General features: G+C 73.8%; 53 protein-coding genes and 2 pseudogenes (1 of these 55 running past the window's edge). 32 read left to right on the top strand and 23 right to left on the bottom strand.

Going from position 1 to position 55469, the window contains the following annotated elements:
- The 3 genes from AB0399_RS15230 to AB0399_RS15220 all read left to right on the top strand — a co-directional run.
- On the top strand, positions 1-1341 hold the 3' end of the coding sequence (locus AB0399_RS15230) for a lectin (protein ID WP_366411579.1). 2064 nt of this gene lie to the left of the window's left edge; the window shows 1341 of its 3405 coding nt (coding positions 2065-3405); its start codon lies off the left edge, out of view; its stop codon occupies positions 1339-1341.
- A gap of 258 nt (positions 1342-1599) precedes the next feature.
- Complete coding sequence (locus AB0399_RS15225) at positions 1600-2712, top strand: PP2C family protein-serine/threonine phosphatase (protein WP_366411578.1); 1113 nt, start codon at positions 1600-1602, stop codon at positions 2710-2712.
- A gap of 123 nt (positions 2713-2835) precedes the next feature.
- Positions 2836-3810, top strand: coding sequence for an aminoglycoside phosphotransferase family protein (locus AB0399_RS15220; protein WP_366411577.1), 975 nt, complete (start codon positions 2836-2838; stop codon positions 3808-3810).
- Between the two features lie 173 nt (positions 3811-3983).
- Here AB0399_RS15220 and AB0399_RS15215 read toward each other — a convergent pair whose 3' ends face one another.
- The 4 genes from AB0399_RS15215 to AB0399_RS15200 all read right to left on the bottom strand — a co-directional run bounded on the left by AB0399_RS15215 (position 3984) and on the right by AB0399_RS15200 (position 6747).
- Positions 3984-4601 carry a hypothetical protein gene (locus AB0399_RS15215; RefSeq protein WP_366411576.1) on the bottom strand — a complete coding sequence of 206 codons (618 nt, stop codon included), beginning with the start codon at positions 4599-4601 and terminating at the stop codon, positions 3984-3986.
- Between the two features lie 118 nt (positions 4602-4719).
- Positions 4720-5301, bottom strand: coding sequence for a histidine phosphatase family protein (locus AB0399_RS15210; RefSeq protein WP_366411575.1), 582 nt, complete (start codon positions 5299-5301; stop codon positions 4720-4722).
- Positions 5302-5348: 47 nt separating this feature from the next.
- Positions 5349-5756: a Rid family hydrolase gene (locus AB0399_RS15205; RefSeq protein ID WP_366411574.1), complete on the bottom strand. Its 408-nt coding sequence runs from the start codon at positions 5754-5756 to the stop codon at positions 5349-5351.
- 97 nt (positions 5757-5853) lie between these two features.
- The gene (locus AB0399_RS15200) at positions 5854-6747 is read right to left on the bottom strand and encodes a helix-turn-helix transcriptional regulator (protein WP_366411573.1); all 894 of its coding nucleotides are present in this window, start codon (positions 6745-6747) and stop codon (positions 5854-5856) included.
- A 245-nt stretch (positions 6748-6992) separates the two neighbouring features.
- On the opposite strand from AB0399_RS15200, the gene AB0399_RS15195 reads away from it, so the two are divergent.
- The 5 genes from AB0399_RS15195 (at position 6993) to AB0399_RS15175 (ending at position 10232) form a co-directional block, all read left to right on the top strand.
- Positions 6993-7310 carry a carboxymuconolactone decarboxylase family protein gene (locus tag AB0399_RS15195; protein WP_366411572.1) on the top strand — a complete coding sequence of 106 codons (318 nt, stop codon included), beginning with the start codon at positions 6993-6995 and terminating at the stop codon, positions 7308-7310.
- A gap of 136 nt (positions 7311-7446) precedes the next feature.
- Positions 7447-7848: a cupin domain-containing protein gene (locus AB0399_RS15190; protein ID WP_329373269.1), complete on the top strand. Its 402-nt coding sequence runs from the start codon at positions 7447-7449 to the stop codon at positions 7846-7848.
- A 103-nt stretch (positions 7849-7951) separates the two neighbouring features.
- Complete coding sequence (locus AB0399_RS15185; RefSeq protein WP_366411571.1) at positions 7952-8974, top strand: zinc-dependent alcohol dehydrogenase family protein; 1023 nt, start codon at positions 7952-7954, stop codon at positions 8972-8974.
- Positions 8975-9062: 88 nt separating this feature from the next.
- Positions 9063-9440: a DUF2255 family protein gene (locus tag AB0399_RS15180; protein WP_366411570.1), complete on the top strand. Its 378-nt coding sequence runs from the start codon at positions 9063-9065 to the stop codon at positions 9438-9440.
- 126 nt (positions 9441-9566) lie between these two features.
- The gene (locus tag AB0399_RS15175) at positions 9567-10232 is read left to right on the top strand and encodes an SDR family NAD(P)-dependent oxidoreductase (RefSeq protein ID WP_366411569.1); all 666 of its coding nucleotides are present in this window, start codon (positions 9567-9569) and stop codon (positions 10230-10232) included.
- A gap of 45 nt (positions 10233-10277) precedes the next feature.
- Here the strand turns inward: AB0399_RS15175 and AB0399_RS15170 are convergent, their stop codons facing one another.
- Positions 10278-10424, bottom strand: a complete 147-nt coding sequence (locus tag AB0399_RS15170; RefSeq protein ID WP_366411568.1) for a hypothetical protein — start codon at positions 10422-10424, stop codon at positions 10278-10280.
- 121 nt (positions 10425-10545) lie between these two features.
- On the opposite strand from AB0399_RS15170, the gene AB0399_RS15165 reads away from it, so the two are divergent.
- Positions 10546-11442, top strand: coding sequence for a DUF3626 domain-containing protein (locus AB0399_RS15165; protein WP_329373260.1), 897 nt, complete (start codon positions 10546-10548; stop codon positions 11440-11442).
- Between the two features lie 189 nt (positions 11443-11631).
- On the opposite strand, the gene AB0399_RS15160 is transcribed toward AB0399_RS15165, so the two are convergent.
- Positions 11632-12240, bottom strand: a complete 609-nt coding sequence (locus tag AB0399_RS15160) for a YdeI/OmpD-associated family protein (RefSeq protein WP_329373257.1) — start codon at positions 12238-12240, stop codon at positions 11632-11634.
- Between the two features lie 310 nt (positions 12241-12550).
- Here AB0399_RS15160 and AB0399_RS15155 point away from each other — a divergent pair, with 310 nt between their 5' ends.
- The 4 genes from AB0399_RS15155 (at position 12551) to AB0399_RS15140 (ending at position 18274) form a co-directional block, all read left to right on the top strand.
- Positions 12551-13234: a DUF6000 family protein gene (locus tag AB0399_RS15155; protein ID WP_366411567.1), complete on the top strand. Its 684-nt coding sequence runs from the start codon at positions 12551-12553 to the stop codon at positions 13232-13234.
- 166 nt (positions 13235-13400) lie between these two features.
- Complete coding sequence (locus AB0399_RS15150; RefSeq protein WP_366411566.1) at positions 13401-14504, top strand: NAD(P)/FAD-dependent oxidoreductase; 1104 nt, start codon at positions 13401-13403, stop codon at positions 14502-14504.
- 357 nt (positions 14505-14861) lie between these two features.
- Positions 14862-17486 (top strand): hypothetical protein, encoded by a 2625-nt coding sequence (locus AB0399_RS15145; RefSeq protein WP_366411565.1) that lies wholly within the window; start codon positions 14862-14864, stop codon positions 17484-17486.
- Between the two features lie 218 nt (positions 17487-17704).
- Positions 17705-18274 (top strand): histidine phosphatase family protein, encoded by a 570-nt coding sequence (locus AB0399_RS15140; protein ID WP_366411564.1) that lies wholly within the window; start codon positions 17705-17707, stop codon positions 18272-18274.
- Positions 18275-18461: 187 nt separating this feature from the next.
- Here AB0399_RS15140 and AB0399_RS15135 read toward each other — a convergent pair whose 3' ends face one another.
- Positions 18462-19058 carry a TetR/AcrR family transcriptional regulator gene (locus tag AB0399_RS15135; RefSeq protein ID WP_366411563.1) on the bottom strand — a complete coding sequence of 199 codons (597 nt, stop codon included), beginning with the start codon at positions 19056-19058 and terminating at the stop codon, positions 18462-18464.
- A 110-nt stretch (positions 19059-19168) separates the two neighbouring features.
- Here AB0399_RS15135 and AB0399_RS15130 point away from each other — a divergent pair, with 110 nt between their 5' ends.
- Positions 19169-20188, top strand: a complete 1020-nt coding sequence (locus AB0399_RS15130; protein WP_366411562.1) for an NADP-dependent oxidoreductase — start codon at positions 19169-19171, stop codon at positions 20186-20188.
- A 39-nt stretch (positions 20189-20227) separates the two neighbouring features.
- Here AB0399_RS15130 and AB0399_RS15125 read toward each other — a convergent pair whose 3' ends face one another.
- Complete coding sequence (locus AB0399_RS15125) at positions 20228-20602, bottom strand: nuclear transport factor 2 family protein (protein ID WP_329373242.1); 375 nt, start codon at positions 20600-20602, stop codon at positions 20228-20230.
- Between the two features lie 38 nt (positions 20603-20640).
- Here AB0399_RS15125 and AB0399_RS15120 point away from each other — a divergent pair, with 38 nt between their 5' ends.
- Entirely contained in the window at positions 20641-21231 is a 591-nt protein-coding gene (locus AB0399_RS15120; protein WP_366411561.1) for a helix-turn-helix domain-containing protein, read from the top strand.
- A 68-nt stretch (positions 21232-21299) separates the two neighbouring features.
- Here AB0399_RS15120 and AB0399_RS15115 read toward each other — a convergent pair whose 3' ends face one another.
- The 4 genes from AB0399_RS15115 to AB0399_RS15100 form a co-directional block, all read right to left on the bottom strand.
- Entirely contained in the window at positions 21300-21983 is a 684-nt protein-coding gene (locus tag AB0399_RS15115) for a class I SAM-dependent methyltransferase (RefSeq protein WP_366411560.1), read from the bottom strand.
- A gap of 158 nt (positions 21984-22141) precedes the next feature.
- Entirely contained in the window at positions 22142-23314 is a 1173-nt protein-coding gene (locus AB0399_RS15110) for an RICIN domain-containing protein (RefSeq protein ID WP_366411559.1), read from the bottom strand.
- 441 nt (positions 23315-23755) lie between these two features.
- The gene (locus tag AB0399_RS15105) at positions 23756-24307 is read right to left on the bottom strand and encodes a hypothetical protein (protein WP_366411558.1); all 552 of its coding nucleotides are present in this window, start codon (positions 24305-24307) and stop codon (positions 23756-23758) included.
- A gap of 138 nt (positions 24308-24445) precedes the next feature.
- A complete protein-coding gene (locus tag AB0399_RS15100) occupies positions 24446-25297 on the bottom strand; it encodes a helix-turn-helix transcriptional regulator (RefSeq protein WP_366411557.1) in 852 nt (283 codons plus the stop codon).
- Between the two features lie 87 nt (positions 25298-25384).
- On the opposite strand from AB0399_RS15100, the gene AB0399_RS15095 reads away from it, so the two are divergent.
- From AB0399_RS15095 to AB0399_RS15085, 3 genes and pseudogenes are all read left to right on the top strand, one after another.
- Complete coding sequence (locus tag AB0399_RS15095) at positions 25385-26248, top strand: glucose 1-dehydrogenase (protein WP_366411556.1); 864 nt, start codon at positions 25385-25387, stop codon at positions 26246-26248.
- A gap of 44 nt (positions 26249-26292) precedes the next feature.
- Positions 26293-26379 (top strand): annotated as a pseudogene (locus AB0399_RS15090) (SDR family oxidoreductase); the annotation flags it as partial.
- Positions 26380-26666: 287 nt separating this feature from the next.
- Positions 26667-27707, top strand: a complete 1041-nt coding sequence (locus AB0399_RS15085) for an NAD(P)-dependent oxidoreductase (protein ID WP_366411616.1) — start codon at positions 26667-26669, stop codon at positions 27705-27707.
- 122 nt (positions 27708-27829) lie between these two features.
- Here AB0399_RS15085 and AB0399_RS15080 read toward each other — a convergent pair whose 3' ends face one another.
- Positions 27830-27976, bottom strand: coding sequence for a zinc-binding dehydrogenase (locus AB0399_RS15080; protein ID WP_366411555.1), 147 nt, complete (start codon positions 27974-27976; stop codon positions 27830-27832).
- A 266-nt stretch (positions 27977-28242) separates the two neighbouring features.
- Complete coding sequence (locus tag AB0399_RS15075; RefSeq protein ID WP_366411554.1) at positions 28243-30417, bottom strand: ROK family protein; 2175 nt, start codon at positions 30415-30417, stop codon at positions 28243-28245.
- 282 nt (positions 30418-30699) lie between these two features.
- Between AB0399_RS15075 and AB0399_RS15070 the strand changes: the two genes are divergently transcribed.
- The 6 genes from AB0399_RS15070 (at position 30700) to AB0399_RS15045 (ending at position 37698) form a co-directional block, all read left to right on the top strand.
- Complete coding sequence (locus tag AB0399_RS15070) at positions 30700-31674, top strand: ABC transporter permease subunit (protein ID WP_366411553.1); 975 nt, start codon at positions 30700-30702, stop codon at positions 31672-31674.
- Positions 31671-32612, top strand: a complete 942-nt coding sequence (locus tag AB0399_RS15065) for a carbohydrate ABC transporter permease (RefSeq protein ID WP_366411552.1) — start codon at positions 31671-31673, stop codon at positions 32610-32612. Before AB0399_RS15070 ends, AB0399_RS15065 begins: the two co-directional genes overlap by 4 nt.
- A 73-nt stretch (positions 32613-32685) precedes the next feature.
- On the top strand, positions 32686-34311 hold the full coding sequence (locus AB0399_RS15060; protein ID WP_329373221.1) for a substrate-binding domain-containing protein: 1626 nt from the start codon (positions 32686-32688) through the stop codon (positions 34309-34311).
- A 186-nt stretch (positions 34312-34497) separates the two neighbouring features.
- Complete coding sequence (locus AB0399_RS15055; RefSeq protein WP_366411551.1) at positions 34498-36315, top strand: glycosyl hydrolase family 28-related protein; 1818 nt, start codon at positions 34498-34500, stop codon at positions 36313-36315.
- A 237-nt stretch (positions 36316-36552) separates the two neighbouring features.
- The gene (locus tag AB0399_RS15050; protein ID WP_366411550.1) at positions 36553-36690 is read left to right on the top strand and encodes a hypothetical protein; all 138 of its coding nucleotides are present in this window, start codon (positions 36553-36555) and stop codon (positions 36688-36690) included.
- Positions 36691-36783: 93 nt separating this feature from the next.
- Positions 36784-37698 carry an NADP-dependent oxidoreductase gene (locus AB0399_RS15045; RefSeq protein WP_366411549.1) on the top strand — a complete coding sequence of 305 codons (915 nt, stop codon included), beginning with the start codon at positions 36784-36786 and terminating at the stop codon, positions 37696-37698.
- 46 nt (positions 37699-37744) lie between these two features.
- Here the strand turns inward: AB0399_RS15045 and AB0399_RS15040 are convergent, their stop codons facing one another.
- The 3 genes from AB0399_RS15040 to AB0399_RS15030 all read right to left on the bottom strand — a co-directional run bounded on the left by AB0399_RS15040 (position 37745) and on the right by AB0399_RS15030 (position 41035).
- Positions 37745-38560, bottom strand: a complete 816-nt coding sequence (locus tag AB0399_RS15040; RefSeq protein WP_366411548.1) for a VOC family protein — start codon at positions 38558-38560, stop codon at positions 37745-37747.
- A gap of 379 nt (positions 38561-38939) precedes the next feature.
- Positions 38940-39776 (bottom strand): hypothetical protein, encoded by an 837-nt coding sequence (locus AB0399_RS15035; RefSeq protein ID WP_329373205.1) that lies wholly within the window; start codon positions 39774-39776, stop codon positions 38940-38942.
- Entirely contained in the window at positions 39776-41035 is a 1260-nt protein-coding gene (locus AB0399_RS15030) for a VWA domain-containing protein (RefSeq protein WP_329373203.1), read from the bottom strand. The genes AB0399_RS15035 and AB0399_RS15030 overlap by 1 nt, the downstream gene beginning before the upstream one ends.
- Positions 41036-41246: 211 nt before the next feature.
- Between AB0399_RS15030 and AB0399_RS15025 the strand changes: the two genes are divergently transcribed.
- The 5 genes and pseudogenes from AB0399_RS15025 to AB0399_RS15005 form a co-directional block, all read left to right on the top strand.
- Positions 41247-41975: a DUF4232 domain-containing protein gene (locus tag AB0399_RS15025; protein WP_366411547.1), complete on the top strand. Its 729-nt coding sequence runs from the start codon at positions 41247-41249 to the stop codon at positions 41973-41975.
- 170 nt (positions 41976-42145) lie between these two features.
- Positions 42146-42670 carry a class F sortase gene (locus AB0399_RS15020; protein ID WP_366411546.1) on the top strand — a complete coding sequence of 175 codons (525 nt, stop codon included), beginning with the start codon at positions 42146-42148 and terminating at the stop codon, positions 42668-42670.
- Between the two features lie 95 nt (positions 42671-42765).
- The gene (locus tag AB0399_RS15015; RefSeq protein WP_329374573.1) at positions 42766-43254 is read left to right on the top strand and encodes an RNA polymerase sigma factor; all 489 of its coding nucleotides are present in this window, start codon (positions 42766-42768) and stop codon (positions 43252-43254) included.
- Entirely contained in the window at positions 43238-44308 is a 1071-nt protein-coding gene (locus tag AB0399_RS15010) for a DUF4232 domain-containing protein (RefSeq protein WP_366411545.1), read from the top strand. The genes AB0399_RS15015 and AB0399_RS15010 overlap by 17 nt, the downstream gene beginning before the upstream one ends.
- A 571-nt stretch (positions 44309-44879) precedes the next feature.
- Positions 44880-45869 (top strand): annotated as a pseudogene (locus tag AB0399_RS15005) (PP2C family protein-serine/threonine phosphatase); the annotation flags it as partial.
- Between the two features lie 163 nt (positions 45870-46032).
- Here AB0399_RS15005 and AB0399_RS15000 read toward each other — a convergent pair.
- The 3 genes from AB0399_RS15000 to AB0399_RS14990 all read right to left on the bottom strand — a co-directional run bounded on the left by AB0399_RS15000 (position 46033) and on the right by AB0399_RS14990 (position 49267).
- A complete protein-coding gene (locus AB0399_RS15000) occupies positions 46033-46725 on the bottom strand; it encodes a ribonuclease H (RefSeq protein WP_329373197.1) in 693 nt (230 codons plus the stop codon).
- 76 nt (positions 46726-46801) lie between these two features.
- Positions 46802-48169, bottom strand: a complete 1368-nt coding sequence (locus AB0399_RS14995; RefSeq protein ID WP_329373195.1) for an NAD(P)/FAD-dependent oxidoreductase — start codon at positions 48167-48169, stop codon at positions 46802-46804.
- Positions 48170-48304: 135 nt separating this feature from the next.
- On the bottom strand, positions 48305-49267 hold the full coding sequence (locus tag AB0399_RS14990) for a zinc-binding alcohol dehydrogenase family protein (RefSeq protein WP_366411544.1): 963 nt from the start codon (positions 49265-49267) through the stop codon (positions 48305-48307).
- A gap of 106 nt (positions 49268-49373) precedes the next feature.
- Between AB0399_RS14990 and AB0399_RS14985 the strand changes: the two genes are divergently transcribed.
- The gene (locus AB0399_RS14985; RefSeq protein WP_366411543.1) at positions 49374-49877 is read left to right on the top strand and encodes a MarR family transcriptional regulator; all 504 of its coding nucleotides are present in this window, start codon (positions 49374-49376) and stop codon (positions 49875-49877) included.
- A gap of 511 nt (positions 49878-50388) precedes the next feature.
- Here AB0399_RS14985 and AB0399_RS14980 read toward each other — a convergent pair.
- A complete protein-coding gene (locus tag AB0399_RS14980; protein ID WP_366411542.1) occupies positions 50389-51381 on the bottom strand; it encodes a zinc-binding dehydrogenase in 993 nt (330 codons plus the stop codon).
- A 135-nt stretch (positions 51382-51516) separates the two neighbouring features.
- Here AB0399_RS14980 and AB0399_RS14975 point away from each other — a divergent pair, with 135 nt between their 5' ends.
- The gene (locus AB0399_RS14975; RefSeq protein ID WP_366411541.1) at positions 51517-52245 is read left to right on the top strand and encodes an ABATE domain-containing protein; all 729 of its coding nucleotides are present in this window, start codon (positions 51517-51519) and stop codon (positions 52243-52245) included.
- A 287-nt stretch (positions 52246-52532) separates the two neighbouring features.
- On the opposite strand, the gene AB0399_RS14970 is transcribed toward AB0399_RS14975, so the two are convergent.
- Positions 52533-53522 (bottom strand): aldo/keto reductase, encoded by a 990-nt coding sequence (locus AB0399_RS14970; protein ID WP_366411540.1) that lies wholly within the window; start codon positions 53520-53522, stop codon positions 52533-52535.
- Between the two features lie 84 nt (positions 53523-53606).
- Positions 53607-54194 carry a flavodoxin family protein gene (locus tag AB0399_RS14965; RefSeq protein ID WP_366411539.1) on the bottom strand — a complete coding sequence of 196 codons (588 nt, stop codon included), beginning with the start codon at positions 54192-54194 and terminating at the stop codon, positions 53607-53609.
- Positions 54195-54438: 244 nt separating this feature from the next.
- Here AB0399_RS14965 and AB0399_RS14960 point away from each other — a divergent pair, with 244 nt between their 5' ends.
- Positions 54439-55167 (top strand): TetR/AcrR family transcriptional regulator, encoded by a 729-nt coding sequence (locus AB0399_RS14960; RefSeq protein ID WP_329373182.1) that lies wholly within the window; start codon positions 54439-54441, stop codon positions 55165-55167.
- Positions 55168-55469 lie beyond the last annotated feature (302 nt).

Here is a 55469-nt window from a genome sequence, read left to right as displayed (position 1 = left end):
TACCTGGGACAGCCGTGGAAGACCCAGGCGGCGGTGCGCGAGGCGCAGCAGGACCTGTACTTCAACGCGCCGGTCGGGTCGTTCGGCAACGACGACCTGGGCGCGATGAGTTCGTGGTACGTGTGGTCGTCGCTGGGGATGTACCCGGAGACGCCGGGCACCGACACGCTGGTGCTGGGCAGTCCGGTCTTCCCGGTCGCGAAGGTCACCCTCGGCAACGGCAAGCAGGTCGCGATCAACGCCCCGCAGGCCGCGACGAACGCGCCGTACGTCCAGTCGCTGGACGTCAAGGGCAAGGCGTGGAACGACTCCTGGCTGACCTTCGGACAGTTCGAGAAGGCGGGCACGCTCGACTACAGCCTCAACACGGTGCCGAACACGTCGTGGGCTTCGTCGGCCGACGCGGTTCCGCCGTCCGACGCCACCGGCGGCGGGCGGGTGCTGGCGGCGACCGGCCCGAGCAGCGACGGGTTGATCATCGCGCCCGGGGGCTCCGGGGAGGCCACCTTGCGACTGACCAACCTCGGCAGCAAGGCGGTCACCGCCGACTGGGCGGCCACCGCGCCGTCGGGAGTGACGCTCGGCACCTCCTCGGGCTCGCTGACGGTGCCGCCGTCGGGCAGCGCGGAGGCGAAGGTGCAGGTGACCGCGGGTGACACCGAAGGCGCGTACGCGGTGGCCTTCGCGGTGACCGACCACAGCGGCGGCGCGGCGCTGGCGAGCGCGACCCTGGGGGTGGCGGTCGCCAAGCCCGGCGAGCTGTGGCCGTACGAGACGAACGAGGGCGTCTACCCGGACGCCACGCACTTCTCCGGCGGGTTCGACGACGGCGGCTGGGCGTACTCGCAGAACGCGCTGGCCGCCGCCGGGGCGACCAGTGGCGCGAAGGTCAGCGCCGACGGCCTCGACTACACCTGGCCCGCGATCGCCTCGGGACATCCGGACAACCTGGAGGTGGCGGGCCAGACGCTGCCGCAGCCGGCGGGCACGTCGGGCGCGTACCTCGGTCTGCTGGGGTCGGCGACCAACGCCCCGACCGACGGCAGCGGCGTCCCCGGCGCGCTGACCGTCACCTACACCGACGGCACGACCGCCAAGGCGACGGTGACGTTCTCCGACTGGACGCTCAACGGCGCCGGCAGCAAGCCGGTGCCGGGCAACACCACCGCGATCACCACCGACTACCGCAACACCGGCAGCGGCGGCAAGGACAACGTCAAGGCGTACGTCTTCTCGGTGAAGGTGCCTCTGGACGCGACGAAGACGGTGGCGTCGGTGACGCTCCCCGTGACCGGCGCGTCGGGAACCGTCCACCTCTTCGCGATCAGCTTCGGCGGATGAGCGAATGACAAGGTGATCGGCCACCCCGCCGCCTGAAGCGGCGGTGAACGACCCGGGCGCGTCCCCCACTTCGGCGGGGGCCGCGCCCGGCCCCGTCCGCCCCCGGGCGCGGGGCGCGGGGCGAGGCGGGTGGAGTGTGGGGCGCCGGGCTTGCGGGGCTGTCACCAGGGGCTACGGTGGATGGGCAGGTGCCCGCGCCGGGCACTGGGGGCGGCCGCGGCGGCGCCCGGCAACCAGGCGCCACAAGGAGCACGGGCGATGGGAGTGCGGGCCGGATGGTGGAGGGCACCCGGAGTGCCCGGGACGCTCGCCGCGCTGGCGCTGGTGTCGGGCTCGCTGCTCGACGTGTTCGGGCCGGAACCGTATGTGGGGCTGCCGCTGCTGGCCGCGGCTCCGCTGGTCGCCTCGGCCACGCTGTCGTTCCGCACGAGTGTGGTGTTCGCGGTGCTCGCGGCCGCCGCGTCGATCGGGCTGGACTTCGACCAGGACCGGGCGTGGCTGTCGAGCCTGGTCGACCTGGCGGTGGTCGGCGTGGTGGGAGTGCTGGCGCTGGTGGTCAACGTGCTGATGGGCCGGCAGGTGAGCGACCTCGCCCGGGCCACGGCCGTCGCGGAGGCGGCGCAGCGCGCGGTGCTCCCGCAGCCTCCGGCCCGGGCCGGACCGCTGGCGGTCGCGTCGACGTACACCGCGGCGCAGGCGGAGGCGCGGATCGGCGGGGACCTGTTCGCCGTGCAGGACACGCCGTTCGGCGTGCGGATGATGATCGGGGACGTGCGCGGCAAGGGGATGCAGGCGGTCGGGGCGGTGTCCGTGGCGATCGGCGCGTTCCGGCAGGAGGCGGAGCACGCGCCGGACCTGCCGGATCTGGCCCGCCGGATGGACGAGGCGCTGGCGCGCAACGCCGCCCGGGAGAGCTTCAACCACCCGACCGAGGAGTTCACGACGGCGCTGCTCGCCGAGGTGACCCCCGACGGCCGGACGCTCTCCGTGGTCAACCGCGGCCACCCGCCGCCGTACCTGGTCAGCGACGGGTCGTTCGAGCCGCTGCTGCCCGCCGCGCCCGCGTTTCCGCTGGGCATGGGGCTGTCGCCGGTATCCGACGACGGCACCGCCCACCCCGCCGACTCCTGGCCGCTGCCACCCGGCGGGACGGTGCTGTTCGTGACCGACGGCGTCACCGAGGCACGCAACCGCAAGGGCGTCTTCTACGATCCGTGCCGTTCGGCGCTGGTCGGCCACCACTTCGACGAGCCGCGGGACCTGGTCGACGCGCTCACCGAGGACGTCGACCGGTGGACGGGGCACACCCGCCAGGACGACATGGCGGTCCTCGCCGTGACCCGGGTCGCGGAGACCCCCTCCCGGTCCTGACGGTCCCGGCGCCACGGTCTCGGCGCTGACGGTCCCGCTCCCGTCGGTCACGGTCCAGGGTGGCAGCGGCGGCCGGCGGAAAAGCCGTTGCGGAGGCACGTGTGCCACGTCCACGATCCCTGGATGATCGAGAACGTACGGGGCGGCTCCCCCGGCGAAGGCGGCGACCGGCCCGAGGGCGAGCGAACCGGCGACGACGCGCCCGGCGACGACGGCCGGGCCGGGATCGACGCGGCGCTGGTGCGGCGGCTGATCGCCGAGCAGTTCCCGCGGTGGTCCGGGTTGCCGGTGACCCCGGTGGCCGTCGACGGGTGGGACAACCGGACGTACCGCCTCGGCGACAGGATGACGGTGCGGCTGCCGACCGCCGAGGGCTACGTCCCCGCGGTGGACAAGGAGAACCGGTGGCTGCCGGTCCTCGGGCCGCAGTTGCCGGTTCCGGTACCACCCCTGCTCGCGAGGGGCGAGCCGGGCTGCGGCTACCCGTACCCGTGGTCGGTGCGCGGCTGGCTGGAGGGCCGGACCGCGCGGCCCGAACGGATCGGCGACCTGACCGGGTTCGCCGTGGAAGTGGGCGGGTTCCTCCGTGCCCTGCAGCAGATCGACGCCACCGGGGGCCCGGCGGCCGGCGCGCACAGCTTCCACCGCGGCGCGCCGCCTGCGTACTACGACGACGAGACGCGCCGGGCGCTGTCCGCGCTGCGCGGCCGGGTCGACACCGAGCGGGCCGGGCAGCTGTGGGACGAGGCGCTGAGCAGCCGGTGGCAGGGGCCGCCGGTGTGGTTCCACGGCGACGTCGCCCACGGCAACCTGCTGGTCAGGGACGGCCGGCTGGCCGCGGTGATCGACTTCGGCACCTGCGGGGTCGGCGATCCGGCGTGTGATCTCGTCGTCGCGTGGACGATGTTCCGCGGCCGCAGCAGGGCGGCGTTCCGCGCGGCGGTCGGCCAGGACCGCGACACCTGGGCCAGGGCCCGCGGCTGGCTGGTCTGGAAGTCCCTGATCAGCATCGCGGAGCACCACGACAGCAACCCCGCGCTGGCCGCCGAGCACCGCCGCTCGCTCGACGAGGTGCTCGCCGACCGGGAGGAGCGGTAGGCGGGGAGCCGTAGGCCGCGTGACGGCCCGGGTGCGCCATGCCCGGGTACGCCGCGCACGGGTGCGCCATGCCCGGGTGTGCTGCGCCCCGCCGCGCCCGGGTCCGCCATACCCAGGTGCCGGCTGCCCGGTGTCTCGGGCCCCGCCGTCCGGCGCCCGACCCGCACCCGGTGTCAGGATCGCCCGGCCGAGGCGTCGATCTGGGCGCGGTACCCCGCGCGCAGCGCGGCCACGGAGGAGGGCGGCGTGATGACGGTGGCCGCGCCGAGCGACGGCACGCGGCGCCGGCGCCCGTAGCCGTCGGGGCTCCACTCCACCAGCGCGTCGCCGTGCAGCAGCACCGGGGTGCCGTCGTCGAGGAGGGCGAACACGCCGTCGGGCAGGCCGGACCACGGCAGTGCGTGCAGGCGGCGGTGGGTGCCGCGGTGCAGCCGCTCGGCGTGCAACCGGCTGTTGATCGCGCGCGCGGACGGCACGGGCACGGACAGCGCGCGGCTCCAGGCGTCGCGGTACGCCGTGTAGTCCGCGCGGCGGCACTCCGCGCAGGGGCGGTGCCCGGCGGCGAGCGCGACCGCTTCGTCGTGGAAGTACAGGTACGTGTAGTGGTGCGGCCGCCACTGCGGGTTCCACCGCCCCCGGAAGTCCAGGGCGCAGGTCAGCCAGGCGTCGCTCGCGTGGAAGCGGACCACCCGGTGGCCGTCGTGCAGGATTCCCCGGTTCCCCGTCCAGGCTCCGCGCAGCGGGAAGGCCGCGATGTCGCCCAGCGGTGTGACCCGGTTCCGCTCCGCCATCGCGTACGCTCCCGCCTCCGGTCCGCCGACCCCGATGCCGTCCCCGCTCCTGCCTCCGCTCCCCAGGCAACCACACGGCACCGACAACGCCGCCCGGCCTCGATCGGGGCGCGCCGCCTCACGGCCACGCGGGGCAGTGCCAGGCGCGGCGCTCGCGGTCGTACGTGACGAGAAAGGGTTCCGCGTGCGGCAGCGGGGCGCCCCAGACCGCGCCGCCGAGGCCGCACAGGTGGCTCAGGGCCACCGTCAGGGAGGCGACGTGCCCGACGACGGCGACGGTGCCGCCCGGGTGCGCGCGGGCGATGTCGTGGAACGCGCCGGTCGTACGCGCGAGCACGTCGTGCCCGCTCTCGCCGTCCGCGACCCGCGACTCCAGGTCCCGCTCGACCACCCACGCGTGCAGCACCTGGGCGGTGAGCTGGTGGACGGCGGGATCTCGCGAACCCTCCAGGGCGCCGATGCCGACCTCGGTCAGGGCCGGCAGCGCCCGCGGGTCGGCGCTCACGCCCGCGCCCTGGGCGGCGATCTCGCCGCTCTGGCGGGCCCGCAGCGCGGTGCTCGTGTAGATCGCCACCGGACGTTGGGCGGCCAACACGCGGCCCGCCGCGGCGGCTTGACCGCGACCTCGGGCCGTCAGCGGCACGCTCGGCACGGCTCCGGCGGTGCCGCTGGTGACGTTCTCCGACTCGGCGTGGCGCATGCACCAGATCCGCACCTCGGGCTTCGTCCCGTGAACGTACCCGCGGGTCACGGCAGCGCCGCTGTCAGATCGACCTCGACCAACTGCCCGGTGAAGCCGAGCCGGTTGACGCCGAGCAGGGTGCTCGCGGTGGTGAACGCCGGGCCGATCGCCGAAGCGGTGAGTCGCCGCCAGGCCGCGCCCAGGACCTCGGTGACGTCGGTGCACACGTAGATGACGGAGCGTACGACGTCGTCGGGTTCCGCGCCCACGGCGGCCAGGGCGGCCAGCGCGTTCGCGGCGACCTGGTCGATCTGGGCGTCGAGCGATCCCGGACCGACCAGCACACCGTCGCGGTCGAGCGGGCACTGCCCGGCGAGGTGGGCGGTGCGGCCGGCCTCGACCACGGTGATGTGGTGGTAGCCGGGCGTCGGGTGGAGCCGGTCGGGGTTGACGCGGGTGATCCTCGGGCTCATGGCCCCGAGCCTGGCGAACGCGGACACGAGGCGCACCAGGTTTTCCGAAGGACCCGAGCCGGCGCCGGCTGTTCGGCGGCTTACGGCTGCGGGCGCGTCAGGGCGCGGTCTGCTCGGTTCGGGCGACCGGTTCGGTGGCGGCCCAGGCGGCCAGGAGGGTCAGGCCGTCGGCGGAGGGGGTGCCGGGGGCGGCGCTGTAGCTGGTGAGGGTCAGGCCGGGGTCGGCGGGCAGTTCCATGGCCTCGAAGTCGAGGGTGAGGTCGCCGACGACGGGGTGGTGGAAGCGCTTGGTGCCGGTGTGGTGCAGGCGCACGTTGTGCTTGGCCCACGCGGTGCGGAACTCCTCGCTGCGGGTGACGAGTTCACCGATCAGGTCGGTGAGGTGCCGGTCGTACGGATCGCGGCCCGCCTCGGTGCGCAGCAGGGCGACGGTGGTGTGGACGGAGGTGTCCCAGTCGGGGAAGAAGTCGGGCCCGTCGGGGTGGAGGAACTGGAAGCGGGCGGTGTTGACCGGCCGCTCCGGTGCGTCGAACAGCGGCGCGTACAGGGCGCGGCCGAGGGTGTTGGCGGCGAGGATGTCCAGCCGGCCGTTGCGGATGAAGGCCGGGGTCCCGGTCATGGAGTGCAGGACCCGCAGCATGGTGGGGCGGACCTGGCGGCGGGCCGGATGGGTGCCGCGGCGCGGGCCGGTACCGGCGGCGCGGGCGAGGTCGTGCAGGTGGGAGCGCTCGGCTTCGTCGAGTTGCAGGGCCCGGGCGATCGCGTCCAGGACGCTGTCGGAGACACCGGCGAGGTTGCCGCGCTCCAGCCGGACGTAGTAGTCGACGCTGACCCCGGCGAGCAGGGCGACCTCCTCGCGGCGCAGTCCCGGCACCCGCCGGTTGCCTCCGTACGCGGGCAGCCCGGCCTGCTGGGGGGTGATCCTCGCGCGGCGCGTGGCCAGGAACTCCTTGACGTCGCTCCGGCCCGCCCCGCTGGTCCTGCTGTCCATGCCCTCCAGGCTACGGCCGGCCCGCGGCGGCTGAGGGGTTCTGTCATTACCTGGAACAGCAGGTCCTTCCTCACCGGCATGACCTGCGGTTTCCTCGATGGTGAAGCGGTCCGGCGACCCGGCGGGCACCGCACGGACGCCCTACGGCGGCACCACGCAGGACCCGTCCGGGGAACCTGTCCCGGCGGCGCTCCGACGCCGGGACGACCTTTCGACCGATCGACCTTTCGACGTGAGGAGACGCGATGGCAGGACAGACCGCACCCCGGCACTTGGCTTCGGTGGCGCCGAAACTGGTGGAGCTGACCGACGAGGTGCTCTTCGGCGACGTGTGGGAGCGGCCCGGCCTGTCCGCGCGCGACCGCAGCCTGGTCACGGTGAGCGTGCTGGCCGCGCTGTACCGCACCGAGCAGCTTGGCTTCCACCTGAAGCTGGCGATGGACAACGGGCTCACCCGCGAGGAACTGGGCGAGGCGCTGACCCATCTGGCGTTCTACGCCGGCCGGCCGGCCGCGATGACCGCGGCGAACCGGTTGCACTCCCTCGTCGAGGACACCGCGTGAACGGGCGCGCGCCGGTGCGGGGCCCGTCCCCGTACCGCGGACAGCGCCCGTGGCCGTACCCGCACGTGAACACCCGCACCCCATCCGCACCGCACGTGAACACCCGCACCCGAGCGACCGCAGGGAGAACCGTCGTATGGAACTGCTCGCCACACCCCCCACCGCCAAGCTTCCCGGGAAGTGGTTCACCGGCGACGCGTGGGCCGATGTGATCCACCGCGGCGAGGAACCCTCCCGGGTGCGCGCGAACACGGTGCGGTTCGCGCCCGGCGCGCGGACCGCGTGGCACTCCCACGGCCTGGGCCAGACCCTCTACATCGTCGAGGGCATCGCGCTGATCCAGTCCCGGGGCGGCGAGATCCTCCGGGCGCGTCCCGGGGACGTGGTCTGGACCCCGCCGGGCGAGGAGCACTGGCACGGCGCCGCCCCGGACCGGTTCATGGTGCACCTCGCGCTGTGGGAGACCGACGACGTCGACTGGCTGGAGCACGTCAGCGACGCCGAGTACGCCGGGCCCGGCGCGGGTACCCGCGCCTGAGGGGGCGACCGGCCCCCGCGGCGCCCTCGCCGCGCCCCTCCGCAACCCCTCCGCAACCCCGAGACGCAACCCCGAAACGATCAAGAAGGCAAGGTAGATCATCATGCGTGGAGCCGTCCTCCACTCCCCCGGTGACGTGCGCCTGGAACAGCGCGACGACCCGACGATCGTCGAGTCGACCGACGCGGTCATCCGCACCGTCGCCACCTGCGTGTGCGGGTCGGACCTGTGGGACTACCGCGGCGTCAACCCCGTCACCGGGCCGACCCCGATGGGCCACGAGTACGTCGGCGTCGTCGAGCAGGTCGGCGCCGACGTCGAGCTGGTCAAGCCGGGCCAGTTCGTGGTCGGGTCGTTCTTCGCCTCGGACAACACCTGCCCGAACTGCCTCAACGGCTACCAGAGCAACTGCCTGCACCGGGTGCCCGTCGGCGCCATCGGCTCCCAGGCCGAGTACGTGCGCATACCACTGGCCGACGGCACCCTCGTCGCCACCCCCGAGCTGCCCGACGACGCGTTCGTGCCGAGCCTGCTGGCCTGCTCCGACGTCATGGGCACCGGCTGGTACGCGGCCGTGGCCGCGCAGGTCAGGCCCGGGCAGACGGTCGTGGTCGTCGGTGACGGCGCGGTCGGCCTGTGCGCGGTGATCGCCGCGAAGGAGCTCGGCGCGGAGCGGATCATCGCCATGAGCCGGCACGAGGCCCGGCAGAAGCTCGCCACAGGGTTCGGCGCCACCGACATCGTCGTCGAACGCGGCGACGAGGGCGTGGCCCGGATCAAGGAGATGACCGGTGGCATCGGCGCCGACGCCGTCCTGGAGTGCGTCGGCACCCAGCAGTCGATGCAGCAGGCCCTGCGCTCCACCCGGCCCGGCGGCAACGTCGGCTTCGTCGGCGTCCCGCACGGCGTCGCCGTCGACGGCACCGAGTTCTTCTTCTCCCACGTCGCCATGCGCGGCGGCCCCGCACCGGTCCGGGCGTTCCTGCCCGACCTGATCGAGCGGGTGCTGTCCGGCCGGATCGACCCCGGCAAGGTCTTCGACCTCACCCTGCCGCTGGACCAGGTCGCCGAGGGCTACCGCGCGATGGACGAACGGCGCGCCGTCAAGACGCTGCTGCTCCCCTGACCGCACCCGACCCCGTACGGCCCCCGCACCCGTATCCGTATCCGTATCCGCACCCGAATCACACGCCGACCGAGAAGGAGCCGACGCCATGACGAACTGGCCGCACAACGAACTCCAACGGATCGGGGAGGCCGACGAGTTGGCGATCGCGCCCGCACGCGCGGACGGCACCCGGCGGGCACCCACGACGATCTGGGTGGTCCGCGACGGCGACGAGCTGTACGTGCGGGCCTACCGCGGCCGGCAGGGCAGCTGGTGGCGCGCCGCCCGGGCCGGCCTCCGGGGCCGGATCAGCGCCGGCGGGGTGGAGCGCGACGTCGCCTTCGCGGAGGTCGACGACCCGACGCTCAACGACCGGGTGGACGCCGCCTACCGCGGCAAGTACGGCTCCTCCGGGCCGTACGTCGCCGCGATGGTGTCGGAGCAGGCGCGGGCCACCACGCTCGCGGTCCGCCCGAGCCCCTGACGTCCTGAGTTCCCGGCCGCGGGGTTGCCGGCCGCAGGGTTCCCGCCGCCGGTCGCTCCCACCGTTACCGCCGGCAGGTCCGTACCGTACGAACCGCACCCGCACCCCACACCGCCTGGAGAAGCCGTGACCACCATCGCCATCATCGGAGCCGGCCCCGGTCTCGGAGCCGCCGTCGCACGCCGGTTCGGCCGCGAGGGCTTCGACGTCGCCGTCATCTCGCGCGCCCAGGAGCACGCGGACGCCCTCGCCGCGCAGCTCGGCGGGGAGGGGGTGACCGCGCGGGGCTTCGCCGCCGACGTGCGCGACCCGAAGGCCCTGACCGCCGCGCTCGACGCCGCCGCGGCCGCCCTCGGCACCATCGAGGTGCTCCAGTACAGCCCGGTCCCACACCGGGACTTCATGAAGCCCATCCTGGAGACGACGGCCGCCGACCTGGTCGGGCCGGTCGAGTTCTCGGTCTACGGTCCCGCGACGGCGGTCGGGCAGGTGCTGCCGGGCATGCGCGAACTCGGCCGCGGCACCCTGCTGTTCGTCAACGGCGGCAGCGCCGTCCAGCCGCTCCCCGAGCGCGCCGGCACCTCCATCGCCTTCGCCGCCGAGAGCGTCTACGCCCAGCTCCTGCACGACACCCTCGCGGACGCCGGCATCCACGCCGCCCAGCTGATCATCCCCGGCGCGATCACCCCGGGTGACCCGCACAGCGACCCCGAGATCCTGGCCGACACCCTGTGGTCCCTGCACCACACCCGCGAGGGCTTCCGGCACTTCGCGTCGCCCCTGACCACATGACCACGTGGCCGTCCGGCCGTCCTGACCCGGACTTCGCCCGCCCGGTCAGGGGCGGGTGCCGGTGAGGTGGGCGTAGGCCACGACGTTGTCCTCGTACTCCTGGCGCTTCTTGTCGAACCCGCCGCCGCAGGTGATCAGGCGCAGCTCGGGGCGCGCGGAGTTGCCGTAGATCTCGACCGTGGGCGGCTCCATTCGGGTGACACCCCGTCGGGGTTCGCGAAAGGGCGGCCCCGGGCGGTTCGTGCGGCCGGGCAGCCCACCGTGCACACCACAATTCCCTTGCGTACGGCGGCCGGCCCGGCAGACTACGGGGATGACGATCAGCGACCCGCCGCCCACTCCCGCGCAGCGGGCGCTGCGGCACGTCGAGGAGCGCTCGACCGGCGCCCCGGTCGACCCGCGGCTGCGGGTGACGCTCAACTTCCACCCGGACCGGGCGCACGACGGCCTGCCGATCCTGGCCCGGCTGGCCGCCGACGGCGTGTACCGCTCCCAGTTCGTGACCGGCACCAGCAACGGCGGCCTGACCGCGCGTCCGGGCGGCGACCGCTGGCGCTGGGAGAGCCGGATCTTCGGCGGGGCGTACGACGACGCGCCGCCCGAGCAGCGGCCGGTGTACGGGGCACTCGACTTCCGCCGCCGCTCCACCGGCGGGGCGCCGCGGTTCGGTTCGGCGCACTTCCGGCTGACCGCGGGCGCCGTCGCCCGGACCACGTTCTGCTACCCGGACAGCTTCTGCGAGCCCTCCGACTTCGGCGTCGCGGGCCGCATGGCGCTGGTCGCGCTCGCCGAGGCGGACGACAAGGACGCGCTCGACGACTACGTCGAGGCCCAGGTGCACGGTCCCGTCCTGCTGGAGCGGGACGTCGAAGCCCTCGTCCTCGACGCCTGCCACCGGAACACCGCGGTCGAGGAGCAGGCCCGGGCGCTGCCCTGCCCGCTGGAGTGGCACGCCGGATTCCGGCTCTCCGTCGCGGAGTTGCGGCGCCATCCCGACTACCGGGGGCCGCGGTTCGTGGAGCTGGGCACCCGGATCGCCGTCGACGGGCAACTCGACCCCGCGATCATCGCGGCGGCAGTCGCCACCGGCACGCACGACCCGCAGGACCTGAAGAAGGTGTGGCACTACCTGGCCCGCTTCGGTGCCCCCGCGACCCGGGATTCCGCCCCGCTCCCCCGCGACACCTCCCCCGCGAGCGCCCACCCCTGAGCTTGAACGCGTGATGCCCGGCGGGCCTTTGCGGACGTCAGACGCGAGCCGGGACCTGCTGCGCCGAGTGACCCAGGGCAGCGGCGAGGACGGTCAATGCCTCGTCACTCGACCAGGCACGTTCGGGGTTCCACAGGGCGATCTCGGCGCCGGGGTGTCCGCAGCCGATCCGCTCCGGACTAATCCGGACTACGGGTGCAGCTTCTCGCCCTTCGCCAGCATCGCCACGTACTTTTCGATCCGGCGCGCCCGGGTCTCGGCCTTCTTGGCGTCGTGAATCCGGTAGAGGATCGCGTAGCGGTTCTGCCGGTCCAGTGTCTCGAAGAACTCCGCCGCGGCCGGGTCGGCGGCCAGGGCTGCCGCGAGGTCGTCCGGCACCGTGGCGGTCCTCGCGCCGTCGTAGGCCGCTTCCCAGCGGCCGTCTGCCTTGGCGCGGTCGACCTCGGCCTGTCCCGGTGGACGCATCCGGTCCTGCTCGATCAGGGCGGCCACCTTGTCCCGGTTGGCCTTGGACCACTTGCTGCGCGGCTTGCGCGGAGTGAACCGCTGGAGCCACCACTGGTCGTCGAACTTCGCCTTCTGGCCGTCGATCCAGCCGTGGCAGAGGGCCACGTCGAGCGCCTGGGTGTAGTCCAGCGCGGCGGTTCCGGTCCCCTTCTTGCGGAGCTTGAGCCAGATGCCGGGCGAGACCGCGTGGTTCTCGCCGAGCCATGCCTGGAACGCCTCGGCGGATTCGAATGCGACGATCTCCAAGTCCTGAGTCACCCCAGCAGCGAACCACACCCGGCCGACGGCCATGAGGTATTCGGCACGGCCCCGGACGCGGGATACCGGCTCCACGGTCGTCCAGGCCGCACGGTCATCCAGGCCGCACCGGATCTGCGTCGTGTCCTGGCCGGCCTGATGGCATCCTTCCGCACGCGGGCCCGCCGCATCCTGCTCGATGCTCGGGTGGCCGCCCCAGCGAGAGACCGCGCGGCATCCCGCGATGGTCTGCCATGGGGTGTTGTTCGATGGTGTGGGGCACCGTGGTGGTCGGCAACCGGTAGGGGGCGTTGTGGCCAAGGGCAATGCGGGGTACAGGTCGCGTCTGCGTGCGGCGGCGTGGATGGTCCGAGTGGACCTCGGCGGTCTGCGGGACTACGCGGCGACTTTCCCGCGCGGGAGGTTCGGCAGCCCTGAGGACCGCTACCGGCATCGATTGATCCGGCGCTACGTCGGCCACGGCGGTCGTTGCCTGCACCTGCGCGGCGGGGTGCTGTTCTGGCCGCGACCCCGGCAGCGGCTCTTCCAGTACCGGCTGCGCTGGTCCGCGCGCAGGGCCGGCACCCAAGATCTGACGACGCTTCTGGACACGGGAGGCTGGCGCGAGCGGTCGGCCGCCTCGTGGCTCATCGCGGTCGGACGGCGTGCCGACCTCCGCGACCGAATCGCCCGGGACCTGCACAGCGGTACCGCGTGCGGGTACGGCTGGGACTACTGCACGGCGTTGGCCCGACTGGGCACAGAGCAGGATGCCGAACTGCTGCGTCGCTATCTGGACCAGGCGCTTCTCGTTCCACGCCCCGTGGACGAGGACCATCACCGGCACTGCCGGCGGCGGGCCATGGGGGCGCTCCTGTTCCTCGACGGCGTGCTCGGCACCAGCCGTGCACAGCCGCTTCTCGCTCCAGGCGGGTTGTGGGAGCAGTGGTCCGGTGAGGAGGGCACGGACTCCTTGGCGGAGGAGCGGGAGTCGGTCGCACAGTTGGTGGCCTTCGCGGCAGGCAGGAGACCGCAGATCAGGACGTAGGCGCGGTGGTTTCCCGGCACCGGAAGGACGTGGTGAACGGCGCCCGGAACCACCGACCAGGACGAGCGCCGACGCCAGGCCGTCATCGCGGGCGGGCCGGTACCCCGTTTTGCCGGAACGGCACACGCCTTTGCTCATGTGACCGCGGTGCGCGCAGGGTGGGGGCATGAGCGAGCGAGAGATGGCGCGTGTGGACGGGACGACCTGGGACGTCGTGGTGATCGGGGGTGGGACGGCCGGGCTGTCGGCCGCGTTGAACCTGGCCAGGGTGCGCCGGTCGGTGCTGGTGATCGACGCGGGCGAGCCGCGCAACGCCCCGGCGGAAGAGGTGGGGGTGCACGGTCTGCTCGGGCGTGAGGGGATCTCCCCGCTGGAACTGCTGCGCCTCGGCCGCGAGGAGGTCGCCTCCTACGGTGGCCGGGTCGTCGCGGGGCGCGTCAGCCGGATCGAGCGGCGCGACGACGTTTTCGGCGTGATCACGCAGGACGCGCGGGAGGTGCGGGAGGTGCGCGCGCGGCGGTTGCTGGTGGCCACGGGTCTGGTCGACGAACTCCCGGACGTGCCGGGGCTGTCGAAGCGGTGGGGGCGTGACGTCCATCACTGCGTGTACTGCCACGGCTGGGAGGTCCGCGACACCAAGATCGGCGTGCTGGGCAGCTTCCACCAGGCCCTGATGTTCCGTCAGATGTCGGACGACGTCACGCTCTTCCCGAACGGCGGCCCCGAACTCACCGACCAGCAGTGGGAGCAACTGGCTGGCCTGGGCGTCGCGGTGGTGGACGGCCCGGTGACCGGTCTGCGGATCGACGACCGGGACCGCCTCGCCGGAGTCCTGCTCGGGTCCGGCACGGTCGTGCCCGTCCACCACCTGGTGGTCGCCCCCTACTTCGCCGCGCGCGCCGGCTTCCTCGACGGCCTGGACCTGCCGCTACGGGACCATCCCCGGGGCGTGGGCAAGCAACTCGCCGTGGACGCGGGCGGGTTCACCGGAGTCGCGGGCATCTGGGCGGCGGGCAACGTCAGCGACCTGCTCGCGGGTGTCCCGGCGGCCGCCGCCGCGGGAGTCGGCGCCGCGGCCGCGATCAACACGGACCTCCTCACGGCCGACGCGGAACGCGCCGCGGCCCTCCGCACGCCGCCGCAACACACCCCGCACGGCGCCGCGTCCGACCCGTTCGACGCGTTCGCCCCGGCCATGGAGGCGGAGGTCTCCCGCCGCATCCTGGGCACCCGCGTCCACGGCCTGGACTCCCCCACGGCGGAGCTCTGAGGACGCGCGCACGCGCGTGACCGGGTGCCGTCGCGCCAGACGTCCACCCGGTCACGCCGCCCGGGTGCCGCTCGGCGAGGGCCCGCGCACGGCGGCACACCTCCCCGTCGGGCGGTCGGCGGGGAGGCGGTCGCAACTACCCTGTCCGTAGGGGATCTCGGACGGCTGCGGCGGGTGTGACACCGGTGTCGAGGGGAAGTCATACACCTGCGTTATTGTGCGGAATCACGCGATGGTCGCGTTCATGGGTACATATCGGCGAGCAGGATGCGGTGACGGTTGGTGAGACGGTGGATCGGCACGCGTCCGCGCCGTGGGGCGGACGGCGGACGGCGGGACGCGGAGGGTGCCGAGGCGGTGGGCGGGGCGGCGGGCGCGGGGCCCGGCTCCGTGGACGCGGTGGACCCGGACGCCATCCACGTCGAGGAGATCGACGGCGTCCACGTGGTGCGTACGGTGGGCGAGCCCGCGCCTGACCCGATGTCGATCGCCGAACTCGGCTATGCCATGGCCGCGCAGGACGGCACCACGGTCACCGTCGTGGTCGGCACCGAGAGCGAACGGGCGTGGTCGGGCCTGGAGGAAGTGCTCGACGGGCAGCGGCCGGGCTCGTTCCGCGAGGTGCTGCTGGTGCTGTCGCACGCCGCCACCGCCCGCGCGGACCGGCCCGCGGTCGCACGCAGGATCGTCGAACGGTGGGGTGTGCGCGTGGTCGCGCCCGACGGGGCCGCGCTGCTGGTGCCGGGCGGCTCGCTGTTCGTGCCGCGGCGCCCGGAGGACCCTGAGGAGACCGGGGGCGGCGCCGGGGCCGGCCAGAACCGCGGCTGGTGGCGGTTCGCCCCCGAGGGCGAACCCGAGCCGCTGGGACGGCAGTTGCCCGCGCCGTCGTGGCAGGCGGACCTGGACCGGCTGTCGGGGACCGCGACCGGGGAGACCGCGATCCACCGGATTCCGGCGGGCGTGGCGCTGCGCCCGCTCGACGAACCCGCTCCGCTTCCCGGCGACCTGGCGTTCGCCGTCCCGGTCGGCCCGGACCGGCCGGTGGTGCTGGTGGGCGCGCCCGGCGACGAGGTCGAGCTGACCCCGCACGACGTGGTCGGCGCCCTGACGCTGCTGCCGCCGCCGATACGCTCGGCGATCCGGCTCGCCCCGGGCGGCAACAGCGACCTGCTCGCGGCCGGACAGCTGGCCGCGGACACGTTCCGCATCGAGGTGGAGGTGCTGACCGGCGCGCCGCTGATGACCGACGGCCTGTCGCCCGACGGCGACACGCACCAGGTGCGCACCGTACTGATCGGGCGGGACGGCACCCCGGCCTGGCGCCCCTTCGTGGAGTCGGTCGTGTGCCGCCCGCAGCTCGACGGCCCACCCGTACCGCCGCTGCTGCTGCGCTGGCAGCCCCCGCTCAGGGGCGTCGGTTCGGCGCGGACCGGGGTGCTGCGGCTCTCCGAGTCCTGGCAGGTCGCGGTGACCCGGTCCGGGCTGCGCGTGACCCGGGTGAGCGGCATGCCGATCGCACTCGCCGAGCGCCCGGTCGACGCGGACGCGCCCGCGATCGAACTGGGCACGCCGGGCCGCCCGTTGGGCTCCTCCGCGCTGCCCGCCCTCCGTACACTGCTGGCCGCGCTCAGCCCGGAGGTACGCGAACGCGCGGTGCTCCACCTCTACGGCGACTGCGGCACGGAGCAGGCGCGCGAGTTGAGCCGGGTGCTGTCCGAGCACGGCGTCAAGCGGCTGCGGACCAAGCCGCCCCAGCCCGCCGCCCGCCGCCCGGCTCCCCCGGCCCGGCCCCACCCGCTCCCGGCGGCACCGGCGGTCCCTGCGCCCGGTGGAACCCGCCAGCAGCCCGGGCCGCGGCTGCCCGCCCGCCCCGCGCTGCCCCGGCCGTCGGGCGCCGGTCAGGCAGGGCCGGCGCCGGTTCCAGTTCCGGCACCAGCACCGGTGAGCGCGCCGGTGCCCCCGCCTGCGGCCGCACCCGCACCCGCACCCGCACCCGTGCCGGCCCCTGCGCCCGCACCCGCATCCGACGCCCGAAGTGCCGTACGCAGCAAGGCCGTCGAGCCGCCCACGGCGCCCGGGCCCATACCGCCGCGGCCGCCGGCCGGCACGGCTCCCCCGGCACTCATACCGCCAGGACCCGTACCGCCGCAGGCCGCACCGCCTGCGCCCGTACCCCCCGCAGCCGTACCGCCCATGGTGCGACGGCCGGTGCTGACACCGTCGTTCGGGCTGGGCCACCGCAGTTCCGCCGCCCAGCGCGAGGCGTTCCGGGCGCTGGTGCCGGACGAGGTCTGGCGCGGGCAGGAGGAGGCCGTCGAGCGGATGCTGGGCCGGGCGGCCACCGAGGAGATGGGCGAGTGGGCGCCGCATCCCGTCGACGTGCTGGCCGTTCACCTGTACCTCACCACGGGGGACGGCCCGCTCGGCCACCTCGCGCTCGGCGCCGCCCTGCGCGCGGGCGACCCTCGCGTGCTGCCCTACGCCGCGTGCCTCGCGTCGGGCCTGGGTCGCATGGTGCCGTACCGGGGCCCCGCGTTCAGGAGCGGTGACGCGCTGGCGCCCGAGCGGACCGTACCCGGCCGGCTGCTGCGCGCGCCCGGCCCGGTCAGCGCGTTGACCGCGAACCTGCGCGGCCCCTCCGCGACCACCCGGTACGCCGTCTGGTCCGAGAACGGGCGACGGGTCCGCCTGGAGCGCGGTGGCGCCCAGCCCCGCACCGGCGGCGCCGCGGAGTCCGCGGACGAGGTCGTCTTCGCACCGGGCACGACCTTCCGCGTCCTGGACGTGCGCGAGGTACGCGGGTCCGGCGTGGTGCTGCTGCGGGACGTGACGAGCGGCGCGGGCTCGGGCGCGGCGGCCGAGCAGGACCGGGCCGCGCTGCTCGCCCTCACCGAGGCACTGGACGAGGGCGTGCCGTCCGGCAGCAGGGGCCGGGTCCGGCGCTGGCCGGCACGCTGCTCGGGCCCCGCGGGCTGGGAGTGACGCCGAACGGCCGCCGAGGAGAGCCCTGGTACCGATCCTCGGTCGGCCGCCGACCGGGCCCGTGGCCGGGGTGACCGCAGCGGCGGTGACGAGGCCGATCACCGCGGCGCCGGCACCCCGCTCGGCGACCTGGACGCCGTCGGCGCCTCCTTCACACCAGCCGACGCCACATCAGGCGATGTTCACCCTGTTTTCGCGGTGAGATACGGTCCTCGGCCATGGGCCAGTTGGTATTGATCAGGCACGGCGAGACCGCGTGGAGCCGGACCGGGCAGCATGCCGGCCGTACCGACCTGCCACTGACCGAGGCGGGCGAGGAATCGGCTCGTGCGCTCGCGCCCCGGCTGGCCGATCGGGAGTTCGCCGCCGTCCACACCAGCCCGCTGACCCGCGCGGTTCGGACCGCCGAACTGGCCGGACTGAGCAGCGCGAAGCCCGACACCGACCTGATCGAATGGGACTACGGTCGCTACGAGGGGCTGACCGCCGAGCAGATCCAGGAGTTCAGGCCCGGCTGGGAGCTGTGGCGCGACGGCGTCGACGGCGGAGAAGACCTCGGGCAGGTGACGGTGCGGGTCGATGCCTTCCTCGGCCGGGTCCGGCCGCTGCTGGACCAGGGCGACGTGGCCGTCGTCGCGCACGGCCACCTGTCCCGCATCCTCACCGCGCGCTGGCTCAGGCTTGACGCGTCGGCCGGGCGGCAGTTCGGGCACCCGCATCCGGGCACGATCAACACGCTGGGTCACGAGCACGGGCTGCCGGTCGTGCTCGGTTGGAACGTGCCGTGATACCGGCTGGCCCTCGCGGCGGCGAACTGCGGCGCCCTCGTGAGCATCGCCGCGTCAGCACCGGGTTCGACGTTTCTCACGCCTGAGCCCGGCCCGGCGCTCGGCCCGACCATCGGGCCGACCGCCCGCCCCTCCCCCGGCGAACCCGGCGTCGTGTCGCGCACGGCCGAACCCGCGGGTGAAGCAGTCAGCCGCGGCCCCGGGCGCGGCCTTCCCCCTCGGTCGCTTCGCCGAGGCGCCCACCCGTCAGGATCGCCCCCGCGACCACGTCGAAGAGACGATCGGCGCGGGGCGCGAGCGAGGGCTGGTCACCGAGCCAGGCGAGCATGGCGATCAGCGCGAACAGGTCGGCGCCGTCGATGTCGCTCCGCGCCGTGCCCGCGGCCTGAGCACGGGTGAGGAGCCGCGCACCGGCCGCGCGCAGGGTGACGCAGGAGGCGTGGAGCGCGGACTCGGTGTCCTCGATGGCGGCTGCCATCAGCTCGGTCACGCCCCGGTACTCGGTCGCCCATACGACGCAGTCGCTCAGCCACGTGACGAGGGCGTCCTCGGGCGCGCTCGATGTCTCGAACTCGCCCGCCTTCGCCGTCAGTTCGTCGAAACTCGTGCGGAGCAGGGCGTCGAGCAGCGCCTCGCGGGTCGGGAAGTGCCGCAGCAGCGTGGCGAGCCCCACGTCGGCCCTGCGGGCGATGTCGCGCAGCGAGGCGTCGACGCCCTGCTCGGAGATGACGGTGCCCGCGACGGCGAGCACGTGGTCACGGTTCTTCCTGGCGTCCGCCCGCATCGGTCCCCTTGACTATCCGGATCAGTGGTCCATATATTCGGATCAGTGGTCCACTTATGTGGATCGCCGATCCGATTCAGCGTAGCCCGCAGCGCGAGCAGGAGAGAACGATGCCGACACACACGATGAGGGCGGTCCGGCTCCACGAGCACGGCGGCCCCGAGGTACTGCGCTACGACGAGGTGCCGATTCCCGTGCCGGGCCCGGGCGAGGTGCTGGTCCGCGTGCACGCGGCCGGCGTCAACCCGCCGGACTGGTACCTGCGCGGCGGGCTGACCACGATCCCCGGGGAACCGGAATCGACGGTCAGCCTGCCGGTGACTCCGGGCACGGACGTGTCGGGCGTCGTCGAGGCCGTCGCCGCCGACGTGGACGGCCTCGCCGTCGGCGACGAGGTCTTCGGCCTGCTGCGCTTTCCCGGCTTCGACGGCAGCGCCTACGCCGAGTACGTGGCCGCGCCCGCCTCGGACCTCGCCCGCAAGCCGGCCGGCGTCGACCACGTGCACGCCGCCGGGGCGCCGATGGCCGGACTCACCGCGTGGCAGTTCCTGATCGCACTCGGCCACGACCGCCCCTCGCCCTTCCAGCCGGTGCCGCATCGCCCGGTCCCCCTCGGCGCCGGCACGACAGTGCTCGTCAACGGCGCCGCCGGCGGCGTGGGCCACTTCGCGGTGCAACTGGCGAAGGCGAAGGGCGCCCACGTCATCGCGGTGGCCTCCGGCGCGCACGAGGCGTTCCTGGCCGAACTCGGTGCCGACCGGTTCATCGACTACACCAGGAGCCGCCCCGAGGAACTCGTGCACGGCGTCGACCTCGTCCTCGACACCGTGGGCGGCCCCGACAGCAGGCGCCTCCTGCGCACGCTCAAGCGCGGCGGCGCCCAGTTCCCCGTGTTCCCCGGGGACTTCGACGACGAGGAGACCGCGAAGCTGGGGGTCACGGTCTCCCTCACCCAGGTCCGCTCGAACGGCGCGCAACTCGCCGAACTGGGGGGCCTGCTGGACGCGGGCACGGTCCGCGTCGCGATCGACAGCACGTTCCCGCTGGCGGACGCGCGGGCCGCGCACGAGCGCGCCGCGCGAGGACACATCCAGGGCAAGATCGTGCTCACCGTGGCCCAGGAGGTGTAGCCGCCCCGCGCCTCCTCACGCCTCGGGGCCGACCCCGCGCTACGCCGCCGGCCGGCCCAGTTGACGGACGCGCCGCACCCTTCCGTCGTCGGCGACCTCGCCGATCAGCATCCACTCCATCACCACGGTCCCGAGCTTGCGGTGTTCGGCGCTGAGGCGGCAGCGTGCGGCGAACCGCCGCCCGTCGACGAGGAGTTCGTCGATCCGCATCCGCGTGGCGGTGACGTTCTTGCGGGCCGGCGCCGCGTGCGCGACCAACTGCTCGCGGGTGAGCTCCGTGCCGTCGGTGACCCAGACCGCGTCGCCGGTCAGGGTGCGATCCACGATCAGCGCGGGGTCCTCGTCGGACAGGGCGATGTCGCGGGTGTAGTCGATCAGGAGGCGGCGTGCCGCCCGTTCGGTTGTCTCTGACATGACTGTCATCCTTGGCAGGGCTGTTAGGGTTGTCAACCGTGTCAGAGATAAGGCGCCGCCGTCAGCGGGTGGAGGTCGGGCGCAACCGTGCCGCCGTGGTGTCGGCGGCGATCCGGGTGCTTGCCGAGCGTCCCGACGCGAGCATGTCCGAGATCGCGTCCGAGGCCGGTGTGACGCGGCAGACCACATACGTGCACTTCGGCACGCGCGAGGCGCTCCTTGCGGCGGTGCGCGACGAGTTGGGCCGCCGGGCGTTCGCGGTGCTGGAGGCCGCCGACCTCGAAGAGGGCACCGCCACCGCGGCACTCGGCCGGTTCCTGGGCGCCGTCGGGACGCTCCTGGCCGAGCAGACGGCGCTCGGCCGGCCGGGCGGCGATCCGGACGCGGACGCCTCGCGCCACCTGCCGGTCGAGCAGCGCCTGGAGGCGCTGATCCGCCGCGGGCGCGAGAGCGGCGAGTTCACCACCTGCCTGGGGACCGGCTGGCTGGTCGCCGCCACGATCGCGCTCGGCCACGCCGCCGACCAGCAGATCCGCGCCGGCCGCCTGGACGCGCCGGCCGCGGCCGAGCAGTTCCGGTCGTCGGTGATGCGCCTGTACGAGGCGGGCGATCCCGGCCTCTCACCGTGACGGTGCCCCAGCGTCAGGCACCGGTCTCCCCGCGGTGCGGCCTTGGCCGCGCCCGCCCCTTCCCCGTCTCACTCCCCCGTGTCACCTCGGCCGGCGGCGCGGTCGTCGACATGCGGCGGTTCCGCGACGCCGACGATGTTCCCGTCGAGGGTACGGACCTGGACCGACCAGCCCAGCGCGGTGAGGTCGTCCGTCAGGGAGCGGGCATCGTGGAAGACCTTCACGATGCGGTACTGGCTGCCGTCGTCGAGCCGGCGCAGCGCCGCCGGGGTCGGCTGGTCCGGCAGGACGTCCTCGTACGCCGCCGCGGCGGGGCCGTCGTCGACGAAGACCGCCCGACCACCGGGCGCGAGCGCGGCGGCGACGGTGTTCCAGAAGGCGGGCAGCCGCGCCGGCGGAACGTGGGAGAGCCAGAAGGCGAAGAACACCGTGTCGTAGCGTCGCGGCGGCCGCCACGTGAACAGGTCGGCCTGGAGGAACTCGACCGAGGGGGAGGTGGTGCGCGCCCGGGCCAGGGCCAGCACTTCCGCTGACGCGTCGACGGCCGTCACCGAACGGGCCCGCGCGGCAAGGCCCGGGGTCCACCGGCCCGTCCCGCAGGCCAGCTCCAACACGTCCCCGGCGATCGGGAGTTCGTCGACGACCGTCAGCAACTCCCGCAGGGCTTCGTAGGTCGCGTACTGCCGGTCGTACTCGGCCGCGCCGGCCCGGTAGTAGGCCCTCTGCTCCGCCAGAAGTGCGGTGTCGTCCATGGTGCGGGCTCCTCTCGACAGGGGTGCGGTCGAAGTGCGGTCGAAGCCCTTCACGCCCGGCTCGCCGACTTGGACCCACCGCCACTGTCGGCCTTCACCTTCGGGCAAGGTCAAGTGCGGACGCGGTCAGACACCCGGTAGGTGCCGCTCGCCAGGGCTCACCGGAAGCGCCAGCGGAAGTCGTCCTTCGGACTGGTGTCGCAGGGGTCCTGTTCGAGCCGGGCGTCCTCGCGGCCGGTGCCGACGCCGGGCACGTTGACGCACATGCCGCTGCTGTAGTCGCGAATCCAGTACGTGCCGTCCGGGCGCGGGTCCAGCCACCAGAGCTGGTTGTCGGCCTTCGTCCGGTTGCAGGCGAACTCCTCGATCTTCGTACCGGCCGGCTCCGCGCCGTAGTTCGGCAGGTCCATGCACAGCCCGTCCTTGTGGTTCCTGATCACGAACAGGCTGGCGCCCTGCGGGCCACCGCTCTTGTACGCGACCTGAAGGTCCCACAACTGGTTGTCGCCGTCGGTGCCGTCGCAGTCGTACTGGTTGACCGGTCCGTCGCTCGTGCCGTTGCCGAAGCCGGGTACGTCGGCGCACAGGCGGGTGGTCACGTTGTCGATGAGCACCTTGCTCGCGCTGGAGGCGGCGTTCGCGCGGGCGCGGGCAGCGGCCGCGGTCGACACCTTCTTCTTCGGCGTCGACTTCGGCGTCGACTTCGGCGTCGCCGTATGCTTCGGCGCGGATTTCCCCGAGGTCGTGCCGGCCGTTCCCGGGTGTGGGGTGCCGGCGGCGCGGTGCGGGTGCGCGGGCGGCTTCTTCGACGCGTGGGGCGACACCTTCGCGGTGGGCGACGCGGTGCCGGTGGCCGGGGCCGGCAGCGTCTGCGGGGTGTCGCCGTGGGGGTCGGCGGACGGGATGTCATGGGTCTGCGCGGCGGGGGCCGCGCCGTGGTGCTGCCAGGTGGTGACCGCGAACGGGAGCGTGGCGCCGATCGCCACGACCACGCCCACCGTGATCAGTACCGGCAGCGAGCGGGCCGCCGACCTCCGCCCGCCCTCCGGGCCCCGCCCGGAGGCACCGCCGGAAGCGCTGCCGGAAGCACCGCCGGCCCCGGGCCCGGAACCGCCCGCGGCGGGCCGCACGGACCCGAGCGGTTCCCCGGCGGCGGCCGTCCCCGCGGCGCCGCCGGTCGCGGTCCGCGCGGGTGCGGCCGGCGGGGGGCCGTCGGGCACCGAGGGCATCACGACCGCGCGGCGGACCACCACCGCCGGTGCGGCGTCGTCGTCCGGCTCCGGCCGGCTGCCGTCGGCGCCAGGGTCCCGCGGGGGCCGCGAGGTGGGCATGCGTCGTCTCCGTAAGGTTCCGTAAGATTCCGTAAGGTCTCAGGTCGCCCGGCCGGGCCGTGCGGTGCGTACGCCCCGCGGACCGGCCGGTGAGGCGGTCCGGCGCTCCCGTCCCAGGCGCCATCCTCCACCACGCGGAACCGGTTGGACCCGGGATCGGCCGAATTCCGTCGCGTACGGCCGCACTTGGGCGCGAACCACCCCCAACCACCGTGCCGACGAGCCCGCGTGGCACGCCCTTACCGGACGATACGCCCAGGCCCGGGCCGGTTGATCATCGACCCCGGTCCGTCTCGTCGGTCGCCCGCCGCATCCCGCGGCCGGCCGAGCAGCGCGAAGCCCCGTACGCGGCGGCGAAGCACCCACCGCCCGCCGGCTCCCTCGTCCACGCCGGCCCGGCCTGCCACTCCTCCCCGTTCGGCCCGGCTGGGCTCACCGCGCTCATCTGTCGCCGAAGTACCTGGCCAGCCCGTAGGCGGTGAGCGCGGAGCAGCACAGGGTGGAGAGCCGTCCCAGGCCGAAGTCGTGCGTCCACGCCCTCCACAGGGAGCCGAAGTGGTGGAAGAAGACGTCCGTGACCGAGAGGCTGTGGCCGAGTCCGGCCGCGGTGTCACCGGCGATCAGCACGGCGCCGAACAGGCTCCCGAAGATCACCGCGCCGGCCGTGAGCAGCGCCGCCGCGAAGGGAAGCGCCACGACGCGCCCGCCGACCTCGCCGACGGTGATCCCCACCAGCGCGGCCATCACGAAGGCGCCGAAGTGGAACTCGACGCTGCTGCCGTGACGGTCGGTCAGCCCCCACAGCAGCCCGCCGTAGGCGAACGCCGCCACGACCGCCACGAGCACGCCCACCGCCAGGCCGAGGCCGAGGTGGTTGCGTTCCCCCGCGCCGGGCGGCGGCACGAAGCGGGCCGGGGCCTCCGGACGGTGGTAGCCCGGCGCGCCGAACGGATTCCGGCCCCCGGCCGGCGGTGGCGGGTGGTCGACGCTCATGAAGAAGTCCCCCCAGGACGGTACGGCGTGCGGGCGCCGCGTCACGCCGGCGAAGTGCGGGCGGTCGGCGACGAGCAGAGCCGCAATGTAGCAGGAGGGTACGACAATTCGGATCTGCGGCCACGGCGGAGGTCCAGGTCAGCGCGGGACGTCCATGCGCTGCGTGCCGATGACCGACAGCAGCCGGAGCGCCTCCTCGGACGGCGAGCCGGGGGCGGCGGTGTAGATCACCACCTGCTGATCGCGGTCGGTGATGTCGAGGACGTCGCAGTCGACGGTGACCGGGCCGACCGGCGAGTGCGGGAACGTCTTGCACAGGGTCGGGGCGACGGACACGTCGTGGGAGTCCCACAGCCGGCGGAACTCCTCGCTCCCGGCGAGGAGTTCGTCCACCAGCTCGGCCACTTCGGAGTCCTCCGGGTAGCGGGCGGCCGTGGCGCGCATGCGCTGCGCCGAGGAGCGCGCGAAGAGGTCCGCGTCGGACACCCCGTACAGCCGCAGCCCCTGCGGGTGCGGCCCGAGGAAGCACCTGCGCACGAGGTTGCGGTCGCGCCGCGGCACCACGGAGAAGTCCTCCATCAAGGCCGCCGCGAGGTCGTTCCAGGCGAGGACCTCGCAGGTCGCGGACGTCACGATCGCCGCGGCCTGCGGCAGCCGGCGCAGCAGGTCGAGGATGCTCTGCCGCACCTCGCGGGCGGGGCCGGCCGGCCGCTGCGGCGGCGCGCCGGCGAGGTGGTGGAGGTGGTCGCGCTCGGCGTCCGACAGCCGCAGGGCCCGGACCAGCCCGGCCAGCACCTCGCGCGACGGCCACGGGCCGCGGGCCTGCTCCAGGCGTGTGTAGTACTCCGTGGAGATGAACGCCAGCTGCGCGACCTCCTCGCGGCGCAGCCCGGGGGTGCGCCGGCGCCGCCCGGCCGGCAGCCCCACGTCGGCCGGGCCGATCCGCTCGCGCCTGCTGCGCAGGAAGTCGGCCAGTTCTCGTCGGTCCATGCTCCCAGTGTGGGCCGGGCCCGCACCGCGCAGCCAGGTACAGCCGGTGCCTGGATCGGCTCCGCGGCCGGACGCAGGCTCGTTCCCATGGACAACCTCACTCCCGTCGACGGCACACCCACCACCGACACATCCAAGGGCTCCGCCGCCACCACCACTTCCGCCACCGCTTCCGCCACCGCCTCCGCGGACCGGGGCCTGCTCGCCGGCAAGGTCGCCTTCGTCAGCGGCGCCGGGCGCGGCATCGGCGCCGCCGCGGCGCGGCTCTTCGCCCGCGAGGGCGCCCGCGTGCTGCTGGCGGCCCGTACCGAGCACCAGCTCAAGGCCGTGACCGAGGAGGTCCGGGCGGCGGGCGGCACCGCGCAGTACGTGGTGTGCGACCTCGCCGACGCGGCGAGCGTACGGGCTGCCGTGGCGCGCGCGGTGGACCTCTACGGCCGGCTCGACGTCGCGTTCAACAACGGCGCGGCGATCCAGCGCCCGGGCCCGATGGACCAGTTGCCGGAGGACGACTTCGACCGCATCTACGAGGTGAACCTCAAGGGTGTCTGGCTGGCCATGGTCGCCGAGGTCCAGGCCATCCGGGCCAGCGCCGGGACGGGGGCCATCGTCAACAACTCGTCCGTCGGCAGCCTGATGGGCAACCCGGAGCTGCCGGCCTACGGCGCGATGAAGCGGGCGGTCAACAGCCTCACCGAGTCGGCCGCCGTCACCTACGGCCCGGAGGGCATCCGCGTCAACGCCGTCGCCCCGGGCGCCACCATGACCGAGATGATCCGCGAGTGGGAGGCGGACTCCCCCGGCATCGTGGACCGCACCAGGTCCGTCACTCCGCTGCGCCGGCCGGCCGAGCCCGACGAGATCGCCCAGGCCGCCGCGTGGCTGCTCAGCGACCGCTCCTCCTTCGTGACCGGCACGGTCCTGCGCGTCGACGGCGGCCTCCGCACCTGAGCCGCGGCCCCGCTCGCCACCGAGGCGGCCCGGGGCCGTACGGAGCAGGAGCCGCCGCCTGGCTGCTCAGCGACCGCTCCTCCTTCGCGACCGGCACGGTCCTGCGCGTCGACGGCGGCCTCCGCACCTGAGCCGCGGCCCCGCTCGCCACCGAGGCGGCCCGGGGCCGTACGGAGCAGGACAGGGCGGTCGCAGTGCGGCGCGGTAGCGGGCGAGCAGCCGGCGTACCGGTCCTGCCGGAGCCGGTCCGGGGCGTCGGCGGCCCGCTCGCAGCGGAACGCCCCGGCCCACGGTCGGATCGCCTTCGGGCGACGCGGTGTCCGGGGCCGCGTCCCGCACCGCCGATGGGCCGGCCTGGGCGGCGACGGCGTGCACGGTGCGCCCGTCGTGCGGGTTCGGCGCGGGCCGCGCCTGGTCCATGGCCGGGCGCGCGGCCATGGGGCCGCTCCCGGCACCCCGTGCCGCCGGCGGCGGGACCACCCCGCCGCACCCGCGCCGCACCCGCGCCGCAGGCGTTCGCCAGGACGTCCGCGGGGTCCGGGAGGAGCATGGACAGGAAGGGAATCCGCGGGCAAGGGAGCCTTCCATGTCGCAGAGCACGACACTCACCGTCCTGGGAGCCGGCGCGCTCGGCGCGGCGATGGCGACGCGGCTCGGACGGACCGGGCACGAGGTACGGCTGTGGAACCGCACGTCGGAGAAGGCGAGCGCGGCGGCGGAGCACGCTGAGGGGGTCACGGCGGTGGAGGACCTGGGCGACGCGGTCGCCGGCGCGTCCGTCGTCTTCACCGTGCTCCGTGACGGCCCGGCGGTCGCGGAGGTCATGTCGGCCGCCTTCGCCCGGCTCGCCGACGACGCCGTGTGGGTGCAGGCCAGCACGGTGGGGCCGAGCAGCGCCACCGACCTGGCCGGCCTGGCACGCGACCACGGTGTCGCGTACCTCGACGCGCCGGTCTCGGGAAGCACCGATCCCGCCCTGCAGGGCACGCTGATCTGGCTCGTCGCCGGCTCCGAGGACGTCCTCGCGCGGGCGCGTCCCGTCCTCGACGACCTCGGCTCGTCCGTGCTGCACGTGGGCACGGGAGCCGAGGGCAGCGCCGTCAAACTCGCGCTCAACGCCTGGATGGCCGCCTCGACGGTGGCCATGAGCGACGTCCTGGCGCTGTGCGACGCGCTCGGCGTCGACCACGCGGCCCTGGTCCGCGCGCTGGAGGCGGGTCCGCTGGCGATGCCGTACGAACTGCAGAAGATCAGCGCGATGGACGACGAGGCGTACGCGCCCGGGTTCGGGGTGCGGCTCGCCTTGAAGGACATCGACCTGGCGGCGTCGGCCGACGTCCCCAGTTCCCTGTTCCAGGCGGTGCGGGACCGGCTGGAGCAGACCGTCGCGGCCGGGCACGGCAAGGACGACCTCGCCGCCGTCGACTACCGGAGGCAGAAGCGGTCGTCGGCAGCCTGACGCCCACGAGGAGCCGACCGACCCAAAGGGACCCGGCACGGGGACGCCCGGGCGGACGGGCCGCGGCGCCCAGCCGGCGCGGACCCGCCCGCCCGGCTCCGGTTCGCTCCGCCGGCCCCGGCTCACGACCCGTTCGGGTCGGGCACGATGACGACCTTCCCGGCGACGGTGCGCGACTCGGCGAGGGCCAGCGCCGAGGCGGCCCCGGACAGCGGGAAGCGCGCGGCGACCTGCGGCGCGAGGACGCCGTCGGCCAGCAGCCGCAGCACCTGCGTGAGGTCCTCGCCCAGCCGGGGCCGGAAGTCGGACAGGCGGCGCCGCCCGGCCCAGAAGTTGTAGAAGTGCGCGCTCTTGCCGTTGGGCAGGTAGTTCCACAGCGTCAGGCGCGCGAACAGTTACAGCAACCGGCAGTCGGGAGTTGCCGCCGCTGTCCTTCGTGGCCGCGGGGCCGTAGGAGACCAGCGTGCCGCCGCGGCGCAGCAGCCGCCACGACCGCGCCACACCGGGGCCGCCCGGCCGGGCACTCCGCCGTACTTCACGCTCCTGACGGGCCGCGGCCGGGCTGCGCGGAGTGGGTGTGCAGGCGCGGTGCGAACGTGGTGTGGAAGACGCCGGCCGCCGCTCCCACGGCCGCCGCCGCGTCGCCGAGCGTCGAGTACACCACCCGCACCTGGCGTACCCGCCGCGCGACCGGCAGGCGGTTCACGGCCGCCGAGATCTCCGTGAGGTAGAGCTCCGCGACCTGCGGCGGCACCGCGGGGCCGCCGACGACGATGAGGTCGATGTCGTACAGCTCCGTCATCGCGACCGCGCCGCGGGCCACCACGCGGGCCACTCGCCGGATCGCCTCCGCGGCCCGCTCGTCGCCGTCCGCCGCTGCCGCGCACACGGCCGCGTGCGCGCCGGTGTGCGGCAGCGCCAGGCCGGCTTCGGCGGCCGCGGCGACCACCGCGGACATGGTCGCGCACTCGGGCACCATCCGGGGATCGCCGTCCGGGGTGAGCCGGTCCGCCGCGTAGGCCGTCATCACACCGAACTCGCCGGCGTTGCCCGAGGCCCCGCGGAAGACGTCCCCGTTGAGGAACGCGCCGCTGCCCGCACCGGCGCCCAGGTACAGGTAGGCGAAGTCGCCCGAACTCTCGGCCGCGCCCAGCCACCGCTCGCCCACCGTGGCCGCCGTCGCGTCCTTCTCCAGCAGGACCGGCAGTTCGAGTTCACGGCTGAGCCAGGCGCGCAGCGGCACCTCGTCCCAGCCCTCGAACAGCGGCGGGTCGAGCAGCATCCCGGCGTTGACGTCGAGCGGTCCGGGCGCCGCCACACCCACGCCGAGCAGGTTCTCCGCGAGCGCGCCGACCGTGTCGACGGCCGCGCGGGCCATGTCCCCGATCCGGGCCACGCACCACTCCGGTGCGCTCGGCCGGGGCAGCGCCAACTGGCGGCGGTCGCGGACGTTCCCGCACAGGTCCACCAGGACCAGGGTGATCACCTCCGGGTCCACGTGCAGGCCGATCGCGCACGCCGCGTCGGGGCGCAGCCGCAGCGGGACCCGCGGCTTGCCCCTGCTCGCCATCCGCCGCTCGTCCTCGGCGAGCAGGCCCGTGGTCAGCAGGTTGCGGGTGATCCGGGACACCGCCTGGGGGGTGAGCCCGGTGCGTTCGGCGATCTCCACCCGGCTCAGCGCCCCGGACACGCGGATCGCCTCGATCACCAGCTTCTCGTTGAACGAGCCCAGCGTGAACTGGTCGAACGCGCGGTGCGTGGCCTTGGCCGGCGGCGCCTCGGCCGCGCTCCCCGAACGGAACCACCGGAACGGCTCGGTGGCCGGCGCGCCCGCGTGCACGCGGGTCGCCTCCGCGAGCGAGTCGAGCGCCGCACGGGCCCGGTGCGGCTGGTAGCGCAGCTCGAGTTGGGCCACCACGCTCACCGTGGCGGCCCATCCCATCGACGCCGAGGCGGTGTGGCGTACGACGCCCGGCGGCAGCGGCTGCACGTCCGCGGTGTCGCCCCAGAGCAGCACGTGGACGGTACGGCCGGGGAACATCCGTACCAGCTCGGCGAGTTGCGGAGGCGTGCCGGGCCGCACCGCGCCGTCCTCGGCGCGCATCTGGGCCCGGCGCAGGCTCACGGTCATGGCCGCGTAACGCCGGCGCCGCTCCTCGCCGCCCGCCTGCACCGTGTCGAGTTGCTCGGGCCGGTCCGTCTCCGCGACGGCCAGACCCGCCGCGCCCTGCCCGGCCGCCCACACCCCCAGCAGCTCCGGCCGGTGGCAGCTGAGCGGGCCCCGCGCGGGCAGGTGCAACGGCCCCTCGGGGGTGCCCGGGTGCGCGCCCCAGCGCTGCCACACCTTCCCGAGCGAGGTGTGCGAGACGCCGAGGAGTTCGGCCAGGGCCCGTGCCGACCACTCCCGCAGCGGAGCGGGCGGCCCCGCGAGGGTGGCGGCCACCGCGTCGGCCTCGTCGATACGGTGCGGCCGGCCGCTGCGGGGCTGGTGTTCCAGGCCCGCCAGCCCGCTCTGCGCGTAGCGCTGCCGCCAGGCCATCACGGTCGGGCGCGACACCCCCAGCCGGCGCGCGCTCTCCGTCACGGAGACACCCGCGGCCGCGTCGCGCACGATGCCGACCCGGACGGCACGCTCCGCTCCCCCCTCCGCCCAAACGTCGAGTTCAGCGAGCTGATGGTCGGTCAGAGCGATGTCCGCGGGCCGTTGCACGATGCGCTTACCTCCTTTTGTAAAAGTACTTATTGGCCGACAGCATGCCCGGCTGGCCAGGGAGAGTCTTTCACTTCGCCGATCAGGGCACTCCGGCCGCCACCAGCAAGAACGCGCTTTCTACGAGTGTAGACACAGCTCCCTGGCTGCCGAACGAGCGGTTGCCGACGCAATTTACCTGTTGGAAGCATTGACGTAAGGTAATCCATTGAATTTATATAGCCCCCCTGGCCCTGGTGGTGGCCGGAGACACCCGTCTCTCTAGGAAAGGGCTTTCATGTCATGACGACCCTTGACCAACCGGCCGCTCGGCCGCCCTCGGCAGACGCACCGCCGGGCGACAGCCCGCAGCGGGCGTCCCGTCCACGCCGCCGCGACATGGGCCTGCTCTGGTTCCTGATACCGGGCATCGTTGTACTGCTGCTCTTCCAGTACATCCCGCTGCTCGGCAACGTCATCGCCTTCCAGGACTACCAGCCCTACATCGGCATCATGCACAGCCGGTGGAGCGGCCTGCAGAACTTCGACGTCATCTTCAACGGTGACCAGGGGTTCCTCCACGCGCTGGTCAACACGCTCGAACTGACCCTGATCCAGGTCATCTTCGTCTTCCCCGCGCCGGTCCTGCTGGCGCTGGCGCTGAACAGCCTGGTCAGCGACCGGGTCAAGAAGTGGGTGCAGAACGTCCTGTACCTGCCGCACTTCCTGTCCTGGGTGGTCGTCGTCGCGCTCTTCCAGCAGATGCTCGGCAACGACGGCATGCTCAACCTGTTCCTGCGCGCCCACGAGATGGGCAGCTGGAACATCATCGGCAACCCCGACCTGTTCAAGGGGCTGCTCACCTCCCAGGTCATCTGGAAGGACACCGGCTGGGGCACCATCCTCTTCCTGGCCGCGCTCTCCCGCGTCGACAACGACCTCTACGAGGCCGCCGCGATGGACGGCGCCAGCCGGCTGCGCCAGACCTGGCACGTCACCCTGCCCGCGCTGCGCGGCCTGGTGATCCTGCTGCTCATCCTCCGCCTCGGCGACGCGCTGAGCGTGGGCTTCGAGCAGATCCTGCTGCAACAAGGCGGCGTGGGGCTGGACCAGAGCGAGGTACTGGACACCTACGTCTACAACAACGGCCTCATCGGCGGGCAGTGGGGCGTCAGCGCCGCGGTCGGCCTGGTCAAGGGCATCGTCGGAGTCGTGCTCGTCCTGGGCGCCAACAAGATCGCCCACCTCTTCGGCGAAGAAGGTGTCTACCAGTCATGACCACGCTCAATCCCAGCCACCCGGTGCGCAGCAGGCCGCGGCGCTCCTACAGCGCCATCCCCGGGGAGTCACCGGGGTCCCCGCCCTGGCGCGTGGCCAAGTCGCTGATCCTGCTGGTCTGCACGATCCTGGTCCTGCTGCCGTTCCTGGCGATCATCTCCACCTCGCTCGCGGGCGCCGACCAGGTGAACAAGGCCGGGGGCTACGTGATGTGGCCCCACCACATCACCTTCACCGCGTACCACGCGCTGCTGTCCGGCGGCATGGTCTCCAAGGCGATGCTGGTCAGCGTCGGCGTGACCGTGGTGGGCACCGCGCTGAGCCTGATCTGCTCCATCATGCTCGCCTACGGCCTCAGCCGGCCGGGCTCCTTCGGGCACAAGCCCGTGCTCATGATGCTGCTGATGACCATGCTCTTCGCGCCCGGTGTCATCCCCAGCTATCTGATGATCAAGGAACTGCACCTGATCAACAGCTACTGGTCGCTGATCCTGCCGTCCCTGATCAACGCGTTCAACGTGATCGTGCTGCGGTCCTTCTTCATGGGCCTGCCGCGCGAACTCATCGACGCCGCCCGGATCGACGGCGCCTCCGAGCTGTCCATCCTGCGCCGGATCGTGCTGCCCCTGTCGAAGGCGTCCGTGGCCGTCGTGGGCCTGTTCTACGCGGTGACCTACTGGAACGCCTTCTTCAACGCCATGTTGTACATCAACGACGCCTCCAAGTGGCCGCTCCAGCTGGTGCTGCGCACGTACGTCGTCAACAACGCGGCGATCAGCGGCGGGCAGGTCAACACCGCGGCCGGGGCGCCGCTGCCGCCGGCCCAGACCCTGCAAGCCGCGATCCTGGTGCTGTCGATCGTGCCCATCGTGATCGTCTACCCGTTCCTGCAACGGCACATGAACAAGGGCGTGATGGTCGGGGCGGTGAAGGGATGAGCGTTCGCCTGCGCGCGGGCCGCGTCCCGGCCCGCCCCACACCCCACACGTCGCGTACCGAGAGGAGACTGCCGTGACTTCGGCACTCAGCCGTCGGGGTTTCCTGCTCGGAGCCGCCGGCATCACCGCCGGAATGGCGCTGTCCGGCTGCGGCGACGGCGGGCCCGACATCTCCCAGGCCGCGGCCAACGCCAAGGCGCAGCTTCCGTCGTACATCCCCTACCGGGGGGTGCCGACCACGATGCCCAGCAGCCCGCAGGGCATCACCCCCGGCTACCTGCACTATCCGGCCGAACCCGTCAAGGCGTTCCCGGAGGGGCCACCCGCCACGGGTCCGGGCATCGACATCATGACCCTGATCTTCAACCCGGTGCCGCCGCCGGTGGGGCGCAACACCATGTGGAAGGCCCTCGACAAGTCCGTCGGCTGCGACCTCAACTTCCAGATCACCCCGGTCGGCGACTATCCGGACAAGTTCGCCGTGGTCATCGCGGGCGGGGACCTGCCGGACGCGATGCTGATGCTCCTTCAGAGCGCCAACCGCTCACCGCAGATGCTGTCCGTCCTCTTCCAGGACCTCTCCGAGCACCTGTCCGGGGACAACATCCGGGACTACCCCTACCTGGCGAACATCCCCACCGCGTCCTGGGCGCCGTGCGCGATGAACGGTGGCATCTACGCCCTGCCGATGCCCCGCATGCTCTCCGGCGGCCCCACCTACACCCGCCTGGACCTGTTCAGGAAGAAGGGCATCGATCCGAACCCCACCAGCTGGAAGGAGTTCGCGCAGCTCTGCAAGGACATCACCGACCCCAAGGCGAACCAGTACGCGCTCGGCGACCCCATCACGGCGTTCAACTTCGCGATGCAGAGCCTGCACGGCGCCAACCAGTGGGGGGAGGAGAACGGCAAGTTCACCTGGTACCTGGAGACCGAAGAGGCCAAGCAGTCCCTGGACGCCGTCCGGCAGCTCACCAAGGCGGGCACCCTGCATCCCGACGCCTACAGCGTCACGGGCAAGGTCAAGGACTGGTTCGGCGGCGGGCAGATCGCCATGAACCCCGACGCGCCCAGCTCGTGGAACGACTACTACACGACGTACGCCTCGGCCACCAAGGGCTTCGAACTCGGCGCCATGATCGCGCCGGGCTGGGACGGCGGCGCCCGTGCCCAGTGGCAGGGCTCGGCGAACTACGCCGTGCTCGTCGTCAAGAAGGCCCCCAAGCCGCGCATCAAGCAGATCCTGCGCGCCATGAACGCGCTCGCGGCCCCGTTCGGGACCGACGGCTACCTGCTGCGCAAGTACGGCGTGCAGGGCCCCGACCACACCATGCAGGGCTCCGACCCGATCCTCACCCCGCAGGGCCAGAACGAGGTCACGCTGCCCACGATCTTCGCCACGGACGCCCCGCAGGTCCTCTACTACCCGGCCAAGCCGGAGATCGTGGCCTCCCAGTACGCCTTCCAGAAGGCGGCCGTCCCGATCCTGATGCCCAACCCGGCCGAGCCGCTGTACTCGGAGACCAGCTCCAGGAAGTCCGGGCTGCTGCAGACCTCCATCGACGACACCCGCAAGGGCATCATGCAAGGCCGCGTCCCGCTCAGCGAGTGGGACGGCGTGATGAAGGACTGGCGCAAGAACGCCGGCGACCAGATCCGCGCCGAGTACGAGAAGGCGTGGGAGGACTCCCACGCGTGACCCGCTCCCCCGCCGATGACCGTTTCCGGCGGGCGCCGGCAGCGGACCGGCTGCCGTAGCCACCCCGGACCGAGCCCACCCCCCAGACCACCGGTGTGCCGCCGGCCCCAGGCGACCCGGGACCGCGCCCGCTCGCGGCCCACCGGTCCCCCCGACCGTCACCGACTCCCCCAAGGTGCGTGACCCATGTATCGAAGAGCGATATCCGCCCCCTGCGGCGCCCTGCTGCTCGCCGCCTGCGCCCTGTTCTTCCTCCCCCACGACGAGGCCCACGCCGGCACCGTCACGACGCATCCCCGGCCGCACACCCCGACGGCCGGCGCGACCACACCGTTCACGACCGTGGAGGCCGAGTCCGGGAAGCTGGGCGGCGGCGCCCGCGTCCGCTCCATCAGCCCCGGCGTGCCGGAGCCGACCGCGGCCTCCCTCGAAACCGAGGCGTCGGGCTACGCGCTGGTCGAACTGAAGGCCACCGGCGACTCGGTGACGATCACGAACACCAGCGGCAAGAGCGCCAACACGCTGGTGGTCCGGGCCTCGATCCCCGACGCGCCGAAGGGCGGCGGCATCGACGCGTCGCTGGACCTGTACGTGAACGGCGTGCAGCGCCAGGCGATCCCGCTCAGCTCCAAGCAGGCATGGAACTACCGTGGCGCGACCACCAACCCGGACGACCCGAACGCCGGCGGGATGCCCTACCGCTTCTACAACGAGTTCCCGCTGTGGGTCACGGGCGCGCCCATCCCGGCGGGCAGCACCATCACGCTCAAGAAGGACGCCGCCAACACCGCCGCCGTCTACGACGTCGACTCCGTCGACTTCGAGAACGTGGCAGCCGCGCTGAAGCAGCCGGCCGGCTCCCTTTCCGTGCTGGACTACGGCGCGGACCCCAAGTTCGGGACCGACTCCACCATCGCCATCCAGAACACGGTGAACGCCGCCAGGACACAGGGCAAGTCGGTGTGGATTCCGCCGGGCAAGTACCTGACGAACAGCCTGGCCGGCACGCCGCTGGACTTCACCGGCGTCAAGGTCCAGGGCGCCGGCATGTGGTACACCACCCTCTACCGCAAGGTCCCGCTCCCCACCCCCGACGGTTGGCGCTCGGAGATCCTGGTGGGTTCGGGCACCACGCTGACCGACGTGCAGATCGACGCCAACGCGGTCTGGCGCCAGGTACGCGGTGACGGCGGTTCGGACTACGGCATCAACGCCAGCGGCGCCGGCGGCTGGCTGGTGGACCGGATCTGGACCCGGCACACCGACGCCAACTGGCTGTCGGGCACCAACGGCGTCATCGAGAACAGCCGGACCGCGGACTCCTACGGCGACGGCTTCAACGTCAACAACAGCAACACCGCCAGCCCGGACAAGCTCGGCAAGAACATCACCGTGCGGAACAACTTCGCCCGCAACACCGGCGACGACTCCTTCGCGACGTACTCCGACGCCGGCACCGGCGGGACCGACCCGCAGGTGGACGGCACGAAGATCCTCAACAACACCGCGATCGCGCCCTGGTGGGCCAACGGCATCCGGATCGCGGGCGGCTCCCACATCCAGGTGAGGAACAACCTGGTCAACAGCGTGTCCTCGAACAACGCCATGGACATCGGGGTGTTCGGCGACACCGGCAACCCCCTGCTGTCCGCCACGGTCAGCGGAAACGTCCTGATCGGCGGTGGCGGCTGGAACGGCGTCCGGCACGGCGTGCACATCGGCTCCCCGGCCGACACCTCGCTCTTCCCGACCGCCTACACGACCGTCACTTTGAGCGACAACGTCCTGCGCGGCTCCCTGAACGCGGGCCTGTCCATCGACACGGCCCGCGACCACGTGACGCTCACGAACAACACGATCGACCACCCGGCGAAGCAGGGCATCTGGATCGCCGCCGGAGTCACCGGCACCGGCGTCTTCTCCGGCAACACCGTGAAGAACCTCCTCCCGGGCCAGGTCGCGACCCAGAACGACTCACCGACCACCTTCACCGTCACCGGCTGAAATCTCCCGGCCCCCGCCGCCGTTCCCCTCCCCCACGTGGGGAGAGGGACGGCGGCACTGTGCGGTGGGCAGGGTCCGTGCCGCCTTACGCGGCCGGGTCCGGGGAATCCGAGCCCGGGGAACCCGAGTCGGCGGAGTCCGCGTCCGGGCCAGCGGAATCCGGGTCCGCGGGCCGGCAGCCACGAGATCCTGCTCGACGACGCCGTCCGGCTGGCCGCGAAGGCCGCCGACGACGACGTGGCGGTCACCCTGCGGACGTTCCCGGGCGCGCCCCACGTCTTCCAGGGCTTCGCCGCCGTCCTCCCCGAAGGCGCCCGGGCCCTGGACGACGTCGGCGCCTTCGTCCGCGCCCGCCTCGGCCGGCAGGCCGTCTGACGCACCGGCCCGCACACTGGGACGGCCGCCTGGTCCCAGCGCCGGGGGCGTTCCCGCCCCCGGCACGGAAGCAGACACATCGAGGAGCGAACCATGCGAGCCGTACGATTCCACCGTTACGGAGGCCCCGAGGTGCTCGACGTCGAGGACGTCGAACCGCGAGCACTCCAGCCACACGACGTGCTGGTCCGGATGCGCGCCGCGGGCATCAACCCGGGCGAGGCGAAGATCCGCAGCGGCGAGCTGCGCGAGCGCCTGCCGGCGACCTTCCCCTCCGGACAGGGCAGCGACCTGGCCGGCACCGTGGTGGGAATCGGCTCCGACGTCACCCGGTGGCAGGTCGGCGACGACGTCCTCGGCTGGTCCTGGGAGCGTTCCAGCCAGGCCGAGTACGTCGCCGTCCCCGAGGACCAGCTCGTCGCCAAGCCCGAGGGCCTGGCCTGGGAGGTCGCGGGCGCCCTGTACGTGGCCGGCTGCACCGCCCACGCGGCCGTCGCCGCCGTCGCCCCTCGACCGGGCGAGACCGTCGTCGTCAGCGCGGCCTCCGGGGGCGTGGGGAGCATCGCCGTCCAACTGGTGCGCCGGGCCGGCGCGCACGTGGTCGCCGTCGCCTCCGCCCGCCACCAGGACTGGCTGGAGGCCCACGACGCCACCGTCGTCCCGTACGGCGAGGGCGTCGCGGAGCGGGTGCGGCAGGCGGCCGGGAAGGCGCCGGACGCGTTCCTCGACTTCTACGGCGGCGACTACGTCCGCCTCGCCGTCGACCTCGGCGTCCCCCCGGAGCGGATCAACACCATCGACTACGCGGCGGCCGCCACGTACGGGACCCGGTCGGACGCGAGCGCCGAGGGCACCAAGCCCGAGGTCCTCGCCGAACTCGCCGGGCTGGCGGCCACCGGGGCCCTGGAGGTCCCGATCAGCGCGGTCCACCCGCTGGCGGAGGTGCGGCAGGCGTTCGAGCAGCTCGAACACGGCCACCCGCTCGGCAAGATCGTGCTCATCCCCTGACCGGCGCCGGACGTCCGGCACGCGGGCCCGCGCGGGCCCGCGCGGGTCAGGCCGGCGGCCGGGTGGTGGTGACGGTGAACAGGCCGCCGTCGGGGTCGCGCAGTTCCGCGTAGGCACCGGAGTGCGTGCTGCCCTGGCGGATCAGGGTGCCGCCGAGGCCGCGGGCGGCGGCCACGCAGGCGCCGGTGTCCGGGACGGTGAACTGCACGTCCCAGTGCGGCCGCACCGTCGGGTCCGGGTCGGCCTCGACCGCCCCCGAGCTGAGCCGGGCGACCACGGCGCCGCCGCTGCGCACGACGACCTCCTCGTGTTCGTAGTCGACGGTGCAGCCGTCCGGGCTGCCGTCGGCCCACTGCAGGACGCCGCCGTAGAAGATCGCGGCCTCGAAGGCGTCGCGGGTGCGCAGCCGGAGCACCACCGGCCCCTGGTCGTGCCAGGTCTCCCAGCCCCTGGGCAGCCGCCCGTCCCACACCCCGAAGACGGCGCCGTCGCGGTCGGCGGCGACCAGGGCGCGGCCGGAGGCGAACGCGACCGGGCCGAGCGCGACGGTCGCGCTGCGCTCGCGGATGCGGCCGGCGGCTTCGTCCACCTGGGGGACGAAGAAGTACGGGGTCCAGCCGACCGCGATCTGCAGGTCGGTGGCGACGGCCCCGATGCCCGCGACCGGGCGGCCGTCGCTGAGGGCGACCGCGAAGTGGTCGCCGAGCGTGGTGTTGCGGAACTCCCAGCCCAGCACGCTGCCGTAGAACTTCTCGGCCGCCTGGAGGTCACGCGCGGTGAGGTTGGCCCAGCAGGGGGCTCCGCGGGGCGCGTCCGCGGCGGGCGCGATGGCGGTGGGCGCTGATGGGTGCTCGCTCGTCACTGTGGTGCCGTTCCGTTTCGGGGACAGGGAACTGCCGGGGGTCGGCCGGGTGCCTCGCGTCGCCTTCCCCGGTATGGCGTGATCATGCCTCGCGGTTCGCCCCGATCCGCTGGTTCCGGGCGGGCCGTGGGACAGCCGGCACCGGACCGGCGCGTGACCGGGGCTCGGCCGGAGTGCGGCCGTGTGCAGGACGTTACCGGCTCCGGGCGGTGCGTGACCGATCGGGGTCGGCTCGGCGGCCGGCGGTCCGGACCGGGCCCGCGCTCACCCGGGTCCGGACACGGGTGAGGGCCCGCCGGGACGCGGCGGGCCCTCGTGGTGGTTCGGGTGGGCGGCACGGGGCTGGCCGGGCGGGATCGACCGGGCCCGCCCCGGGCGCTCAGTCGCCGTAGCCGGCGGGCTCCCGCGGCCGGTCCGGGCGGTCGTAGGCCGGCGGGCGGGCGGGCGCGGGCGGGCGCAGCGGGCCGCGCGCCAACCGGTGCGCGCCGAACGCCAGCAGCACCGCCAGCAGCCCGCCGCCCCCGGTCCACAGCCAGCGCGGCGACCACCAGGTGCCGGCCCAGCCGCCCGACGGGGCGACGCTCGGGCCGTTGGCGGTCACCACCGGCGCCACGGAGCCGTCGACCGCCTGGCTGCCCGCGGTGCCGTCCGAGGTGGCCTCGACCTGGGCCTGCACCGGCTGACCGAGATCGGTCGAGGGCAGGTCGAGGACGGTCACCCGGACGTAGTACGCGCCACGCAGCGGGTCGTTGGCCCACGGCTCGGACCACGAGCGGATCGTCCGCAGGTGGCAGACCAGGTCGACGGAGGCCGCGTCGGCGGCCGCGGTGACGGTTTGGGTGCCGTAGCGGCAGGACTGGTGGCGGCGCAGGCCGTCGTAGACGTCGACCTGCCAGGTGGACGCGCCGTGCCGGGTGGAGGTGGTGGGGAAGGTGACGGTGGCGTGCACGGTGACGTGCTGCCCGGTGTCGGCGGGGAACTGCCAGTACAGGTAGTCGCCGGTGGACGCCTCGGCGGTGGCGTGCACGCCCTGGTCGATGACGGTGGCGGTGCGGAAGTCGGTGCCGGCCTGGGTGGGCGGCGCGTCGGACCCGGTCGCGCTGGGGGTGGGGTCCGGGGTGCCGGAGTCGTCGTCGGCGGCGGCCGGTCCGGTCAGCGCGGTGAGGGCGGCCGCCGCCAGCAAGGTGGCGGCGCCCAGCAGTCGTACGGTGCGCATCAGCGGGTCCTCCCGGTGTTCGTGCGCCAGCGGGCGGCCCAGCCGGTGAGCAGTCCGGCGACGGCGCCGACGGCGGCGAGCAGGCCGAGCAGCCACCAGCCGCGGCCGAGTCCGTAGAAGGCCACGTCGGAGGGCTGGTCCGGGCTGTGCACGAGGTCGATGGACAGCTCGACCGGCAGGCCCGGGGTGGTCTTGACGGAGGCCGGCGCGGAGAAGGAGTTGCCGACCTGGAGGCACACGGTCTCGGCCGGGGTGTCGTCGTCGGCCTTCGGCTTCGGGTAGCGGATGCCGGCCGAGACGGCGTCGGTGCGTCCGGTGCCGCCCTCGTCGTCGCGGACGATCTCCCGCCCGTGCAGGGTGACGCCGCGCAGCAGCACGCCGTAGTCGGCGTTCACCGAGCGGTCGTCGGAGACGGTGGCGGCGGCGCGCAGTTCCTGGCCGGGGCTGACCTCGACGCGGTACCAGCGGTTCTGGGAGAACGTCTCGCGGTCGGTGTACAGGCCGCGCTTGAGTACGGGCGCGGCCGCGCAGGTGTCGGCGCCCTGCACGGCGCTGGGGGTCACCGCGGTGTCGGTACTGCGGTTGACGAGCTGCTTGACCTTGGTGGTGAGCTGCTGGCGGTGCTGCACGGTGGTGTAGGTGCCGCCGGTGGCCTCGGCGATGCAGCTGAGCTGGCTGCGGGTGTGGGTGTCGGGCACGAGCCCGAGGGTGTCGATGGTGAGGTCCACGCCCTGGGCGGCGATCTGCCGGGCGACGTCGCAGGGGTTGGCCGCGCAGGTGTCCTCGCCGTCGGTGATGAGGACCAGGCGGTGGGTGCCGTCGCCGCCCTTGATGTCGTCGGCGGCGGCGAGCAGGGCCGGGCCGATCGGGGTCCAGCCGGTGGGCTGGAGGGTGGCGACGGCGCTCTTGGCCTGGTCGCGGTTGAGGGCGCCGACGGGGTAGAGCTGCCGGGTGTCCTTGCACCCGGTCTTGCGGTCGTCGCCGGGGTAGTTCGCGCCCAGGGTGCGTATGCCGAGCTCGACGCCCTGGGGCGTGGAGTCCAGCACGTCGTCGAACGCCTGCTTCGCAGCGGACATCCGCGACTGCCCGTCGATGTCCTTGGCGCTCATCGAACCGCTGACGTCGAGGACGAGTTCGACCTTGGGAGTGGCCCCCGGCACGGGCTCCCCGGCTTGGGCGGTGGCCGGCAGGAGGCCGCAGGCCAGTGCGGCCATCAGCCCGCAGGCCGAACCGGCGGCCAGTAGCTTTCGGATGATCATCGGTGGATCGTAGTGAAGGGTGGGCCGATTCCCGAAGTCGGCTGGTCAGCAAGGGCGTTGGACGCAATCGGACGGACTTTGACGTTTCTTTACAACCCGGGCGGCGGCCGGGTCGTCTCTGCTCGCGATTCCGGACGACGGGTTCCGCGAGTCGCCCGGGGAAGCCCCGGGAGGGGCCTGGGAAGACATCCGGGGAGACAAGGAGCAGGACATGCGCAGCAGTTCACTCGCCGCGGGGGCCGCGGTGTTCGCGGTGGCCGCGCTGGGAAGCGTACCGGCGATGGCGTCCTCGCCCGTCGCGGACGCCTCCGGCACCCCGATGTGCGCCACCTCGCAGCTCAGCGCCGCCCTCGGCGGCGGCGACGCGGGCGCCGGGAACCTCTACCGCTACCTGGTGATCACCAACACCAGCGGGACCACCTGTCACCTGACGGGCTACCCGGGCCTGTCGATGCTCGACGCGAACGGCAAGCAGATCGGCCAACCCGCCACCCGGGACGCGCGGACGTACGCCGCGGTCGTGCTGAAGCCCGGCGCGTCGGCGAGCGACACCATCCACACCGTCAACCACCAGGGCACGTGCCTGCCGGCGTCCACGAAGCTGAAGGTCTACCCGCCGGGGAACACCGCCTCGCTGACGATCCCGGGGGCGATCACCGACTGCTACAACACCTTCGCGATCACCCCCCTCGCCGCGGGCAAGGGCGGCAACGACGGCGGCACCCCGACCGCCGCCCCGACCGCCGCGCCGTCGGCGGGCACCAGTGGCGGCGCGCAGGTGCCGACGGTGCCCTCCGGCGCCCCCGACACCGGCCTGGCCGAGACCGGTTCGCACGGCGGGAACACCACGGCGCTCGCCGCGACCGGCGCGGGCGTGCTCGCGCTGGGCGGCGCCGGCGTCACGGTGGCGCTGCGCCGCAAGGTGCGGGACAGCCGTTGAGCCGCGCGGCCGGCGTGACCGCCGTACGTGAGGGGGCCGCCGGCCGCCGGACCCGCCGCGGGAGCGCTGTGTGCGCGCTCGCGGCGGGTCTGGCCCTGCTGTGCGGGTGTGCGTCGACCTCGCCCGCGCAGACGCCGTCCGGCGGCGGGTCGGTGGCCCCGACCACTTCCGTGTCGACGGACGACGCATCCGGCCCGTCCGCCAACGCGCCCGCCGCGTCCGCGCGCCCGATGGCACGCTCGGCGCCGTCGCGGCTGCGCATCCCCTCGATCGGCGTCGACACGACCGTCATGGCGCTGGGCCTGGCCGCCGACGGCGAGGTGAAGGTGCCGCCGATCGAGAAGGACGCGCCCGCGGGGTGGTTCGACGGCTCGCCGACCCCGGGCCAGCTCGGCCCCTCGGTGATCCTCGGCCACGTCACCGTCGGGTCGTACGGCGACGGGGTGTTCCTGCGCCTGGACAAGATCCGCAAGGGCGAGACCGTGTCGGTGGTCCGGGCGGACGGCTCGGTGGCGACCTTCGCCGTCGACCGGGTGCAGACCGTCGCCAAGTCGCATTTCCCGACATCCTCCGTCTACGGGAACGTGGACCGCCCCGAACTGCGTCTCATCACGTGCGGCGGGACCCGGATCAGCGGGGGCGGCGGCTACCCGGACAACGTGATCGTGTACGCCTCGCTGGTGTCCGGGTCGTGAACCCGATGGCGCCCGCCGGTCCGGCCGGCCTCACCGGGCCGGTACGGTCGGCTGGGCCCGCCGGGCCGTCACGACGACAAGCGAGGGGAGCGACCATCCGGTCTCAAGAGCGCGCGGCCTCCGAGCTGTTCGCGGCCCTGTACCCGCGGTTGGCGGGCTGGGTGCGCAAGCTGGTGGACGACGACGGGACCGCGCACGAGATCGCCTCCGAGGCGTTCACCAGGCTCTGGGCGCGCTGGACGAAGGTGGAGGAGCCCAGCGGCTTCCTCTACGTGACCGCGGCGAACCTGGTGCGCGACCACTGGCGCAAACTGGAGCGCGAGCGGCGCGCGCTGCGCCGGGTGAAGACGGAGGAAGCGGTGAAGCAGCAGCCGGAGGCGACCGACCCCACGGTGCGGATGCTGGTGCAGTCGCTGCCGGAGCGGCTGCGCGACCCGGCCCTGCTCTACTACTTCGCGGACCTGCCGGTCCGGGAGGTGGCGGCCCTGCTGGGCCGCAGGGAGGGCACCGTCAAGGCCGACCTGCACGCCGCCCGCGAACTGCTGCGCGCCAAGCTCGGGGAGCACCATGACCGGATTTCCTGACGGCCCCGCGGTTCCGGACGGGTCCGGGCCCCCCGAGGAGTCCGGCCCGCCCGGCACGTCCCGTGGCTCCGGCGGCTCCGGCGCTTCCGACGGCCCTGGCGGGCGCGTGGAGCGGGCAAACGGCTTCGACCGCCTCGGCGGCCTCGACGATCCCTCGGACGAATGGGCCGGCCGCGACATCGCCGGTGGCCGCGACGTCGACCGCGACCTCGACGACGGCCCGGGCCCGGGCCGCGACGACGGCACGGACCCCCTGGCGCGGCTGCTGCGGCCCGCGGGCGGCTATCTGTCCGCGCCGCCCGGCACCTTCGAGCGGGTCAGGCGCCGGGCCGCGCGGCGCCGCAGGGTACGGGCGCTGGCCGGCGGCACCGCGGTCGCCGCGGTCATCGCGGGCGCGCTGTTCGTCACCGGAGTGGTCACCCCCGACGGCGACAGGACGATCGGCCCGCCGGCCGACCACTCCCTGGCCAGCAGCGGCCCCGCGCCCTCCGGGCGGCCGACCGCCACGCCCTCCGAGCAGCGGGCCAGCGGCGGGAGCGGCACGCACACGCCCGCGGCGCCCACCTCGCCCACGCCGTCCGCCGGCGACACCGCGGGCGCCCCCGGCACGGTGCCCACCACGGCCCCGACGACGCCGGACACCAGCCCGCTGTGCACCGCCGCGCAGCTCACCGCGACCCTGGGCGGCGGCGACGCGGGCGCGGGCAACCTCTACCGCTACCTGGTGATCACCAACACCAGCGGGACGACCTGCCGCGTCGCGGGCTACCCGGGTCTGTCGATGCTCGACGCGAACGGCAAGCAGATCGGCCAACCCGCCACCCGCCGGAAGCTGAGCTACTCCCCCGTCGTCCTCAAGCCCGGCGGCAGCGCCAGCGACACCATCCACACGATCAACCAGCAGGGCACCTGCCTGGCCACGTCGGCCCAGCTCAAGATGTACCCGCCGGGCAGCAAGGCGTCGCTGAAGTTCACCGGGCAGATCACCGACTGCGACGACATGTTCGAGATCACCCCCTTCACCGCGGGCAAGACCGGCAACCCGCCCTCCTGAGCCCCCCGCGGTGTCCCTGCTGCGGCGCGCTCCCGCGAAGGGGCGCGCCGCAGCGGCACGCGGGAGGCCCGCGGCGTCATGTGGCGGCACGCGGCTTCGCGTCCACGCGCCCGGTGCGCGAAGCTTTGAAACAGGGCTCAATGCGGTAACGGCACGTGAGGACCGACAGGCCCGCCGGCCGCCCGGGGCCTAATCTGACGGTCGGGGAAGTGAGGTGAGCGAGCTGCGACGATTCCGGGCCGACCGCCGCCCTGCCCGCGAGCGCCCGCAGACCGTGCGGGGCGCCCGCCACCCGGCCGGACGCCTGTACGACGACGGCCGCGCCGCCGTCGGCGAGACCGACCGGGCGGACGACCTCGACGCGGCCGACCGCGCGACGGACCGCGCCCGCCGTACGGACCAGGTGGCCGCGACGGACGTCCTCGCCACGGACCACGCGGTCGGCGAGGACGACCCGGACCGCTTCGGCGATGAGGCGGACGACCTCGACGACTCGGGCAGCAGCCGCCTCCCGGTCGGCCTGGACCGCCCCTCCGCCCCCTTGCCCCTGACGGTGCTGCCGTACGCCGTGATGGCACTGGTCGCGCTGGTCGACGGGATCGGCGGGCAGAGCGTGGGCCTGCTGCCGCTGGTGGCGCTCGGCCCGGCCTTCGCCGGGCTGGTCGGCTCCTGGGTGCGTACGGCGGTGATCGGCGTGCTGGCGGTGGCCGTGGTCTGCGCGCTGGGCGCGGTCGACGGCCTGTTCGCCGAGCGGCGCGGGTTCGCCGCGATCGGCGCCGTCGTCGGGGTGACGGTCGCCGCGGTGATCGCCGCGGTCACCCGGCAGCGGCGCGAGGCGGAACTGGCGAACGTCCGGTCGATCGCCGAGGTCGCGCAGCGCGTGCTGCTGCGCCCGGTGCCGCGCAGCGCCGGCCATCTGCGGGCCGCCGTGTCGTACACCTCCGCGGTGACCGAGGCGCGGATCGGCGGGGACCTGTACGAGGTGGTGCCCACGCCCGCGGGGGTGCGGGTGATCATCGGCGACGTGCAGGGCAAGGGGCTGGAAGCGGTGGAGACGGCCGCGGTGGTGGTGGGCGCGTTCCGGGAGGCGGCACACGACGAGAAGACCCTGGAGGGCGTCGGCGAGCGGGTGCAGCGCGCCGCGGACCGCACGCTGCGCGGGGAGAAGTTCGTCACCGCGGTCATGGCGGAGATCGACCCGCGGGACGGCACCACGCTGCTGAACTTCGGCCACCCGCCGCCGATGGTGGTCCGCCCCGACGGGCGGGTCGACTTCCCCGAGCCGCCGGCGTACTCGCTGCCGCTGGGGCTGAGGATGCGCCAGGACGAGCCGCCGGTGCCGTTCGAGGTGGACTTCCGCCCCGGCGACCAGTTGCTGCTGTACACCGACGGCGTCACCGAGGCCCGTGACGCGTCCGGGGCGTTCTACCCGCTCGGCGAGCGGGCGCACCTGCTCGCCGACGACGACCCGCAGCAGGCCCTGGAGACACTGCGGGCGGACCTGATCGCCCACGCCGAGGGGCCGCTGCACGACGACGCGGCGATGCTGCTGCTGCGCTACCGGGACCCGAGGGCGCGTCCGGTGCCCGCGGCGACGCCGGACGCCGCGAGCGCCGGAACGGACGCCGCTTCCGGTTCCGCCGCGGGTTCGGGTCCCGGCTCGGAGCCCGGTTCTGCCGCAGGCCCCGGTTCTGCCGCAGGCCCCGGGTCCGGCCCCGACGGGGTCAGCGGCAGTCCGGGTGGCCCCAGCCGTCCTGGTTCTTCGTGATCGGCTCGCCGGCCGCGTAGGGGCGGCCGCAGCGGCACCGGCCGGGGTACTTCGCCTTCAAGGTGCGCACCGGCCCGCCGCCGGCCGGCTCGGCGGCGCCCTTCGTGGCGCGCGGGCCGGACCGCGCGGCGCCCTTGGCGGGCTTGCGGCTGCTCGCGGGCGCGGGCGGCGGCGCCGGGGAACCCTCGGCGCTGCCGGCGGGCTGCTGGGTGACGGCCGCCTGGCTGGCGGCGCGGTCGGCGAAGTCGTTGAGCCGGTCGCCGTCGACCTGGTGCGCGGGCACGTAGCGGAAGTCCACGGTGCGGCCGGTGAGCAGGGCGTCGATCCGGACCACCAGCTCCTGGTTGGCCACCGGCTTGCCCGCCGAGTTCTTCCAGCCGTTGCGCTTCCAGCCCGGCAGCCAGGTGGTGACGGCCTTCATCGCGTACTGGGAGTCCATCCGGATCTCCAGCGGTACCGCGGGGTCGGCGACGGTCAACAGCCGTTCCAGGGCGGTGAGTTCGGCGACGTTGTTGGTCGCGGTGCCCAGCGGCCCCGCCTCCCACCTCTCGGGCTCGCCGGAGCCGTCTGCCATGACCCAGGCCCAGCCGGCCGGACCCGGATTTCCTTTGGACGCGCCGTCACAGGCGGCGGTGATGCGGTCTGCCACGCTCCGATCATGCCACCTGGCGAGGGTGGCGCGGACCCCGGCCGGTCCCGGCGCCGTCACGCCGCCCTGGCGCCGGTCACTTCTGCTGGAGGTGCGCCGCCTCGGTGTGCTCGCGGACCTGCTCCGGCGTCAGGTACGCGTCGGTGTACTCGAAGTCGCGCAGCGAGGCCGGAGTGCGGGCGAGGAAGCCGGTCCGCACGAAGTCGTCCCCAGCGACCGCGTTGAGCAGCCAGTTCGTCATCACGCGGGTCTTCGCCACATTGGTGCGCAGCGCCGTCCAGTGGTAGCCGCGGGCGACGGCCTGGGCGGGCAGTCCGCGCAGCTCGACGCCGAGCGGCTTGGACACCGCGTCGCGGCCGCCGAGGTCCACGACGAGGCCGAGGTCCTTGTGCAGGTACGGCTGGAGCGGCTGGCCGCGCAGGGACGCGATGACGTTGTCCGCCACCTTGCGGCCCTGGCGCATGGCGTGCTGCGCGGTGGGCGGGCAGACCGCGGCCTCGTCGTCCTTCGTGAGGTCGGGCACGGCGGCGGCGTCGCCGAGGGCGAAGACCCCGGAGCGATCGGGCACCGACAGCTGCGCGCTCACCGCGAGGCGGCCGCGTACCGTCTCCGCGTCGAGCGTGGCGACCAGCGGGCTCGCGACGACGCCCGCGGTCCAGATCAGGGTGCGGCAGGGCAGCACCCGGCCGTCGGTGAAGGTGACCTCCTCCGGCCCGGCCTTGGCGATGGACACGCCGAGCGAGATGTCGATGCCGCGGTCCCGGAGGATCTTCTGCGCGCTGAGGCCGAGCTTGTCACCGAGTTCGGGCATCAGCTTCGGCGCGATGTCGATCAGGTGCCACTTGATCTGGCGCGGGTCCAGCCGCGGGTAGCGGGTCGCCGCGTTGCTGGTGAGGCGCTGCAGGCACGCGGCGGTCTCGGTGCCCGCGTATCCGCCGCCGACCACGACGAACTGCAGCCGCGAGGTGCGCTCGGCCTCGTCGTGGCTGGCGTCGGCGAGGTCCAGTTGCGAGATGACGTGGTCGCGGACGAACGCGGCCTCGGCGAGCGTCTTCATGCCCCGCGCGTTGTCCACCAGCCCGGGGATGTCGAAGGTGCGGGTGACGCTGCCGGGCGCCAGCACGATGTAGTCGTACGGCTCGTTGACGGTCTCGCCGGTGATCTTCCGGACCACGCAGACCTTGGCCTTGGTGTCCACGCCGATGGCGCCGCCGGGGATGATCCGGGTCCGGTACTTCTGGCTGCGGCGCAGTGACACCGCGATGGACTGCGGGGTGAGCATGCCGGAGGCGACCTGCGGCAGCAGCGGCAGGTAGAGCTGGTACGAGAACGGCGTCACGAGGGCGACATCCGCCTCGTCCGCGCCCAGTCTGCGCTCCAGCCGCCGTACGCACCCCACTCCGGCGAAACCCGCGCCCACCACGAGGATCTTCGGTCGTGCCACGATTGCCCTTCCCTTCTGCGGCCCGGCTGCTGTCCTTCGCCCTGCGCCTGCCCGCGGATCGCGGCCTCGCACTTCTGTCCTACCCCGCCGGCGGGTGGGCCGCCAGCGGAACGGCAGAGCCGGGCGGGACGCGCGCTACGCGGAGGCGGTCAGCACCACGCGGCGGCCCGGCTCGGTGGGGGCGGTCCAGGCGCGCTCGACCTCGGCGAGCGGCACCGGCTGCGCCGCGGCGGTGAGCGTGCCCGCGGCGAGTTGCTCCATCAGGGACGGAAGTTCGGCGACGATGCCGGCCGCGGTGAGGGACCCCTGGCCGCTGCCCATGATCCGCAGGTTCGCCGCGCGGAGCACGAACGACGGCAGGGTGATGTCCGGCCCGGCCATGGACCCGATCTGAATCCAGTCGAGCGCCGCGCTGCGCTCGGTCCGGCGGGTGAGCAGGGCGGGGATGGCCAGTTGGGTGGGGGCGCCCCAGGTGTAGTCGATGACGACGTCGACATCGGCGGCGGCCTCGCCCAGCCGGCCGGCGGCCTCCTCCGGATCTCCGGTCAGCGGGACCACCGTGGTCGCGCCGAGGCCGGCGAGCATCGCCAGCCGCTCGGGGTCCCGCCCGGCGGCGACGACGTGCGCCGCGCCGAGGTGGCGGGCGATCTGTACGGCCATCTGCCCGGCGTTGCCGGTCGCGCCGAGCACCAGCACGCTCTGCCCGGGTTTGAAGGCGACCCGGCGGCGCAGCGCCACCCACGAGGACATGGCCGGGTTCATCGCGGCCGCGATCACCACCGGGTCGGCGTCCTCGGGCAGCGGGACGGCGCGGCGCGGATCGAGGACGGCCTGCTCGGCCATGGTGCCGGGCGCGTCGTCGTCGGCCACGAAGTACACCCGCCGGCCGTCGGGCAGCCGCCCCACCGCGTCCACGCCGGGGACCATCGGCAGGCGGCCGTCGCTGGTGTAGTGGGTGCCGTTCGCGCCGGAGCGGACCCGGGGGTGCAGCCCGGCGGCGAGCACGTCCACGAGCACCTGGTCACCGGCCGGGTCGGGGGTGGCGAACTCCTCGTAGCGGGGCGGGTGGTCGAACGAGCGGACGACGGCGGCGCGCATGGCGGCTCCTTCGGACGGGGCGGATCAGAGGTCCGCCCACGGCATTAGTACGTGGCACCAACCAAATTAGTTGGTGTCACGTACTACGTCAAGCTACGATGACCGCATGTCCGACGACGCCGCGCCGACCACCGAGTCCGCACCCGCATCCGCCTCCCCCTCCGGGCCCGATGCGACCGATGTGGCCGATGTGGCCGATGTGGGGATCGCGGACGGCCTGGCGCAGCTCTCCTTCCTGGTCCAGGGCGTGCTGGGGAAGGTCGCGGCCGAGTACGGGCTGTCGGTGATCCAGCTCCGCCTGCTCGGCGTGCTGCGCGACCGGGAACCCGGCATGCAGGCGCTCGCCCGGCACCTGGGTCTGGACAAGTCGAGCATGACCGGTCTGGTCGACCGGGCCGAGCGGCGCGGCCTCGTCCGCCGCACCACCTCGCCCCACGACGGGCGCGCCGTCCTGGTGTCGCTCACCGCGGAGGGCCACGAGCTGGCCCGCACGGGCGCCGCCGACGCGAGCCGCCGCATCCACGCCCTGACCGCGCACCTCACCGACGCGCAGCGCACGCAGCTCTCCCTGCTCACCAGCGCGGTCCTGGCCGGCCACTCGACGATCTGACCGAGCCTCCGGCCGCTCCCACCGCCCCCTGACGCCGCCCCGCCACCACGTACGGGTCCGGCCCGCGCGGGAGTTGGCGGCAGAGGCGCACCCGGGTCCGGGTCCTGCGGCTCAAGCCCGCTCGGCTCGGGACGGACCGGCGGGCCCGGGATGCCCGATCAGGACCGCCGACCCCTGAGCTGCTGCGCTCCCGGGATTGCGCCCTTGGGTTACCACCCGCGACGGTGGCGCGCGTCGCCACCGACCCGTAGGGGCTGCCGCTTTGTCGCGTCCGGACCACCGGCCGGTTGCCGGTTGCTCGCGCGGTTCCCCGCGCCCCGAGCGGTGAACGCCTTCCGGGGCAACGGCTCGCCCGGGGAGGGGAGGACGTCCTTCTGGTTTCCGGGATCTCGCGGTCCCCCGGCGGCTTGTCGCCGGGGTACTCCTCTGCGACAAGCGCCCCACCGACAGGTGGTCCCGGAGCCGGCGGCAGCAGGCGACTCCCGGGGGCGGGGCGTTCACCGCCCCCGGTTCACGGCTGGGCGGTGAGCACGATCTTGCCGCGGCTGGCGCGCTCTTCGAGGCGTTCGTGGGCGCGCGCGGCCTGGTCGAGGGGGAAGGTGGCCTCCACGGGCACCCGGTAGGTGCCGGCCGCCACACCGGCGGCGATCTCCCGCAGGTCGGGGCGGGGGTCGTAGCCGTGCTCGATCAGGCCGGTGAGCTGGAAGCCGTGGACGGAGCCGTTCTTCGGATAGAAGTCGCGGGTGTCGACGGTACTGGGCCGCAGCGCCACGTTCGCCAGGGCGACGACGCGTCCGGCGAAGCCGATCTGGCGCAGGCTCTGCGCGAAGACGTCCCCGCCGACGGCGTCGAGGACCACGTCGGCGCCGCGTCCTTCGGTCAGGCGCAGCACCTCCTCGACCGCGGCGTCACCCGGGAAGGCCGAGGTGTCGACGGTGTCGTGAGCGCCGAATCCGGCCGCCCAGCCGACCTTCTCGGCGCTTCGGGCGGCGGCGATGACGCGGGCGCCGGCGTGCGCGGCGATCTGCACCGCCGCGCTGCCCACACCACTGCCGGCGGCCTGGACGACGACGGTCTCGCCCTTCCGGAGCCGCGCCAGCCGGTGCAGGCAGTACCAGGCGGTGACCCAGGCGATCGGGAGCCCGGCGGCGGCCTGGACGTCGACGCCGTCGGGCAGCGGGACCACGCGGGCGGCGGGCACGACGGCGAGTTCGGCGTAGAACCCGGGGGTGGACGCGCCCAGGGCCATCACGCGCCGGCCGGGCGCGAGGTCCTCGACGCCCTCCCCAACGGCGGCGACCGTGCCCGCCGCCTCCAGGCCGAGGACCAGCGGGAGCGGGCGGGCGCGGTGGTAGGTGCCGGCCCGGGCGAGGGCGTCGGCGCGGTTGACGCCGGCGGCCTCGACCCGGACCAGCACCTCGCCGGGGCCCGGCACCGGGTCGGGCATCTCCACCGGGGTGAGGACGTCCGGGCCGCCGAAGGTGTCGATCCGTACCGCGCGCATGGGCCACCTGTCTCGTGTCGGTCCCTCCCGGCGTCGGCTCGGCGCCGGTCAGGTCTGCCGGGCCGGGGCGGCGCCGGTGAAGTGGTCCCACTGTGCGACACCGCTTCAACGAGTGTCAACTGCTACCGTCGTGTCATGGCGGCGACGGATGCGGCAACAGGTACGGCGGGTACGACGGCGGGCCCGGCGGGTGCGGCCGGCTCGGCCGGCGCGGCGAGCGGTGAGAGCGGACCGGGCTTCCGCTTCGTGGGCGGCCGGGTCTGCCTGGACTTCGTGGCCACCCTCGGCAAGCGTCACACGGACCCGGTGGAGCGGCTGCCCGAACCGGCGGCGCTGGCACGGTGGTTCGGCGAGGCCGGGCTGCTGCCGCCCGGCGCGGCGGTACCGCAGGTCGGAGCGGCGGGGCTCACCCAGGCGAGGGTGCTGCGGGAGGCGCTGAACCGTCTGGTGCGCGCGGCGATGGACGGCCGGCCGTACGGCCGTACGGACATCGCGGTCGTCAACCGGGTGGCCGTGCTGCCGGACCTGGCCCCGCAGCTCGCGGACGGCGACCGGACCGGCGCCGGCGGCCCGGAGGTGCGCTGGCAGCACCGCGGACCGGTGGCGGGGGCGGCACTGGCCACGGTGGCGCGGGACGGCGTCCTCCTGCTGGGCGGCCCGGAGGCGGCCCGGGTCAAGGAGTGCGGCAACCCGGCGTGCTCGCTGCTGTTCGTGGACGACTCGCAGGCGCGGCGGCGGCGCTGGTGCTCGATGGACCGCTGCGGCAACCTCGCGAAGGTCGCCGGCTACCGGGCCCGGGCCCGCCGTAAGGACGCGGCGGCGCCGGCGGGCGGCGCCGGACCGGAAGCGGACCTTGCGAGGTGACGAAGGACCGTCCGCCGGCCCCTCCGGACGGGATCGGGCCGGCCCGGGGGTGGCGCCGGGTGTGCCCCGAAGCCGCCACATGTTGATGGCTTGACCGCTCCACTGCGCTGACCTTCTGCGTCGCCAAGGCCGCGACGGCGCGTTCGTCGTGCTCGCCCGGCCTTCCGTGCGCGCGTCAGCCCGTACGCACCCGAACGCGCTCGCACGACACGGTCCGCCTCGCCCCCGCCGCCCTGCGCCGATCCCACCGGAGCCGACCCGAATGGCGTCCGTCCCGGGGTGGATCATCAGATCCAGGTGGGCACGTGCCCCTCGGTGTAGCGGGCGCCGAAGCCGCCCAGAGGCAGGATCTCGTCGATGGCCGTGAGGTCCGCGTCGGCGAGGGTGAGGTCGGCGGCGGCGGCGTTCTCCTCGATGCGCGACGGGCTGCGGGAGCCGGGGATCGGCACGATGTGCTCGCCCCGGGTCAGGAGCCAGGCCAGGGCCAGTTGGGAGACGGTGGCACCCTTTGCCGCCGCGAGCTCGGCGAGCCGGTCGACGGCTTCGACGTTCTTATCGAAGTTGCCCGGCTGCCAGCGAGGGTCGACGTTGCGGATGTCGGTGGCTTCGTACTGGCCGGCGGGTTTGGCGGTGCCGGTGATGAACCCGCGGCCCAGGGGAGAGTAGGCGACGAAGCCGATACCGAGTTCGTCCAGGGTGGGGAAGAGCTGCTCGACGTCCCGTTCGAACAGGGAGTACTCGGTCTGAAGGACGGAAACCGGCTGCACGGCGTGCGCCTTGCGGATCGTCTCCGGGCCCGCCTCGCTGAGGCCGAAGTACCTCACCTTGCCCGCGTCGATCAGCTCCTTGACGGTGCCCGCGACCTCCTCGACGGGCACCTCGGGGTCGACGCGGTGCTGGTAGAAGACGTCGATGTGATCCACGCCGAGGTAGCGCAGGCTGTTGTCGGCGACCTTGCGGATGTTGTCGGGCCGGCTGTTGAGGGCGCCGCCGATCCGCTCGGGAGGCACGGACATGTCGACGCCGAACTTGGTGGCCAGGACCACGTCGTCGCGAAAGTCCCTGACCGCCTTGCCGACCAGGATCTCGTTCGATCCGGTGCCCCAGCCGTACATCTCGGCGGTGTCGAAGAAGGTGATGCCCAGGTCGTAGGCGCGGCGGAGGGCGGCGACGCCGGCCGCCTCGTCGGTGGGTCCGTAGGCCATCGTCAGGCCCATCGAGCCGTAGCCGATCGCCGAGACCTCAAGGCCCTGGCTGCCCAGTGGCCGGTGCTGCATGACGGACTCCTTCGAAGAGATCTGAAAGGTGGTTCTTCCACCGGCGCAGGGTGAAGCTGCCGGGGCGGTGCGCGGACCGTCGCGTCAGTGCGCCGCGGCGGTCAGTCCGGCGCGGTGGATGCGGGTGTGCTCGGCGACGCGTCGGCCGAGGTGGCGAGCGGTGTTCAGGTCCGCGTCGTGGACCGCGGGGGTGTCGTTGAAACTCTGTGCGCCGGCCCCGAGGTAGAAGCCGAGGCGGTTGTCGTCCTGGGGGCTGGATGTGGTGGTGTTCCAGCCCGGCAGGAGGTTCAGGCTCACCCACAGCATTCCGTGCTGGGCCGCCAGGAGCGAGAGGTACTGCAGGGTGTGCAGCTTGTCGCCGCTCATGGAGCCGGAGTTGGTGAATCCCGCCGCGAGCTTGTCGCTCCAGGCGCGGGTCATCCACCGCTTGCTGCTGGCCTCGGCGAAGGCGTGGAACGCCCCCGACGCGCTGCCCATGTAGGTGGGGGTGCCGAAGATGATGGCGTCCGCAGCGTCCATCAGTTCCCAGTCGGCGTCGCCGAGGGAGGCGACGTCCACGCGGTGGACGTGCGTCCCGGCGACGGAGCGTGCGCCGTCCGCGACGGCCGTGGCGATCTGCGCGGTGTGGCCGTAGCCGGAATGCGACGCGATGACGATCGAGATATCGGACATGGGTGTTCCTCTCCTGCCGCGACGGCGGCGTGTTCGGTGGTGGTGCCGGCGGACGACGACGAGCTGCCCGCTGCGGCGGTCGGCCGCACTGCTCCACGGGCGGGGGACCGACGGCCCCGGTCGGGGTGCGCGCATGCCCGGGCCCCACCGGCCGGTGCCGAGCGGCATCAGCGTGGATCGCCGTTCCGCTTGAAACAGTAGCACCGATAAGGCAGCGATACGAAAAATGGGATATCGTTGTTCCATGAACGAGGGACGACGCGCCGCGCGGCGCCAGGTACTGCAGGTGGCCGCCAAGCTTTTGGAGGAGGGCGGCAGCGAAGCGGTCTCCACACGCGCCGTCGCCGCAGCCGCGGGCATCACGGCCCCCGCGCTCTACCGGATGTTCGACGACAAGGACGGACTCCTGGCCGAGCTTGCCGCCTACGGGTTCGAGATGTACCTGGCCGAGAAACGGGAGGCGCTGGCGCTGACCCCCGACGACCCGGTCGCCGACCTCTACCGCGGCTGGGACCTGCACGTCGACTTCGGACTGCGGCACCCCGCGTTCTACATGCTCATGTACGGCACCGTGCAGCCCGGGCGGCGGCCCCCGGCCGCGGACGAGGCGCACGCCCTGCTGGTGAGGCTGCTGGGCCGGGCAGCCGACGCCGGGCGCCTTCGGGTTCCGGTGGAGCAGGCGACCCGCGTCATCCACGCGGCGACAACGGGTGCGACGCTGGCGCTGATCGGCGAAGAGTCCGCGGAGCGGGACCTGACCACTTCGGCACGGCTGCGGGACACCGTCATCGCCTCGGTCACCACGGACCCGCCCGCCTCACCCGGCTCGGACCTGGCCTCACGCGCACTCGCCCTCGATGCCGCACTTCAGACGGCGCTCACCACCGGGCCCTCAGCCGCGGGCGCCGGGGTACCTCTGCGAGACACGGAGACGGCTCTGCTGCGCGAATGGCTACAGCACCTCGCAGGCTGAACCGGCCGCCCGCCCCTCCGTCCGCGACGGAACGCCACAGATCACCGGTTCCGACACAGCTGCTCACTCCCGAAGGATGCGAGGACGCCCCGATCCTGGGCAGGGAAAGGCGTCGCCAGCGTCTGCGCCGCTGAAGCCACGCCACCAAGCGGGCAACGCGCCGGCGGCTTTTGGGCTTGCCTCGGCGCTGCCCCGGCCTGGACGGCGTGCCGAACCGCGTGCGGTCCCCCGTGTCCTCGCGCCGCCGTGCGCCCTCGCTCCGTGGGCGCCGGCGCCCGACGGCGTTCAGGGCGGCCGCGGGT

Origin of the sequence: Streptomyces sp. NPDC088194 (assembly GCF_040702025.1) — a bacterium.
GTDB lineage: Bacteria > Actinomycetota > Actinomycetes > Streptomycetales > Streptomycetaceae > Actinacidiphila.
Note: the sequence above shows the minus strand (reverse complement) of the source record. Positions and strands in the feature narration are given on the sequence as shown.

Excerpts from the sequence above, each read along its gene's own strand:
- AB0399_RS15225 (WP_366411578.1), top strand. The coding sequence starts at position 1,600 with ATGGGAGTGCGGGCCGGATGGTGGAGGGCACCCGGAGTGCCCGGGACG.
- AB0399_RS15220 (WP_366411577.1), top strand. The coding sequence starts at position 2,836 with ATGATCGAGAACGTACGGGGCGGCTCCCCCGGCGAAGGCGGCGACCGG.
- AB0399_RS15215 (WP_366411576.1), bottom strand. The coding sequence starts at position 4,601 with ATGGCGGAGCGGAACCGGGTCACACCGCTGGGCGACATCGCGGCCTTC.
- AB0399_RS15210 (WP_366411575.1), bottom strand. The coding sequence starts at position 5,301 with ATGCGCCACGCCGAGTCGGAGAACGTCACCAGCGGCACCGCCGGAGCC.
- AB0399_RS15205 (WP_366411574.1), bottom strand. The coding sequence starts at position 5,756 with ATGAGCCCGAGGATCACCCGCGTCAACCCCGACCGGCTCCACCCGACG.
- AB0399_RS15200 (WP_366411573.1), bottom strand. The coding sequence starts at position 6,747 with ATGGACAGCAGGACCAGCGGGGCGGGCCGGAGCGACGTCAAGGAGTTC.
- AB0399_RS15195 (WP_366411572.1), top strand. The coding sequence starts at position 6,993 with ATGGCAGGACAGACCGCACCCCGGCACTTGGCTTCGGTGGCGCCGAAA.
- AB0399_RS15190 (WP_329373269.1), top strand. The coding sequence starts at position 7,447 with ATGGAACTGCTCGCCACACCCCCCACCGCCAAGCTTCCCGGGAAGTGG.
- AB0399_RS15185 (WP_366411571.1), top strand. The coding sequence starts at position 7,952 with ATGCGTGGAGCCGTCCTCCACTCCCCCGGTGACGTGCGCCTGGAACAG.
- AB0399_RS15180 (WP_366411570.1), top strand. The coding sequence starts at position 9,063 with ATGACGAACTGGCCGCACAACGAACTCCAACGGATCGGGGAGGCCGAC.
- AB0399_RS15170 (WP_366411568.1), bottom strand. The coding sequence starts at position 10,424 with ATGGAGCCGCCCACGGTCGAGATCTACGGCAACTCCGCGCGCCCCGAG.
- AB0399_RS15165 (WP_329373260.1), top strand. The coding sequence starts at position 10,546 with ATGACGATCAGCGACCCGCCGCCCACTCCCGCGCAGCGGGCGCTGCGG.
- AB0399_RS15160 (WP_329373257.1), bottom strand. The coding sequence starts at position 12,240 with ATGGCCGTCGGCCGGGTGTGGTTCGCTGCTGGGGTGACTCAGGACTTG.
- AB0399_RS15155 (WP_366411567.1), top strand. The coding sequence starts at position 12,551 with ATGGTCCGAGTGGACCTCGGCGGTCTGCGGGACTACGCGGCGACTTTC.
- AB0399_RS15150 (WP_366411566.1), top strand. The coding sequence starts at position 13,401 with ATGAGCGAGCGAGAGATGGCGCGTGTGGACGGGACGACCTGGGACGTC.
- AB0399_RS15140 (WP_366411564.1), top strand. The coding sequence starts at position 17,705 with ATGGGCCAGTTGGTATTGATCAGGCACGGCGAGACCGCGTGGAGCCGG.
- AB0399_RS15135 (WP_366411563.1), bottom strand. The coding sequence starts at position 19,058 with ATGCGGGCGGACGCCAGGAAGAACCGTGACCACGTGCTCGCCGTCGCG.
- AB0399_RS15130 (WP_366411562.1), top strand. The coding sequence starts at position 19,169 with ATGCCGACACACACGATGAGGGCGGTCCGGCTCCACGAGCACGGCGGC.
- AB0399_RS15125 (WP_329373242.1), bottom strand. The coding sequence starts at position 20,602 with ATGTCAGAGACAACCGAACGGGCGGCACGCCGCCTCCTGATCGACTAC.
- AB0399_RS15115 (WP_366411560.1), bottom strand. The coding sequence starts at position 21,983 with ATGGACGACACCGCACTTCTGGCGGAGCAGAGGGCCTACTACCGGGCC.
- AB0399_RS15110 (WP_366411559.1), bottom strand. The coding sequence starts at position 23,314 with ATGCCCACCTCGCGGCCCCCGCGGGACCCTGGCGCCGACGGCAGCCGG.
- AB0399_RS15105 (WP_366411558.1), bottom strand. The coding sequence starts at position 24,307 with ATGAGCGTCGACCACCCGCCACCGCCGGCCGGGGGCCGGAATCCGTTC.
- AB0399_RS15100 (WP_366411557.1), bottom strand. The coding sequence starts at position 25,297 with ATGGACCGACGAGAACTGGCCGACTTCCTGCGCAGCAGGCGCGAGCGG.
- AB0399_RS15095 (WP_366411556.1), top strand. The coding sequence starts at position 25,385 with ATGGACAACCTCACTCCCGTCGACGGCACACCCACCACCGACACATCC.
- AB0399_RS15085 (WP_366411616.1), top strand. The coding sequence starts at position 26,667 with ATGGCCGGGCGCGCGGCCATGGGGCCGCTCCCGGCACCCCGTGCCGCC.
- AB0399_RS15070 (WP_366411553.1), top strand. The coding sequence starts at position 30,700 with ATGACGACCCTTGACCAACCGGCCGCTCGGCCGCCCTCGGCAGACGCA.
- AB0399_RS15065 (WP_366411552.1), top strand. The coding sequence starts at position 31,671 with ATGACCACGCTCAATCCCAGCCACCCGGTGCGCAGCAGGCCGCGGCGC.
- AB0399_RS15055 (WP_366411551.1), top strand. The coding sequence starts at position 34,498 with ATGTATCGAAGAGCGATATCCGCCCCCTGCGGCGCCCTGCTGCTCGCC.
- AB0399_RS15045 (WP_366411549.1), top strand. The coding sequence starts at position 36,784 with ATGCGAGCCGTACGATTCCACCGTTACGGAGGCCCCGAGGTGCTCGAC.
- AB0399_RS15035 (WP_329373205.1), bottom strand. The coding sequence starts at position 39,776 with ATGCGCACCGTACGACTGCTGGGCGCCGCCACCTTGCTGGCGGCGGCC.
- AB0399_RS15030 (WP_329373203.1), bottom strand. The coding sequence starts at position 41,035 with ATGATCATCCGAAAGCTACTGGCCGCCGGTTCGGCCTGCGGGCTGATG.
- AB0399_RS15025 (WP_366411547.1), top strand. The coding sequence starts at position 41,247 with ATGCGCAGCAGTTCACTCGCCGCGGGGGCCGCGGTGTTCGCGGTGGCC.
- AB0399_RS15010 (WP_366411545.1), top strand. The coding sequence starts at position 43,238 with ATGACCGGATTTCCTGACGGCCCCGCGGTTCCGGACGGGTCCGGGCCC.
- AB0399_RS14990 (WP_366411544.1), bottom strand. The coding sequence starts at position 49,267 with ATGCGCGCCGCCGTCGTCCGCTCGTTCGACCACCCGCCCCGCTACGAG.
- AB0399_RS14985 (WP_366411543.1), top strand. The coding sequence starts at position 49,374 with ATGTCCGACGACGCCGCGCCGACCACCGAGTCCGCACCCGCATCCGCC.
- AB0399_RS14980 (WP_366411542.1), bottom strand. The coding sequence starts at position 51,381 with ATGCGCGCGGTACGGATCGACACCTTCGGCGGCCCGGACGTCCTCACC.
- AB0399_RS14975 (WP_366411541.1), top strand. The coding sequence starts at position 51,517 with ATGGCGGCGACGGATGCGGCAACAGGTACGGCGGGTACGACGGCGGGC.
- AB0399_RS14970 (WP_366411540.1), bottom strand. The coding sequence starts at position 53,522 with ATGCAGCACCGGCCACTGGGCAGCCAGGGCCTTGAGGTCTCGGCGATC.
- AB0399_RS14965 (WP_366411539.1), bottom strand. The coding sequence starts at position 54,194 with ATGTCCGATATCTCGATCGTCATCGCGTCGCATTCCGGCTACGGCCAC.
- AB0399_RS14960 (WP_329373182.1), top strand. The coding sequence starts at position 54,439 with ATGAACGAGGGACGACGCGCCGCGCGGCGCCAGGTACTGCAGGTGGCC.